Consider the following 57,671-nt stretch of genomic DNA (forward strand, 5'->3'; position numbering starts at 1 on the left):
TAGAGAACTCCCGCGCGCAAAGAGAGAACTCCCGCGCGCAAAGAGAGAACTCCCGCGCGCAAAGAGAGAACTCCCGCGCGCAAAGAGAGTTCACCCGCGCGCAAAGAGAGTTCACCCGCACGCAAAGAGAGTTCACCTGCGCGCAAAGAGAGTTCTCCTGCGCGCAAAGGGTAGTCTCCCGCCCAACATTCCCATCAAACTCTCCAACAAAAAAAGCCGCCCCAACATCAGGAGCGACCTCACCAAACTCAATCACCCGCGTCGTAGCAATCCGACGAATCGATTGAATCCTTCCTTATAAAACAATCTCACCATCACTGCATATACAGCAACCCCAAACGGAACTAACACAGCAAGCTGCCATAACGAATACCAATCCCCGGCGCCAGTGACGGACTTCAATCCCCATACCGCTAATCCCATCACAATTGCTGGCACAACAACGCGCCAACTCATCCGCGCAAATCGTTTAAACTCGGCAATGCCAAGATCCCGATACACGACAACCATCGATACTGTGAAGTAATAAATGCTGACAACAGTGGCTGAAATCGCTAATGCTGGATAACCGTATTTATCAACAAGTAACCAGTTCAGTAAAAAGTTGATAGCGATGGTCGTGACACTAATTCGAAACACAACTGCCGTCTTGCCACGCGCATACATCGACTTCGACAAAATGAGTTGCATCCCTTGGAACACGATAATCGGTAAGTACAATAACAGTGCTAAATGTGTATTCGCCGTATCCGTAGCAGTAAATTCCCCTCGCTCATATAAAAATGAAATCGCCGCATCGCCTACAACGAGCAAACCAACCGCAATCGGCAGCAGTGTAACAAGCGAAATTTCCATCCCGCGAAAAGTCGTATCCCGGAACTTCGCAACATTCTCCGTTTGTTCACTCATCAGCGTAAAAATAATTGCCGCCAGCGTCGTAGCATAGATTGCATTCGGAATACTAATAATCAGTGAAGCTTTATCCAAATAAGTCACCGCTGTATCGCCTGTACCACTAGCGAAGGATCGGTTGACGAATAAATTCACTTGTCCAACAACAGAATTCAACAGTGATGGCACAATCAATACCAAAAACGCCATCTTAAACTCGCGTTCCATTTTGAACTCGGGACGCCACTTATAATCAGACCGGGCGAGCGCAATGATTTGAATCAAAACGCCTATCATTGTACCGGCGATGAATCCATAAACCAAAGAGAAAATGCCCCATACATCACTGAAAAATAAAGCAAATAATGCCGCCATCAAGGTAGCCAGCAGTTTGGCTACCTGCGAAGGGACAAAAATGCGTCGTGATTGCAAATAGGAATCGAGCACTCCACTAAGGGCAATAATCGTCATAAACGCAAAGAATATTTGAGTCATTTCAACGGACAAAGCTTCTAGCTCGGGACTCATATGTCCATAAATGAGTGGCACGAAAGCATCCGCAAAAAACCAACCGAGTAAACTGACGCCACCAAAAATAATCATCGTCCAATTCAATAATGCATTCGCATTACTATCACCATCATCGAGCCCAGCCTTACGTCTTTTCACATACATCGGCAAAAACACATTATTGAACCCTGTCGAAATCATCGCCACAATGAGCGTAATGAATGCAAATGCCAGGGCGTAAGCACTCGTCTCGGCGGTAACTCCAAACTCTTTTGCTGAAATCGCTTCCCGCACAAACCCCGACAACTTCAACACCAGCGCAAGCGCAGTCGTCCACAACGCCGCTTGTTTTAATCTGCTCATTCGCACATCTCCCATACAAGAAAACTCCCCGCCAGGGCAGGGAGCTTCATATCTCGATATCATTCAATTAAACCAGTACCGCCAGTCGGGGGAATCAAATCCTTTAACTCAATCCCGACCCAAAGCCTTCAAGTAAATCGCTTCATACTTCTCAGCCGCAGCAAAATGCGAGTACTCTGCAATAATCTTCGCACGCGCTGCATCCGCCAACTGCTGACCATACACAGGGTCACCCAACAAACGGATCATTGCTTCACTCAACGCTTCCGGATTTTGCTCTTCTACCAACAAACCATCCGCTTCGTGTGCGATAATTTCCTTCAATCCGCCAACCGCACACGCAATCAGTGGCACTCCAGAACCCATCGCCTCAAGCGCTGAAATTGACGTCGCTTCTTCCACACCTGCCGAGTAAATCGATGGGACCAACGCGACATTCGCAAGCGCATAGTACTCCACCATATCGGCATGATCCACCGCGCCAACCATCGTCACGCGATCCGCTACGCCAAGTTCCGCAGCCTTCGCTTTCATCGTATCCATCATTTCACCCGTTCCCGCAAATACCACACGCGCTTTCGGGAATTTCTCCAGCACAGCCGGCAATGACAAGATTGGATAGATGACACCATTTTTCTTCGTCAGTCGACGTGGCACGAAGAAAATCTGATCGTCCTTCTCGAAACCATACTTCTCACGGAACTCATCGCGGCGCTCAATTTCAGGCTTAAACGACTCTACGTCGATGAAGTTCTTAATCATATTGCCGACAACGCCCGTTTCACGCTCAATATATTCCTTAATGCGCGTATCCACCGTAATGACCTCGCGCGTCACACGGTACGATTCCTTCTCGTCAGCCATCAGCGTCGCCGCTTCAGGAGAACCTTCGATAACCGTACCCTTAGAAATTCCTTCAAATGTCAAATAACCGTGCACCGTACTAACAATCGGCACACCAGAAGGCATAGCCGCATACGTCGTATAGACATCCTGTGCATTGATCAGATCATACGAACCATCCGCCACTGCATGTTTAATGATCGCTTCAAGCTCATCTTTCCGACGCTTCAACGTCCAAACGTACCCCGAGCCCTTCTTCACTTTGTTCAATAAAAACGCAGGTCCTCTAACGATGCCGTCTTTCTTCCACTTCGGCACATCTGTAAACGAAACAATCCGTACTTCATGGCCACGTGACTCCAATCCGGCTTTCAAGGTAGCCATGTGAACCGACAACCCACCGAGGTGGGGATAGTCATAAGCGGTAGCAAGTAATATTTTCAATTTATCATTTACCTCCAGTATTAAAACGATCTTTCAACAAGGAAACATTTCGTTTTGCTTCACTACGTAACACATCGACATTCGGCGCCATCATCGCTTTCAACTCGTCCGAATGATCAAGCGCATACAACGCATTCGCAAGTAACGTCTCTTTCTCAAACTCGCCAAGCGGGAACGACTTATCCCACATGCCTGAACGCTTCAAGAAACTTTCCACTTTCTGATCATAACTCAAGCCGATATGGGGCACATTCGACAACGCCGCAAAAATCAGTGCATGCAAGCGTAAAGCAATCGTCAAATCCGTCTTCGCTATGAAATTATAAAACTCATTCGGTGTAAATGATTCGCCAAGTAACCGCGTCTTGTCCGCAAAACGCATCTTCGCCATCACTTTCTTAGAGACGTTTGTATCGTACGGAGGTTCCATTGGGACAAACACCGGCATCACACCACGTTGTTCGATTAACTCATCTAGTACCCATGCTAATTTTTCAATATACTCATCTTCATGATCAAACCAAGGACGCGGCGCAACAGCGACTAGTCGCTCATCACCCTTCAATCCAAGTGACGCATAGGCCACATGATCCTCATCCGGCTTAAATGCAAAAACGATATCCGCTGTAACAACCGTCTCAGGACGCTTAACGCCTAATGACAGCAAATAATCCTTCGAATACTGATCGCGCACTGTGACAAAATCCGCCATATTGGCAAACAGTCGCATTAAAAACTTGCCCCATTTACTCGTAACAGGACCAATCCCTTGCGAGAAGAACATCACTTTCGTTCCGCATAACTTTGCCAAAAACACAATCAGCAAGTAGTAGGGAAGGGGACCGAACAAAAACTTCGTTGGATAAGTATCTTGTAAAAGCCCACCACCACCGGATATTAACAAATCCGCTTGACGTAATGCCTTTACTTTTTCTTTATTGCCATGACGCCATCCACGGTAGACCGACTTGACGCCGTATTCTTTTGCCGTCTGTTCAGGCGACAGCGAAAACACTGTAATATCGGGGTTATCCAAGTCTTCGCGTAAATTATCAACGATTGCCTTCAAGATCGCTTCATCACCCGTATTACCGAGGCCATAAAAACCTGATAGAACAATTTTCAATCTAATTTCCTCCTCAAAGAAAAAACTTTCACGAACTTGTGAAAGCATCTTACTTCATCAGATTTTATCACTCTTCGTAAGGGCTATGCAACTAGTATGGAAATCTGATATACTGTTGGAATTGAAACCCGAAGAATCGAGGTCTATATAATTGAAGGAATCTTACCTGGGTGTACACGTATCACCCCTTACATACGAAGGCATTGTGGGTGAATTGAAGACGCGGATGTCGCAGGACAAACAGTCAACAATTATCGCAGTCAATCCTGAAAAAGTGATGACGGCGCAAAAGGATCCCCAGTTGCTCGAGCTCATTAATAACTCCACGTTCCAAATTGCGGACGGCGTGGGGATTCTCCTAGCTTCCAAATTGAGAAAAGGGCAAATCACATCCCGTGTCACAGGGGTGGACATGATGGCGCGTAACCTGAAGTTCGCTGCAGAGGACAAGCACCCCATCTACTTGTACGGAGCCAAAAAAGAAGTCATTGAACTTGCCGCAGCCAACATCCAACGCGATTATCCAGGCATCATCATCGCAGGGATGACGGACGGTTACGAACAAGACGAAGACGCACTGGTCACACGCATTCACAACAGCGGTGCTCGCATGCTATTTGTCGCACTCGGCAGTCCTAAACAAGAATTATGGATTCGACGCAACATGGACAGACTTCGAAACGTCTTAGTCTTTCAGGGAGTCGGCGGCAGTTTTGACGTATTCTCTGGAACAGTTAAACGTGCACCTTCCGTATTTAGGAAAACCGGTACCGAATGGTTGTTTAGATTAATGAGTGATCCTAAGCGGCTGAAACGCCAATTGAACTTACCTCGATTTTTACTAAAAATACTATCGAGTAGAAATAGCTGATTGAAAGGTATGTACACACATGCCAACAGTAAATTGAATGTTATTTAAGCTAAGGAATGTTATTTAAGCAACAAGTTGCTTAAAAACTTAAAGGAGAGTTTATTTAATGAAGAAATCCATTTGTGTCGTCGGCTTAGGTTATATCGGCCTGCCGACGTCTGTTATGTTCGCAAACCATGGCCACAAAGTCCATGGTGTTGATGTGAATGCATCTGTTGTTCACAATATTGGCAATAAGATCCTACATATTGAGGAAGACGGTTTGCAAGAGCGGTTGAACGAAGCGATTGACTCAGGTTTACTAACTGTCGCAACTACACCTGTCAAAGCAGAAGTCTTCATCATCGCGGTACCGTCTCCGATTCGCGAGGACAAGTCTGCCAATCTGGACTATATTCGCAATGCAACAGCAGCGATTGTGCCTTATGTTGAAAAAGGCAACTTAGTCGTTTTGGAATCAACAGTACCACCACGTACCGTGCAAGACGTAATGATCCCTGAATTGGTCAAATCGGGCCTAACAATCGGCGAGGAGCTGTACGTGTCTCACTCACCGGAACGCGTCATCCCGGGCAAGGTCTTTACCGAGCTCATCACTAACGACCGTATCATTGGGGGAGTTACTGAACAATCCGCTCAGTTGACAACGGACCTCTATCGCTCATTCGTTAAAGGCGATATGCATGAAACGGATGCAACGACAGCCGAATTGGTCAAAGTTATGGAAAACACGTACCGCGACGTTAATATCGCACTGGCTAACGAACTTGCAAAAATCGCTGGCAATATCGGCGTAGACGTGTGGGAAGCAATCCGTTTGGCCAACTTCCATCCACGTGTCAACGTCCACTTCCCAGGACCTGGCGTAGGTGGACACTGTATCGCCGTCGATCCATGGTTCCTCGTTGAACTAGACAAAGGCAATGCACAAATCATCAACTTAGCGAGACAAACAAATGACGGGATGCCGTCCTATACAGCGCAACTAACGGCTGATATCTTGAAAGCAAAAGGCATTGAACACCCGAAAGTAGCCGTATTGGGTCTTGCATTCAAAGGCAACATCGATGATATGCGGGAGAGCCCATCAGTCGATGTCGTCCGCGAATTAAAAGCACTAGACTTAGATGTCATCGCCTACGATCCACATATTAAAACAGACAACATCCCTGAACAAACACAAGTGGAAGGGAAAGCACTTGATAACGCAGCAGCCATCGTGGTGTTAACCAATCACGACGAATTCACAACGATGGATCCTGAAGAAGCAGCCAAATGCATGTCATCGAAGATCATCATCGACACTAAAAACTGCATCGACCGCACCAAATGGGAAGCAGCTGGATTTGAAGTGTATGTGTTAGGGAATTCGAAGCAATAACGAATAGCGAAGGCGCCTGGCGCTGGAGCTGGAGCTAGACAATAACGAAAATCATCGGGCGCCGGACACCAGCCACTAATAATGGCGTCTGGCGCCCGAAACTTAGACAAATAAAATATAACCGAAAGAGGATATTATCATTATGGAATTAAAGCACTCGAAGATCATGCTCGCGCTCGTCGCGTTCATCATCCTTCAACCAGTCATTGATGTCTTAACAACGGCATCTATCCTATTCATTGACCTACCCCTCACGGTAGGCGTTCTGATTCGACTAGCCTACCTAGGCATTATGGCGGCATGGATTGTCTACGCCGCAACAAAAAGTAAACGCGCGAAACTTTATCTACTCTATTTAGTAGGATTTGCAGTACTCGTGGTCGTGAACTTCGTAACGGGGATGATGGTAAAAAAACCATTTTTCATCGTCGAGGAATTGACATTCTATACAAAAGCGGTCTATTTCCACGTTCTATTTTTCGGTTTCCTTCTATTAATAGAGTCATTGGCGAAGAACGGTAGTGATACAAAAAAACAACTTGTGAACTATTTCCTATTAGCATCAGGCATCATCAGTGCGGTCTTTGTCATTGCACAACTAACAGGTACGAGTCTAGCAAACTATGCGCGCTCAAAAGAAGGTTGGACAGGCTGGTTTTATGCGGGGAATGAAATCGGGGCGGCAATGGCCATTCTTTTGCCGATTACAGCTCTGTATGCAACCAGCAAAACAACATCCCTCAAAAAAAGCGTCATCATCCATTGGCTGCCATTCATTTTCCTATCCTTGTCAATGCTCGCGCTAGGTACGAAAGTCGGGTATGGCGGGATTCTGATTGTATTACTATCGATTATCTGCGGTAGTGTCATCATGTTGATGTGGAAAAAGAAGGACGAGGAGAAAAAAGTCCTCAAAGCAAATGCGCTTGTTTCAGGAGTTCTAATTGGGGCACTGGCCCTAACAACACCATTTACACCGGTCTTCGGCAACATGTTCGCCCATTTGGATATCCTCGGCATATCATTCAAGAAACCACCTGTTGAATATAATGCTTTGGGCGAAGAGATTGTAGTTCCAGAAGACGAAGGTCCGAAGATAACGGCAAAAGAACTTGAAAACCTTGTATTCAGTAGCCGTGAGCAATACGCTGCGGATTACAAAGTGCAATTTGCAGACGCACCACTCATTCAACAATTGTTTGGGATGGGCTTCGCGGGGAATTATGACCATCCAGAACCGCATAAGCCATTGAAAATGATCGAAATGGATTTCCATGACTGGTTTTATGCATTTGGCATCCTTGGGTTTCTTTACATGATGGCGCCGATCATCTACTTCGCAGTGAAATATGTGTGGCAGTTTATAAGGAACTTTAAGGAAACTTTCAATTACTTTGGTATTTTAACAGGGGTGGCATTCCTAATTGGAATGGGCATCAGCTTCACCGCAGGACATGTACTTACAGCTCCATCTGTTTCTATTTATCTGGCATTTTTATTCGCCGTTTTGGTAGTTGTGTCACGGGATACACGCCTTGAAAAGCGTGTATGACCCCGATTTGTAAAGTTTGTAATATTAAATTAATGTTTGGAAACTATAGTTACTGCTTGAATTAACCAGGAGAGCATGTATAATAGTATGAGAGTTTATATGCCAGGCGATTCTTAAAAGCTATGAAATTTTTTTACTATATTTCTAGCGTTGTAAAGGAAGTAATGGTATAGTTAAACCGATCAAGTTTGTTGATAGAAGTATCAACAAATACAGAAAGATCCAAAACAGGGAGGAATACTACAAATGGCTCAACAACCAAAGTCGTACAAAAAATTCGTAGCAACAGCTGCGACAGCATCACTAGTTGCATCTGCACTAGTAGCACCAATCGCAGCAAATGCTGCAGCAACATTCACGGACGTACCTGCAAGCTACAAAGATGCAGTGGATTACCTTGTATCTAAAGGCGCAAACGGTCTATCTGCAACAGAATTCGGTATCTCTAAAGAAATCACACGCGGCGACGCAGCAGTTCTACTTGCTGGCGCACTAGGCGTACTTGATGAAAAAGCACCTGCTTCAGGTTTCACTGACGTACCTGCTCGCGCAGCTACTGCAGTTAACTCTTTGAAAGCTGCTGGTATCATCAATGGTAAAACAGCTACATCATTCGGATTTGGTGACAACCTTAAACGTGGTGAAGTTGCTCTAATTTTTGCTAAAGCATATAAACTTACAGGTGATGCTTCTAAACTAGCATTCACTGACGTAAACGATCGTTATAAAGATGCGGTTGCTGCACTTGTTGAAGCGAAAGTGACTTCAGGTATTTCTGCAACTAAATTCGGTACTGACAACAACATCAAACGCGGAGACTTCGCTAAATTTGCTTTCGGTCTTAAAGACGGAGTATCTACTGGAGCAGCTACAACTGCAACAGCTAGCGCTACAAACCTTAAAGAAGTAGTTGTATCTTTCGACGGTACAGTTGACAAATCAACTGCTAGCGAAATTGCTAACTACTCACTTACAGGTTCTAACGATCCAGTAGTAGATTCAGTACTAGTGGCTGAAGATGCTAAATCAGTAACTTTGACAGTTAAAGACGTTCTTACAAACCAAAGCGAATACAAGCTTTCTGTAAACAACGTTAAAACAGCTGACAAAGTACTAAGCGTTAAAGATGTAGCGTTCAAACCACTTGACAACACTGTTCCTACAGTATCTAAAGTTGAAGCGCTAGGTAACAAAACTGTACGCGTATCATTCAGCGAGCCAGTTAAAGCTGCTCAAACTTCAAACTTCCAAGTTGATGGTAAAGTAGCAGTTGGTTCAATCCAAACAACTGGTAACTCTGTAATCCTTAAATTGTCTTCTGCTTTGACTGATGGCGAGCACACGCTAACAGCTGAAGGCGTTCAAGACTACGCTGGATTCAAAACAGTTAAAGCTGATTCTACATTCTCTGTAGTTGAAGACAAAGAAGCTCCAACAGTAGCAGCAGTAGTAAGTGCTTCTTTCGAAAAAGTAGTTCTTAAATTCTCTGAGCCTGTAGAGCAAGTATTTGCTTCTAACGTTTACTGGATGCAAGGTGCTGCTAAGAAACAAGCTTCAAGCGTAAAAGCACTAGCTGACGATACATTCGAATTCACATTCGTAGATACAAACAAACTTGTTTACACAACTGATCTTTTCGTTACAAACGTAAAAGACTACTCTGGTAACGTAATTGCTAAAGATACGAAAGTTGAAGTATCTCCAGTAATTGACCAAACACGTCCAGAAGTACTAAGCGCTGGTTTCGTTAAAGATTCTGAGAACAAAAAGATCGTTCTTAAATTCTCTAAATCTCTAGACGCAGAAACTGCTAAAAAAGCTGCTAACTACGTAATCAAAGATAAAGACGGCAAAAAAGTTTCTATCTCTACTAACGTAGATCTTTCAAAAGATAAAGAAGTAACAATTTCTTTACTTACAGCTCTTAAAGATAACAGCGAATACACGTTGACTGTTAACGGTGTAAGTGATAACACAACATTGAAAAATGTTATGCTTCCATACACAACTACACTAAACGTTAAAGACATTACAGCACCAACATTGAAAACAATCACTCGTTTGAACGACACGCAACTTTTCGTTCAATTCGATGAAGCAATGGCTACAAGCGGAGACGGTTCTGTAGTAGATGAGTCTAAATACGTTATCACTGATGTTAAAGAAGGAAAAACACTAACTCCATCTTCATTCAACGTAACTGGAGATTCTAAAGGTGTTATCTTAAGCTTCAGCAAAACACTACCTACAGTAGCTAGCGGTATTAAAGTTAAAGTACAACTAGTTAAAGACGTAGCTGGTAACTACCTAGAGAACCTTTCATCAACTGTTAACGTTGCAAATCCAGAAGCTACAACAATCGACACGGTAAAAGCAACTGCTACTGACAAAGTAGAAGTTACATTTACAAAAGCTCTACAATCTCTAAACCATAACGACTTCACAGTTGTAGGTTATGAAATTGCTTACTCAGAACTATCTTCTGATGGTAAAAAAGCTACTTTCACACTGAAAAAAGATCTTAACGAAAACGTGAAAGACAGCGACAAAAAAGCAGTACAACTTAAAGTTGTTTCTAAACCATCATCTGTTGACGTACTTGGTGAGAAAATCGCTGAAGACATCGTTAACGCAGATATCAAAGATGAAATCAATGCAACTGTTAAAGATATCGTAGCAGTAGAAGACAAAGCTGGAAACAAAATCAAAATCACTTTCAATGAAGACGTAAAAGTTGCTGACCAAGCAAAAACTGACTTCATTGTAAAAGATGACAATGGTAAAACAGTAGCTGTTGAAGCTGTTGCTATCAACGGTACTAACAAGAACGAAGTAATCGTTACTCTAGGTAAATCAGTTCTTGTAGCTACAATCTCAGCGAAAGATGCACGTTTCGTCACTGATGAAGCTGGTAACGAAATTGCTAACATCGATGAGGAAACAGTTGAACTAGGTGGAAACACACAAACTCCTGAAGAAAACTAAACGAAACGTTACTCAATAAGCTGACTAGTTCAGCGAAATGAGTGGAATTGAATGCCCTGTGTCTTGCCTATTGGTTGGCATGGGGTTTCATTCTAACTACTACTTCCAATTGACAGGTGAAACTCCTGTCCTTGTAAACAGTCAAAATACAAGTACCTAATCCTCCTGCATCCAGTGATGTGCTGAATTACACAAAAGGGATGAAGTCAGGTGAAGTCGTACCCGGTGGTCCCGGGGCGGGGTTCTTTAAAAGATTTCTATGGTTAGGCAGACGAATCCATGTAGGCAGGTTAAGCTAGTGTATGGTGCGAAATTAAGCTAGGAGTTCACTGTACATCCCTATAGACGTAATGCTATAGTGGCGATCGACGAATTGACTGTTAAACCGGTCGTTCTTATACCTGAATAGTGGGAACCTAAGGAAATCAAAAAGAGGGATGGAAGTTGTGGAACGTTTGAAGTCTTGTTAGAAGAGGTGTATCAGCACCAATGAGGCTAATAAGATGGCAGCGGGTTCATAGTAGTGTTGATCGTTAGCCGTTTGGACTTGTATGGTAACATACGAGAAGGAGAAAACTAGCGGGAGCGAAGGAACCTAGTCAGTAGTAATTATTCTATGAAAAGCTTATTTCCCCAAATTTAAGCTTTCAAATTTAATAGGACCAATCGCATTTTTGTGATTGGTCCCTATTAATAGACTTTTTATAGGTATATTGATTTAGTTTGTATAGCCTATAAAAAGGGATATTTTACTGTTGATGGCACGCCGTATGCGCTGAAAGGCGCTTGTACGGTGTAGGCCCGAACCGAAAGCCATATAGGTATTATTATGGTATAAGACGGGAATAGCGAAGCGAAAGATGCATTTCTAGAATCACTTGAAACAGCTAAATCTGGTGAAACTGTTAAACTAACAAAAGATATTACACTTACTGATTCATTAAAACCAGCTGCTGGTGTTATTATTGACGGTGGTGGTAAAACAATCACATTTGATAATGGTACAGGTGCTGGCGATGCTACAGCAGAAGGTTTGTATATTGCGAATGATGGTGTTGTAATTCAAAATCTAGTTATTGATACTGTTACACACAACGATAACCTGATTGAAATTTATAGCAACGCTACACTTAAAAACGTTACTGTTAAAAATGGTAAAAAAGCTGGTATTTATGTAAATAACGATAAAGCTGCTACTACTATTACAGTTAACTTTGAAAACATCACTACAGCAGATAATAATTGGGCTGGTATCGGTCTTGTTGCACAACAAGCAGATTCTAAAGTTATTGCTAAATTCACAGGTAAAAATGCCTTTGGTGAAGCTGTAGGAGTTTACTCGGATAACAATTCTGATGAGTATACTGGTCAATACCTTGGTACTGTTGAGGTAGAAGGTTTGAAACTTACAGTAAATGCAACTGATAAGAAAAATAACTGGAAATAAGTAATCCTTGAGTCACTGACTCTTGATTACTAGTTCTTATGAACAATGCAGATAACCCGAGATTGCAAAAATTTCGGGTATCAGGTTCTAATAGAACGCAGCCAATTCAAGTTCGTTAGAATTTGAATGACTGCATAAAAGAAATCCCCTTAAGTCTTTCGAGACTTAAGGGGATTTTACTATATCTACTCTTATTTGATCAAGGCTTGTAGGGAAGTTGTCTACATCATTCTACAACATTAGCTATAAAAGCTTGTCGATTAATAGGTTTAGATCCACAAAGTTGATATTATGTGTAAAAACCTAATTTAAATGTCGGAAGATTTTGATTAACTAACCACCCAATTAATCGTATACTTTGAATGGGGAAATAAGCTAGATAGGTGTACTGCTGATGGCACGCCGTATGCGATGAAAGTCGCCTGTGCGGTGTAGGCCCGAACCGAAAGCCGTTGTGATGCGGTATAAGACGGGAATAGCGATATATATGAACAGGAAATTAAAAAACTTATTGCTGAAATTAGTGAGACAAAGGCAATCGCAGATGTAAAGTATCTAACAGAGAACATTGGTCCACGTATCACGGGAACAGAAGGGGAAAAGAAAGCAGCCAAGTTTCTAGAGGATCGTTTACGCTCATACGGGTATACAGTGACAACACAAGAATTCAGTGTACCTGACAAGAAGATGGGTGAATTGAAAACCCAAAATGGCAGGGAAGTATTATTCAACGCTTCAGCGAATTCAGCTGCAACAGGGAATGATGGATTAACAGGACAGCTTTTTAATGCGGGATTAGGTCTTCCAAGCGATTTCAATGCAGAGTCCAAAGGAAAGATCGCGCTTATTAAAAGAGGCGGTGACTTGACGTTTCAAGTGAAAGTAGAGAATGCGGTTGCCGCGGGTGTAGCTGGTGTAATTATCTATAACCATGAGGATTCACCAGGACCACTAAGCTTTAACGTAAGCGGTGATATAAAGATTCCGGTTGGGGGTATTACGAAATCAAGTGGTGCAGCATTACTTACCGATGTTGTGGCCGAAAACAAAACAGTTACGTTAAACGTAAAAGAATTGAAAAACTTAACTTCAAGTAATATTATAGCGACAAAAGCACCTGAAAAAGGTGGAAGCAATGAGATTATGCATGTGTCTGCGCATTACGATAGTGTTCCATTCTCTCCAGGGGCAAATGATAATGGAACGGGAACTGCTGCAGCATTGGAATTAGCACGTGTTTTTAAAGATTATAAGCTAGACAAGGAACTACGTTTTGTATTTGTTGGAGCGGAGGAAATTGGGTTAGTTGGTTCAAAACATTATGTAGATAAGTTGAGTGCGGATGAAGTGAAGCGAAGCATCGCGAACTATAACATGGACATGGTTGCAACAGCGTGGGATAAAGCAACGGTGTTATATACGAATACAGTTGACGGAAAACCAAATCTTGTCACAACAACTGCGAATGAAGTGGCCAAACTCATCAAAACACCTTCAACATTATTTCTGTTTCAACGTGGATCATCTGATCATGTAGACTTCCACAGAGTAGGTATTCCAGCGGCAAACTTCATTTGGCGCGAACCAGTAACAAATAATCTAGAGCCGTATTATCATACGCCGGATGATGTTTTAAAGTATGTAAGTAGTGCGAAGCTTAAAGAAGTAGCGAATATAGTAGGTGCATCAGTTTATTCGTTAATAAGGAAGAAGTAATGTAAGGGACCCAAGTTCGAGTATTAGGTTCTAACAATAAGTTTGGGTACCACGTCATAACACAATTCAGATATCTCGGATTCGCTGGATTTGAGTTACTCGAATTGAAGAAATCCCCTTAAGTCTTTCGAGACTTTAAGGGGATTTTCTGTTGTGTGCCCGGCATGGTAATCGCTAGGTGGTGAAAGTCCACTACAGGATTGGCAGTAGGAACTGTTAGCAGAAGGCAAGGGTGTCCTCCATGAAGAGGAATCTGAAGGAAGCCATATGCAAGATAGTTCGGGTAACAGGTTCTAACACAATTACATTGACAATAGCATCGAACTTTATTTGTATATACTCTATCCCTCCAAGTACAACAAAATCACTCCACTTTGACCATCGGAACTCTTAACTACGCCTGAATGCGTTTCGAACCGCTTATGGCTAAATGTAATGATTTCTACGTCGGACCCAAACTCTAGCGACTCACCAATTCCTTGTTAGTCATGTTTTGTTAATTTAGGCCCTTGAATGCCCACCTTTTTGGGCTTTGCAGGATTTGGACTGGCTGTCAACTTCGTCATCCTCCTTCTATTATGCGATGAGAGATACCGCAACAATTTCGTCAAATGGATAGCGAGTAGTACTGAATGGATCATCAAGCACTAGTGTATGATTGGTCGTATTTATCTCGATTATCTTCCCGTAGTCATCATCGAGGTATCCGCCACGCCAGTAGGTCAACTTAATGGTGGTCCTACTTTTATAGGCACGTTCAATTTCATCAGCGATTAGCCCAAGTTCTAAGTCGTCTAACTGCGGTTTCTCCGTCTTCTTGTCATCTTCAAGCCATGAGTTGATCCTTTTTGTATGTTCAGTCAACATCATACCGCGCCACTTGATATTGCCTCTATCCTGTATCATTCCATCACCTTATCCTTTATGTCCGCCAATGAGGCTAGACCGTTTGAGTGCTGTTCCTGCATCGGTAAGCGACACAGCACGTAAAAGCGCTGTCGGACCGAACCGATTTTGAATGTCATCCATAACAGCTGCTAGCTTCCGAACCTGCCACTTTTTCGTATCAAATAGATCTAGTTGCATGGAATGTTCATCTTCTAATTTAGAGAGGGAAATCGATATCTGGCGCACAGGATCTCCGTTGTGATTTTCACGAAACAATTCTTTGCAAACGTTGTATATCGCCATCGTATCATTTGTCGATTCACGCAATGTCCGTGAGCGGAGAAATCCGCCACCACCGTAAGCACGGTTACTATAACTAATTCCAAACGATATAGTCCGGCCGGCTTGAGATGCATCCCTCGCACGTTTAGCGACATCCTCACACATTTCTAAGGTCACAACCATTACTTCATCGCGTGTATTGTAGTCCCGCATCAACATTTGATTTTTGCCGTAACTAATTTGACCTTGCGGCAAGGGCGCATCTGTTTCACTTAAATCGATGCCCCAGCCATGAAAATACAATTGATTGCCCATCACGCCAAAGCGCTTCTCTAATTGCTGTAAGTCAAAGTTCGCCAAATCACCAACGCTGAATATCCCCATAGCGTTTAGAGACTTTTCTGTTTGACGACCAATTCCCCACATTTCCGATAGGGGAGACACATTCCATAATTTCGTTTGTACATCATCATAGCTCCATTTTGCGAAACCAGTCTTTTTCCCTTCTATATCGAGGGCCAGTTTAGCCATCAACATATTGGGGCCCATACCAGCCGTGGACGGTAGATTTAGCGATTCCAATAGTTCAGCTTGAATTTTCTTTACGGTTTGTACCGGATCGCCCCATAACCTCTCAGTTCCCGTTAAATCAAGGAACGATTCATCGATTGAATAGACGTGTATTGCTTCAGCAGGAACATATTTGTGTAGTATTTCTGTAATCGCCATGGACATATCGATAAAATAGCTCATCTTTGGTTCAAACAAACGAATTTCCGGGTGATGAGGTATCTCCCATAGACGATTACCGGTTTTAATGTTGAATCGCTTTTTCATAGGAGGACTGGCTGCCAATACGACTGAACCTTGTTGTTTTAAGTTTGCAACAATGGCAATCGGTACTTTCTGTACGTCCAGGTTATGCAAGGATGCCATGCAGCTGGTGTAAAAACTCATCATATCTATGCAGGCTATCGGACGATTGGGCATCTTGCTGTAATCCATCATAGGAACATCAACACCGCTTTCTTATTAAACCGTCGAAGACCTGTGACATTTACAGTTCAATTACACACATACGTTCCCTCTGTTATCTTCATTATGAAGAACTAGTGTTCGTTTTTCAATAGGAAATAATAAGTAGGGGTAAATTCTAGGGTTATCAAATGGAGGTCCTCGCTAATTCTTGAGAGAGAGCAAACGTTCTAGTTCATGAGTATTGTCAAGCAATGCTATATCCATACCTCCTTACACTAAAATGGATGTACTGAACTGAGCATTTTTACGGTAACGAATAATAAAGGTTTTTAGAAGTTTGGATTTCATAGTAATCTTTAAATTTTGTGCGATGTTATTAAACTGAAAAAGTGCTTTTAAAGAGTGTTTGGTGCAGTCACTCATACAATTTAGGCACAGTTCTAAACTGAATAGGATTCTAAACAATTGCCATGGGAGGCACTCGGCACTCGCTAAAACGACTACTACCAACAAAAAGATCCCCCTAAGTCTTGGTGGACTCAGGGGGACTTACTTTATGTTTGGGGATTGGCCGTTAACCACAATCCATTTTGTAGGTAGCAGCAAGTATGCTGTCGGGCTATATTTTATTGCTACTCTCCTGCAAGCATTACAAGGATTCACAGTATCGAAATAATTTTTGCTATGACTTATGAAGGCATCTCTCAAGAGGTGCCTTTTCTTACGTTCAGTAAAGTGTTTTTCAGAACTCGGCCATCTATTTGTCGAATACATCGAATGAATGTGTTGTCACTGATACCCAACTTGAATAGGGAAAGGGGACCTTCCTAGTTGGAAAAGTCCCCTTTATTCCGATATAGTTCGACGTATATCAGAATGTATTTAATTGTGTTAGAGTCCGGTACCCGAGCTTGCATTCCCCAGACGATCCAGCATTGCGATGTTTCGATGAAGTCCATCCCGGAACCGATTCAAGAGTTATCACTATTCTATTATTAATAAGCGATTTATTTGACACTCAGTATCACCTATACTATAAAAAAATGACCTTGATATAGTTTCAAGGTCACAACATATAAGGATACTATTTATAAGTTTTCTATATAAACATCTAAATTGGTATTTAATCCCTTTTTCAATGCTTTCATTAACATATCCATTAAGTCTTCGCCCTCACTTGTTATGAAGTAATTAGATAAGTTACTGATATCCTTACTAATATTGTCACCCCAAGGTGGTCTTTTAGACAGGTCTTCAACATCCCATATTACTTGTGCTGGACTATAATTCTGTAATTTCATTTTTATTACTTCTAATTCAATTATAGCATTATCAATATTCTTATTCTCCAGTTTCCCATTATAGAGTTCATTTAATAAGAAGGGATACTCAGTTCCCCATCCATTTTGCTCTAAATGATAACTTATTGTAGAGAAAAAAGAATGTAAGAAATCGCCGTGCCCGACTTGATACCAGTAATATTTCACCTTAAAACCCACAGCCATTCTTCTCACCTCAATCAATTTGTTTTAAATCTTATATCTACTTTACTATTAGTTTTATTCATAATTTTTTCATACAATTCATCTAGTATTTCATCTGATACATTTTGCCCTCTAATATCAATTATAACAGACTGTTTTGTATCGCTAGGCAAATCACTTAATCTCTTTTCTACCTGCTTTGACACGTTATTAACTAAACTGCTTCGCCCGCTCGAAGTAGTAATCTTATAATTTTTCACTTCAATACTATGCCCAGTCTGATATAAATCTGGTCTAGAGCTTCCTTTTTCCCCGTAAGGTACTTCAATACCATCTTTAAATGACTTTTGAGCATTATACTCGGAGAAATCCTTTTCAACATCAATTTCAGACTGTCTCCATGAGGGTCTAGTTTTATCTATACCCTTACCAGCATCCTTAGCCTTTTGTCCAGCTTTCCAAGCATCATGTGCAGTATCAATCGCCTTAGCTGGCTTAATGAACGTGAATGCCGCGGCTTCTAATCGTTCGTTTACCGTTGCATTAGCGCCAAACATCGTACCGATATCTTCCGTAGAGAAGTCAAATGCACCCATGGCATAAGGCGCGAGTCCATCCGGAGTTCCTGGTCCATTTCCGCCTACGACTTTTCTCATACCTTCAAATGTAATTTCCTCATCATAAGGAGGCAGCGGCTGGGTGCCACTTTTGCGATTTGGATCATCAAAATCCGTATTTTTAAGATAGTTAATGAGTTGGGCAACTTCTTCTGGGCTTAGCTCCTCACCCTCAGAAACAAAAACGTTTACTTGTTCTTCATTGGGTATAAATTCTCCATTTACCTCGGCAATCGGTTTCCCATAAGTCGCCATGCCCGGAAATGTTAAGATGCCAAGTTCATAAAGAGGATTCGGTCCATCCACAAATCCGTAGCCAAACCGAATGAGGTTTTGTCCTGCTAATAAAGCACCAAACATCGTTGGCGGTTGTCCATTTACACCCATCATGACGGGGAGACCCGCTATAGCGGCAGTTCGTTGCACCAAATCCGTTTTCAACGTATTTTGGGAATACAAGTTTGCCCATTGATTTGACGAAAAACGAATGTCCGTAACGCCATCCGTGAATAGCCTTTCCATGTCCGCAATCCATGTTGCCATTGTCGCAAGATCTTGCTCAATGGGTGTTAATACGGCTGTCTGGGTAGCATCAAATTCATGTAATTGTGTGACCGTTGTATTTCTCTTTATTGTAGCATTGTGCATCTCTACATAATTGGAGGGGATTGCACCGTTCCGTTAGCTACAAACTGGATTGTTGTGGTTAACGACCAATACCAACATATAGAAAATCACTTGAGAGAACTGACCCAAGGCGATTTCTGCAATTCTATTGGGTATTCAAACTCTAGCGAACTTGGATTACCTGATTTTTTTTATAACCTGGTACTTTTCACTTACGACCATGAACCCTCATAATAAGTTTTCCAAATGAGGTTGCAAAAGGAAGGATAAGGAGTGAAGAAATGACATTAAACAGAACACCTATATGAGCGAGTTGTGTATCGGCTTCACTGGCAAGCTGTAATCCAATCGAAGAGAGCAAACCGATAAAGGGATAAAATACGATAACCCCGATGATATTCAACCATATATGGGCATAGGCAGACAATCTTGCTTCCCTGCCAGCACCAATAGAAGCTATAAAAGCAGTGACACATGTACCGATATTGGAACCTAGCATAATTGCGATTCCAGTGTCCAAGTGTACAACGCCATTTGTTAGGAATCCCATTACAATGCCTGTAGTGGCTGTGCTTGATTGAATAATTGCCGTTATGAATGTACCGGTGAGAATACTATAAAGATAACTGTCATCCAAAGATAGTAGTAAATTATTAACAAATCCAATTGAGCTCAATGGACCTGCTAAGTGTTCAAAGCCACCCATGGAAGTGAAGACAGCGGCTATGCCGAAAATGATTAGACCGATACTTCGTAACTTTCTTTTTCCAGTTAATATTAAAATAGCCCCACAAATGGCTAGAGGTATAAGGAATCGCTCTAGGTCAAAGGTGATGAGTACAGTTGTTAATGTCGTTCCGATATTTGTTCCTAAAATAATTCCAATAGATTGAGGGAAAGTAAGTAATCTAGCAGAAATGAGTCCAATCGTAATGACCATGACTGCCGAACTACTTTGTAGAATACAGGTAATTACAATCCCTGCCAGTAAACCTTTCCAGGGCGTATCGGTTAATTTAGTAAGCCATAATTTTAAGGAATGTGCTGATAAATTGAAAAGCCCTAATCTTAGTAATGCCATGCCATAAATAAATACTCCGATTAAGAATAAAAAAAGAAATAATTGAGCCACGCAACCAACCTCCATATCTATTTCTATGGTTTAAAAGGTTCGGACATACATGGTTTCCTACGATTATAGTAGTCATTCCTGACGTAAATCCAATTGGACTTTTTGGATATGCAAATGCTGCACGGGTTGTAACAAAGGTTGCATACTCCTTGAGTACCTCATCCCAAAAAACTACTATGAATCGGCTATGCATTCAATTCTAAATATTTTCTGCTGGATAAATATATCAAATCTATTAATACAGAATTTTCTTGAAGAATATATACTATTACCATATAATAGTAACGATTGAGAATGAGAGTTGAGGAGATGAAAAAATACGGATGGATTTTTGAACGATTGATGTCGCAAACAAAGACGGCAACTTCAAATGACAAGTATCAATTTGAAAATCGAAGGGTAGGGAACGAATTGAAGAAAAGAGAGCACTGTTACAAGCGAATAGTTAGTATCGTAGCCATATTACTTATGGTATTTTCATTACTATCACCAGGATCCGCGAATGCTGAAACAATTAAGCCGTCAAACCGTTATGTAAATGATCACCAAACTGCTGCAAAGGCAAAGGAGAAGGTAAGCAGTCGTTTACTAGATAAGTTTGAAAAAGATGATAAAGTAACTTTTTTAGTCAAATTTAAAGAAAAAGCAGATACAGCAAAAGCTATCAAGCGGGCGAAAGCGATTGCGAAGCAACAAACAGTAACGGCGAATAAAGAAGAGTTTATCCAACGCTCTGCAGTAGTATCTGAGCTAAAAGCTACTGCACACGAAGAGCAGGAAAACGTATTAAAATATCTTAAACAAGAAGTACATAAAGGGAATGTCGAATCTTTTAATTCCTATTTTATCGTCAATGGTATGGCTGTTACAGCAACGAAAGAGGTTGCTGAAAAGATAGCAACCTTTTCCGAAGTTGAAAAAGTGCTGCCAAACGAAACAAGACAATTATTTGCTTCAACAACTAAAGAGGAAAGCCCTACCTCGAATCTAGCGAATGTAGAGTGGAACGTGGAGAGAGTTGGAGCTCCGGCTTTATGGGAAAAGGGAATCGACGGTACAGGTGTTGTTGTGGCAAGTATTGATACCGGTGCTCAATGGGATCACCCCGCATTAAAGGAAAAGTACCGCGGCTATAATGCAGCAACTGGGGAAGTGGATCACGACTTTAATTGGTTTGATGCCACAGCTGGACAAGCAATTCCTTATGATGAGTTAGGACATGGAACACATGTGACGGGGACAATGGTCGGCAGTGAATCAGATGGCTCTAACAAAATAGGAGTAGCACCGGGTGCAAAATGGATTGCTGTTAAGGCATTCTCGGAGACAAGCGGAAGTGATGCCAATCTATTGGCTGCTGCAGAGTGGATTTTAGCACCAACAGATGCAAATGGGAATACCCGCGTGGACATGGCACCTGATATTGTGAACAACTCATGGGGTGGCGGACCAGGTCTAGATGAATGGTATCGGGATGTCGTAAGAGAATGGAGAAATGCCGGGATATTTCCTACATTCGCAGTTGGAAACACAGGCATGACGAATGATGGCGGACCTGGATCAGTCGCCAATCCAGCAAACTATCCAGAATCATTTGCAGTGGGAGCAACGGATCGTAATGATATAGTTGGAGACTTTTCATTACGCGGTCCTTCACCATATGGGGAAATAAAGCCTGATATTTCAGCGCCTGGAGCGAATATTCGTTCATCGATACCTGACAGTGATTACGAAGGCGGCTGGGATGGGTCATCGATGGCGGCCCCCGCTGTATCGGCCGTTGTAGCATTATTATATGGAGTAGATGCAAGTTTATCGGTTGATGAAGTAGAAAGGATTTTAATAGAAACAGCAAAGCCTTTGACGGATGAGGACTATCCCGAATCACCAAATGATGGATACGGCTATGGATTAGTCAATGCATTCAATGCGGTATCATCTATAACAGATGGTCTGGGGACATTAGAAGGAAAAGTGGTTCAAACGCTTGAGGATTTTGATTTGCCGATAAGCGGTAAAGTGAGCGTGCTTGAAAGTAGACAGTACATCAACACAAATCCTGAAAATGGCTCTTATAAACTCCCGCATGCTGCTGGTGAATATACAGTTCAAGCCGAAGCATATGGATATCAATCTCAACAGCAATCAGTAACGTTTGAAAAAGATAAAGCGATACACGCAGACTTCTCATTGACTGAAATCCCAAAAGGAACTATAAGTGGTGTGATTACCGATAAAATCTCGGGGGAAGCTGTTGAAGGTGTGACATTACTTCTTATGGAAGATGCCAATATTACACCTGTGGCTACGAATAAAGACGGTAATTATGAAATGACAGCTTATGAAGGAACTTATACGTTGAGAGCCATGAGAAGCGGCTATCACAGTCAAGATGTTGCTATTACAATAAAAGGGAATGGACAAGTGGTTGATATTGTTCTTGATCCTTTTTACACGTATCCTGGCGGAGAAATTGGCTACGATAATGGAAAAGTTGATAGTGGTAGTATGTATTTTGGCGGTGGAGCTGGCTGGGCAGTAAAAATGTCATTGCCAGAGAACAAGAAATCAGCGATTGTCACAGATGGTGTGTTCCACTTAAAGGATAAAAAATACTCAGAAACACATGGGACGGAATTCAAAGTGGAAGTATGGGATGCCACTGGGCGCGATGGGTTGCCGGGTAAGAAACTTGCTGGTCCGATAGCCGCTGAAGCTGTATTGGATGATTGGACAGTAGTTGATTTAACCGATTATAATATCAAGGTTGATGGAGACTTTTATATGGTGTATGTCCAAACACTGGCTTATCCGGAGGCACTTGGTTTAGCAACCGATAACGGTAATCCATATACAGAGAGAAGCTATCAATATCTTGACGGCAATTTTTATCCAGCATTTGTTGAAGACGGTAATTATATGATCCGTGCACGTGTTAGTTATGAAGTAGACAAGCCATCCATTACTTCTCCAAAACAGGATGAAGTATTCAAAAACAAACACATAACGGTAGAAGGAACTGCCTCACCGTCAACAACGATTAAGCTGATGAATAATAATGAAGAAGTAGGAACTGCAAAAGTTGGCGATGAAGGCAACTTTTCAATTCCAATAAAAATTAACAACGGTGAAAATAGGTTAACAGCAGTCTCTATGTTGAATGGGAAAATGACGGGGAAATCGGATCCTGTACTTGTTTCACTACTATCTACAGAAGTTGTTGATTCGGCAATGATCGTAGCACTTGTGGAACGTTTTGAAAAAGAAGGCGAATTCAAAAACGCTCAAGCGGCACGTGCGTTAAAAACACATTTGACGGCAGTGGCCCAGTATGAAAAGAAAGAAGCTGGCGACAAGGTTGTCAAACATATGAAGGGCTTTAAAGTGTTACTCGACGCTCAGAAAAAAAGTAAGTTGATTTCTGACAAGGCGTATAACGAGTTGATGGCTAGTACGGATGCGATGATTGAGGGTTGGAAATAAGATTTTTAAGCGGGTGACAGTCACTCACTCAATTTGTACACGATCCTGACAACTGTGAATGAAACCAGAGAAGACAGCCCCTCGACCAAGCAATCGGTCGAGGGGCTGTTTCTGCTACTTTCCATTGTTTTAACATTATTTAACATTAATTTACACAGGTTTAATACAACCTATATATTAACCCCGTACAATTATGCTTGAGACCTAAGAGAGGGAGAGGATGAAATGAGAAAGGTATCGTTCATGTTGGCTGTTATGGTTTTAGTTTTGTCACTATCATCTGTACTCGGAAATACTTTTGCCAAAGAGCAGGAATTCCTGCGTGGGAAATCAGTTAATGTCAATGTGATGTCGTATAATATTCATCACGGCGAAGGGGTAGACGGCGTTTTGGATTTGGAACGAATTGCACGTGTCATTGAAGAGGGGGAAGCCGATATTGTTGGTCTGCAGGAAGTGGACAACCATTTTTCCGAACGCAGTGACTTTCAAGATCAGGCAAAATGGCTGGCAAACCGGCTTGGAATGTTTTATACCTATGCCGCAAACCTTGATTACGAACCATTAAAAGAAGGTGAGCCGCGTCGCCAGTATGGGACAGCTGTTTTAAGCAAGTACCCAATTTTAAAATCTGAAAATCACCTACTGCCTAAAATCGGGAATACAGAGCAGCGAGGACTAACGGAAGTGACCATCAACGTGAAAGGGAATCCCCTTCGTGTTTATAACACACATCTATCACATGTGACTTCAGCTGAACGTCAAATCCAAATGGAGGAAGTTATAGCGATTACTGAAAAATCGAAAGGACCAAAAGTTATTATGGGTGATTTGAATGCGGCACCTGAAAGTAACGAAATGAAGCTGATGTATGCCAATTATATTGATGCATTTGCAAATCAAAATGATGCATACACGCATCCTGCGGAAAACCCAACAATGAGAATCGATTATATTTTTACCTCAAATAAAATTGAAACGAATGGTGACCGGGTGATTGACACGCTTGCATCAGATCATCTTCCATTGATGACTACCATTGTAGTTACAGAAGATGTTGATTCAGCTATGATACAAGCACTTGTGGAACGTTTTGAAAAAGAAGGCGAATTCAAAAACGCTCAAGCGGCACGTGCGTTAAACACACATTTGACGGCGGTGGCTCAGTATGAAAAGAAAGAAGCTGGCGACAAGGTTGTCAAACATATGAAGGGCTTTAAAGTGTTACTCGACGCTCAGAAAAAAAGTAAGTTGATTTCTGACAAGGCGTATAACGAGTTGATGGCTAGTACGGATGCGATGATTGAGGGTTGGAAATAAGAATAGTAGTTGAACCTATAAATCCCACTTGCGACAGGGCGTACCTTGTTGCGAGTGGGTTTTACTAAGTTTGCAGTGAAAGGGAGTTGGTGGGTGACTGTTGACAATCACTATAGAAGACAATAAATCTGGTTCTTGCCATTCACCTTTGCTCTGTACAATGCCATATCCGCGGTATTGAATAACTCCTTAAATGTCATCTCCCTACAGTCAGAGTTATCTGCGACGCCAATGCTTGCTGTGGTGACAATCATTTTTCCTTCCTTGGTAATCGCCATGTTTTTCACTGATTCGGCCAGTTGCTGAGCTTTCTTTTTACCGTTTTCAAGCGTGATACCTTTCAAAATAATAACGAACTCATCCCCACCGAAACGCCCCACTATGGCATTTTCACCACTATTGTCTTGGCAAATTCCGCCGACAAGTTTGATTACTTCATCGCCAAAAAGGTGACCATATTCATCATTAATGGTTTTTAAATTATCCAGATCAAGTGCGATACAGACGATGCTTTCTTTCGTAGTAGCTGCTTGTTTCAGCCATTTATCCGCGGTTGTTTCCAAATAGCTCCGATTGTATAAGCCGGTTAAATAATCTGTATACGCTTTCATCTCAATAGAAGTAATACGGTGCTTGATGTCTAGCTTGAGTGCTGTCAATGCAAGATCTCGATCACTGATTTCGTTTAACAACGCTATGTATTCTTTTTGAACTTGATACCCCAATGGGACATCATTCATCAGTTCACAAAGAGTGCATCTTTGCTCCTGAATGCTTTTCAATAAGTTCACGTCATGATAACTTTCGGCCAAGTTTTTCGCCTGTGTAAATGATTCAAAGGCTTCTCGATAGTCCTTTTGTTTTGTATACCAACGGCCTTGCAGGTCATAGCACTGTGTTTTTTCACGGATGAAAGAATCCAGGATGGGGTCATTGATCAATTCATCGATCATGGATTTTGAAGCATCCCTATCTTCCAGTCCTATATAGGCATTGGCAATGTTCAGCTTCACGCGAAATGCCAAAATAGAGTTTTGAGGATCATGTAATGTTGCCATTTCAAGCCCCATCTGAGCCATCTCTAAAGCTTCCTCATACTTTCCTTCAACATTGTAGACATGACTGAAATTACTGTATCCGCAGCTAACGATGTTGTAATGCTTCAGTTTTTCGCCTAAGGCTATGCTATTCTCAAGGGTCGCCTTGGCTTCCGTATAGTTTTTATTGCATTCATGGAGCAGGAATAATAGATTATAAGAATTCAATTTATCCTTATCATCACCATATGTGGCACAAAGATCTTGATGGGACTCAATGCTAGCAAAAGCTTGTTCCATGGCCCCAATGGAATAATAGGAGGCAGCCTTATGGATATGAGCCATCATCATAGATGTAGGATCATTTAGTCTAGTTCCATCTGCTAGAAGTTGATAACAAGCCTCGATCGTTTCCTTGTATTTACCTTCAGACCTTAAAAGTGACACTTTCTTCTGTAAAAGGATTAACTCTTCATTTTCCATAGTCTAAACTCCTAACACTTAAGTAATGGTGAATATACTATTTATCATAATGTATCAGTAGTTCTATTGTACCATAACGAGAGATGATAGGAAGGGTTTGCTTCCAAAACAAATTAAAATTATTTTGGGAGGCGGTTCTTAGTAAATTGTTTGGTGAACACCTTGCGGTAAAATTCGATGAAGTCTTTATTGTATAACGGCCAATAGCTATACACAGAAAATCCCCTCAAGTCTCAAAAGACAAAAGGGGATTTTTGCAATTCTATAGGCTATTCATGCTCTAGTGGACTTGAGTTGTCTGAACTGTGTTAGAACCCAAACTTAGCATATGAAGTCTTCTATACAGCCTTACTTATAAACTACTATAAACCGAAAATGCATCTGTAATATTATATTGTTCAGTGTAATGGTTTCCCTTAGCTCCTACTGTAACAAGGATATATTCTTGCCCATTTATTACAGCTAGACTTGCTAGACATAAACCAGCTTTTTCTGTATACCCCGTTTTCCCTCCTATAATTTCTCCATTAGGCAAATCATCTGGACTAATATTTTTGAACATTCGATTCGTAAACGTTATGCCTTCTGGATGAAGATTAGTTGGTGAAATAGAGTGCCTTTCTGCTGTATAAACAGCACGAAATGTTTTGTTTGTTAATGCATAATGTAGCAGTATTGAAATATCTTTGACACTCGTATAATGGTCAGGGTGATGGAGTCCTGTTGTATTCTTAAAATGAGTGTCTTCCATGCCGAGTTGTTGAGCTTTTTCATTCATTAGTTTTACAAATTCCCTCTCTGACCCTGCTACAAAATTTGCTAAACCAATAGATGCTTCTGCTCCAGATGGCAACATAGAACCATAAAGTAAATCCTCTACTTTTACCTCTTCATTAGGAAGGAATCCTGCCATTGAGGCATTTTCTCCATATAAACGTGTGAATATACTTTTAGGAAGTGATGTCTTTTCCTGTGAATCTGATATGTTTTCAATTGCAACTAGGACAGTCATGATCTTCGTTAAAGAAGCAGGGTAAATCTTTTCTTCACTACTCTTGTCCAGTAAGATTTTATTGTCATCTATATTAACTAATACAGCATTTGAACTGTGTAAATCAATATCGAGAATTTCATCACTTTTCTTTGGAGTTTCCAATTGAGGATGATCCAAAACCTCATTTTTAAATTTACTCGGATTAACTATCACCAATATAATAGAAATAAATAAAATGACAATAATTAAAAGTACGCCATACGCACTTGTTTTCTTTAACATAAAAACAACTCCTTTTCTCAATGTCTCTATTGAAACATAAAAAAAGGAGGCCTTTTTTAATATTCTATTATAGAAATCTTAAGGTTTCTTAAGAATGTGGAATGCTAACAGTGAATACTGTTTTTTCGTCGTTACTCGTAGCTGATATACTTCCTCCATGGGCGATGATAATCTCATTAGCAATGGCTAGTCCTAACCCTGCTCCACCAGTGTGAGTAGATCTAGAAGCATCTAGGCGATAAAACTTATCAAAAATCATATTCAATTTTTGAGGCGGAATAGCCTTACCCTTATTTGTAAATATGATGACTGTCTGATCATTTTGGTTTACAACACTTATTTCAATTGTACTGTTGTCATTACTGTATGCTATAGCATTTTTTAAGATATTATTAAATACTCTGGCTAACTTATTGGCATCAGCATCAATCTTAATATCTCCCTCTACATTCACAATTACCTGCTGTCCTTTAGGAGCTAGTAATGGATAAAATTCATCTACCAATTGCAATAACATTAAATTTAAATTAATCGTTTCTTTATCCAAAATAATCGTCTGTAAATTAAATCTTGTGATTTCAAAAAATTCATTTATCAACATTTCTAATCGGTTTGATTTTTCTAAGGTAATCTTCACGTATTTTTCTCTTTGTTCTATAGGCATATCTTTCGCCTCATCTAACAAGCTCAAGTATCCAATAATTGATGTCAAAGGGGTTTTTATGTCATGCGCTAAATAAACAACAAGATCATTCTTTCTTTGCTCTGCCTCTTGAGCATCTTTTTCACGTTTTTCTAATGTACTTTTAACTGCCTTTAGCTTTTTTTCCATAAATTCGAGCTCGGAAGGAAGATCGATATCCTTATCTGTCTCATCTGAGAGCATTGAAACACCAGTGCTAATAAAATTAAAATATTGAGTAAAACGAGAAAGGGCAAAATAAAAAATAACAAGAAGTAAAATAATTAGTCCTATAGCTAACCATAAGGGCTTATTCTGCTGAAATAAAATATTATAAGCTTGTTGCGCTGAATAATAGTCTAACTGAAGGACATCCTCACAAAATCTCATAAACAAATCAGCAAAAGGTGCTTGCAGCACACCATCAATTAATGCGTAGTTGATAAAATAGCCTAAAATCATTGCTATGACTAAAATCATTATAACTTGAAGAATAATTTTCCTTTTCAGCCTTCCAAACTCATTTTTCAATTGTATACCCCACACCCCAAACGGTCTTAATAAATTTTGGTTTTTCAGCTGAGTCATTCATTTTTTCGCGTAAATGCCTAATGTGAACCATCACAGTGTTATTACTGTTAAAATACTTTTCTCCCCAAACCGCTTGGAACAATTCTTCTGAGCTGACTACTTTACCTCGGTTTGAACTCAAATACCACAGAATAGAAAACTCTGTAGGCGTAAGGGACAATGGTCTCTCATTTAAAAAAACTTTCCGTGTACTTTGATCCAGGATTAAACCTGAAAAGTCAATAATGTTTTCATTTTGTTTTGTATCCTGATTATACTTTGTAAATCTCCGAATCTGAGCTTTTACTCGCGCAACTAATTCTAACGGTCGAAAAGGTTTTGTTATATAGTCATCGGCACCCAATGAAAGCCCGTTGATCTTATCAATTTCCTCTTCCTTCGCAGTTAGCATGATAACCGGAAAATTAAATTTCTCTCTAATTTTCCGCAATATAGTGAAACCATCGACTTCAGGAATCATAATATCAAGGATAGCAAGATCCAACTTTTCTGTCTCAATACAATGCAGGGCTTCTTTTGCTGTATAAAACGTAAAGACGTTATAGTTTTCATTTTTTAAGTAAACCTCTATTAAATCTGCAATTTCCTTCTCATCATCAATAACTAAAATATTTATACTCACAATGTAGCTCTCCTTTAAAATAGTGTAAACAAAGAAATCGCTCTTTAATCTATTAAGTATTCATCTCCAGTGAAATTATTATACATATTTTTCTGTGGTCCTCAATTCAAATAATAAACGTATTGGCGGTTTGAATGATAATTGACCAAATGTAAATATACACATATATTGGATAGGTGTTCCTATTCCTAATGATGAGCAATTCATGTTCATACTGAGACTATCGCCAATCATACTAATACGTATCTAAAAAGTACAATTGTTTTATTTTAATGTTGGTCTTAAACTAACGGAGCAAGTTAGCTTGTTATGAAAAAAATTGGTGGGGAGGTAAAGAATTGAAACACTTATCTTGTTTTATATGTGCATTGATATTGGGAATATCAATAATAATATCTAGTTTTATTGTTAGTAATACTTTTTCGAATTCAGCAAGTGAAGATAATAATTCACAACCAGCTACAAATTCAATACCTGAGTTGATGACTAAAACGCAACTTTCAGGATATCTTCAGGTAAGCGAACAATCGATAGAAAACATTATTAAGGAAGATGATTTTGAGAAGGCAAGCTTAGGCAGCTATGACACTTATCGATTTATTCCATACTTAAAAATAGAAGATCAAGAACGATTTCTAAAAACAGAGATAAATGAATGGTTGAAATATAAGAATGATCACCGCTAACTTCCTAAAGGGCAGGTTAGGGAGGGGGAGGTACCATGCATCCAACAGAAATTATTGAGTTAATGATTGTCGGATTTATCATTGTAGCAATTGTAATCATCTCGCTCTTTTTGAAAGGCGAATGGCGCAAGGTTGGCTGGTCACTTGCTTTAGCGGTTTTAGTAGCATACGGTTTATTTTACGTTGTACGCCCTTATTGGTTTGACGCACAAATTGATAAGAAAGTTGAATTGTTAAAACCATATTTAGAACAACATTATCCAGATGAATCCTGGGAAATTTCGATAGTACCTCATCGTGAAGAAGGCTTTAAAAGTCAAAACCCTTACTATATACAGGTAGTTTTCGAAAGTGAACCAGATGTGACATATGCTTATTGGGTAGAAAATGAGAACAATATTTCTCAATCGATATATTCAACATATAAAAAAATAGATGAACTTGAACATGTGGAAAACAAAAATGAGTAATTGGGGGAACTTTCAATAGGGGTTAAGCACTTTTTTTATTGAACTAATGAGTGCTTTAATTGAACCTCATCGAGTTGCTAATGCTGCTCTTTTTACTTATTGTGCTAACGAAGTAGTTTAGTTCATTAATCTTTGTTAAATAATACACTTAAACTCCCATGAAAGAACTTAATTACATTCCATATTTTGTGGTGAAGTGCTGATTTTTGCGCTTCATGGATGGCTAATGGGTGCTTTAGTTGAACAAGAAGGCCGATCCTTTTATCGGCTTTTTTTACATCATAACGGTGTCATAACTTTTAAATGTTGACACAACTTTTTCGATACAGTAGTCTCAAGGCCGTCACTATTGGCGTTATTTTGCACTTATTTTAAGTGCTATTTTGCTCGGCCGGTAATTCGTAAAAGCGAATCAAAAAAGGCGTGGAATTCTACAAATGTAAAAACCGATAAGGGAGTGAACCCCTACCGGTTGTGAAATCGCTAATTTAGTTAGAACTGTAACATTCATTCATAAACTAGTACTTCGAAAATTAATAATATTTTAAATTTGCTTCTTGGCGATTATAACTAGTTTGCCTGTATCGAGTTGTGCTTCGGCATTAGCTGCCTCAGTTGCAGATAGACCAGTTGCTTCCATCTTGTTACGCAGCTCATCTCCACGAGAAGCGACCAAGTTTTTCATGCTGTCAATAAAACCTTGTTCTTCTATTCCAACTTCTTCTGTGTGCAGTTTATCTGAAATATTGCCGCTCAGTTTTTTGGAATGCGAGAAAATGTATATGTCATCTTTTGAATACCCTTGCATTTCCAATTTTTCTACTTCATTTTTTGCTTGTACTACGTTTTCTACTGTTAAATTTACTGTCATTAAAATTCCCTCCAATTTATGTCTTCTCTTCTCTGTATACCATCAATGAATTAATGTTAAACATACTTAGTAAATAAATTTTAAAAAATAACGATTCTATAGCTAAGTTTTTGCACTGCACCCCGTTCTTGAGAACGATGAACAATTGAATGTTTGGAAGCTCGGTGTCGTAACATGCAGGCATCAGTTTTAAATCAACCTATAAAGGGAACAGATATTATTAATCTGAATAAATGAAAGAGGTGCGGAAACTTGAAACAAAGAGAAAAAAATACTTCCCTCCTAGTATTGATAGTCGTAGCACACCTTTTTTTCCCCATTCCATTTTCCGCAAGTTCAAACGCCAATCCTACATATATGGTAATCTCTTTTGACGGAATGCGGCACGATTTCACTAAAAATTATATGTATGGGGGGGAGCTACCAAATTTTAAAAAGGTGAAAGAAAATGGATTGTTCGCAGAGGACATTCGAACAATTTATCCTTCCTTAACGGCGGCATCCCATGCGGCAATCTCTACAGGTGCAAAGCCAGAGAAAACGGGCATGATTAGTAACAACCTTCATAAACCTAACACGGACGTTTCTGATAAACAAAGCGCCTTCTTTTCACCCCTTGATGTGACTCCTATATGGGCAGAAGCAAAGAAACAAGGAAAAACGACTGCTACTGTTCTATTTCCAGGTTCAAATCCGGAAGAAGGTAATCAAGCTACGTACGCGATTTATTACGGTACGACATGGAATGATAGTGCGCTTGAAAAGTTGAACTTTAAAGAAGCTGTAAAATGGACGGAACTTCCTAAAAGTTATAGTTCCGTAAAAGAGGCTTCGCTATCTTTAAAACTTGAAAAAAGTTCCGGTCAAAAAATCTATATTTTGGCAGCTGACTCTACGAATAATGGCATGACTGACTACGATACTTTTTATTTTTATACAGGTAAAAACAGTCCAGTACCAGATGCTGTTCATTCAAATGAATGGGATTCGATTTCATTTCCGATAAAATCAAGTCATTTGGCCGGTTTTTCTTTTAAACTAAAAGAGGTAGATCCTTCTTTGAAAAATGTAGAGCTTTACAGAACCGCTGTCACTTCAGCAGTTTTACATGGACCTCAGGAATTTAAAGATAATGTTACAAATAGGTTTGGTTATCTTCCTGTTCAAGATGATGATCAGGCATTTGAAAAGAATTGGATTACACGTTTAGAATATGAAGAAATCAGTGAGCGATTTGCAAAATGGACAACCGATGTTTCGCTCTATATTAAAGAACAATACCATCCTGATTTATTATTCTCTTACTATCCCCAAATTGATCATGAAGAGCATAAGTACCTGTTAGTCGATCCTAGACAACCAGGATATTCGAAAAGAAAATCGGAACGGTATATGGATTACATTAAATGGTCCTATCAACTCGCCGATCAATCACTTGGCGTAACATTGGAGAACATGAATGATAACGATCGACTCTTCCTTGTTTCAGATCACGGTATGGAGCCGGTTCATACGATGATTTCTCCTAATCACGAGCTGGAGAAGGCGGGACTTTTACAAATAGATAAAGATGGAAAAGTAGATGCGACAAAATCCAAGGCTTACGCCATAGCAAGTGGCGCTATTGCTCATATTTATATAAATTTAGAAAATCGTGAACGCAAAGGAATCGTATCAAAAGAGGAATACTCCGAAGTTCAAACAGAAGTTATTGATATCTTTACTAGTTTGAAAGCAAAAGAGGTTTCTAAGATAAAAAAAATGCACTATTTATTCAATAATTGGAGGCAAAAGTCTCGCAATGAAACCAGCATATCTACTTCAAAAAAAATGCTGAAAGTATTAATCGGGTCGAAAGAAAAACCATTTGAAGAAATCATCGCAAGGGGAAGTAAAGAGGCGAAAATACTCAGCCACGAACAGGCAGGCGATGTATTGTTAATTGCTAAACAAGGCTACTATATTGCACAAGATAATGAGTCTACAATTAAGAGAGCTGTTGACCATGGAAGTCATGGCAGCGATCCAGAGCGAATGGAATTACGACCCATATTATTTGTAACCGCCGGTAATTATCCAACGGCGAATATTACGGAAGAAATTTCAACAATAGACATTGCTCCAACCTTATATGAGTTAATGAATCTTAATACACCGGACTTCATCGATGGACAGGTAATTGACAAAATTATCGAGTCTGAAAGTAACTAAACTTTTCATGGTAGATTCCTAGCCATTAACGAGGGAACAGTTTGCGACAGTGCTAAAGCGTGTTTACGACGACTTAAATAAGTAATACAAAGAGCGACCCGTCCACAGAATTATATTGTGGACGGGTCGCTCTTTGTATTACATACACAGTCACCATTTTTTGTTGCTTACATATCAATCACTTAACCGTATAGAAATAAACTAAAAGATCTATTTTTCATTATGAAGCTTTACGCATTGATTTCATAATTAAGCTCACAATGAACACAAGTATAATTGCTCCAATGAGAGCAGGGAAGATGTAGAAATCAGAAATTTTGGGCCCCCAACTTCCAAGAAGCATACCACCAATCCATGCACCGATAATACCTGCGATAATATTACCAAATATTCCACCTGGGATATCTTTCCCCAAAATCATACCTGCAAGCCAACCGATAATCCCACCAATTATTAAAAACCAAATGAAACTCATACTGTTCATCTCCTATTGTGTAGTTTAATATTTCGCTATAGTCTTCTATAACCTTTATTACATCCCTTCAAACATTAAGGAGGAAAAAAATAACGGGAATTTCAAGGGAATTGGCGGACATTGTAACACCTAACGTGTTTTTAAAATGACGTAGTGCCCATTTTAGGCCTGTTGAAAAATAAGTAAAAAACAATACGTCTGTTGTTCAATACATGGAGGAACATGATGTTATATATATCTTGCTTAACCCTATTATTTCTTATCAGGCTAAGAGGTCCAGTTTAAGAAAGGTAAAAACGGACGCAATTGATGCGTATCAGTTGTGTGTGCTTTATTACAAAGAAGATTTTGAACCTCATAAAAACAGAGGACTTCAGCTTTTGGATCTTCGAAATCTTTCAAGACAACAGGAGATAGTTACGAACATGTATGTAGAAGCAAAACTTCAGTTTCATACTATTTTAGATCAAGTATTTCCTGAATACCGGAAGGTTTTTGGTGATCTATATTCAAAGATTTCTTTATTGATGCTGGAGGAATTTCCGACTTCAGAAGCCGTCTTATCAGCTGGGGAAAGTAAAATAGCCGAGCGTGTTGCAGAGTTCTGTCCTAGTCGTTCTGTCCAATGGGCAGGAGAAAAGGCAAAAAAATAATGGATTCCGCAATGCGAAATCCATTTCAAAAAGTCGTGTATCAAAGTCACTTAGTCAATCTTCAAATGTATATTGAGATGCTTTTTCAGTACCAAGGGCACCTTTCAATATTAGAGGATCGCATTGTCACCTTGGCAAATGAACTAGAAGACTACAAGATTGTCCAATCGATTCCTGGAATAGGAGAAAAAATCGCTGCAACGATTATCTCCGAAATCGGTGAAATCGATCGGTTTAGTCATCCGAAAAAACTGGTTGCCTTTGCAGGAGTAGATCCCAGAGTTTACTCATCAGGAAAGTTCACTGCAACAACCAATCGTATTACCAAAAGAGGTTCAAGCAGATTGCGTCATGCCTTGTATCTAGCAGTATTATGCGGAATAAGAAGTTCAAGGAACAAAAAGCTTAAAGAATTCTATGATAAGAAAAAGTCAGAAGGAAAGAATGCGAAAGTAGCGATTGTAGCTTGTATTAATAAACTACTTCATTGGATTTATGAATTATTAAACAGAAAAGAATCTTTCCTTGATATAGCTTAATTAACGGTTTTAATCACAAGAGAGAAAACCTTCCAAAAGGTTTTTGGAGGGCTGTTTGTCATGCTCAAAATAGTATAACATAGGATTAAATAGAACTTCAGAGAAAAAAATTGACATCCTATTAGCTGGTTTACTTGAAGATCATTGAGCTGATAAAACGGCTCTTATTCTTATTAAACGAAAGTGAGGTTAGTTGCATATGGGGCAATAATTGTTTTATTTATGTTTTTAGTCGATAATTATATTGTTTCAATTAAAGCCAACCTTGCGAAACAATCGGATTTGTTAGTAGGAAATCTAAAAAAATCCTTACATACAATTTCTCTTCTGATATAGATTTGTTGGATTTCACCGCATTCATCGAACCTACAAGGTTTGAATTATCAATATGAATGTTCTCAATGGACAAAGAAGCTAACGAAGTTTTCTATGAAGGAAATGACACAACTGTAGCTGGAGGTAGTGTAGCGATACTTCCAGAAGCTGAGTATCATCAGTTAACCGACATTCAGTTAAACGATTTCTTTGACTTTTATGAGCAGAACGAAGATATATTAGTTACAAAAGAACAAAATGCATTTACTGAATGGTTTAGGGCATGTTGGGAAACGGCAGGTGGAGAAGCATTACACTTGCCTTCATACTTTGTTTTTCACGATGAGTACAAATCATTTGATTTAAAGAGGAATCAGTGGATTGATGATGCTGAAAAATGGTCATAAGTATTAAAGAATGCTATTGATTTTCTTATTGAGTGATGGAGTTAATTACTTCCATGAACGAGTGTTTTGTTAACTTTCCCTCAGTAGAACAAAGGGATCAATACTCGTGTAACCGTCAAGTTATCTTACAAAACACAGTGATCCCTAGCAAGCCAGCTACAGCGACAATTCAGGGAAGGATGGACTTTAAACAACTGGATAACTACCACATAAGGCAGTCCCGATATGTATACTTACATATAGAGATGCCTTTTTTCTATGGCGATAAATAGTTCACGAGGGAAGGGTGAGAAGATGGATAAGGCCTTTACATTAGCGAGCGGTTTGTTAATGTTGCTGGATACAGAGCAAAGATGGTTTACGTTAGCCGAGATTGAAAAAAAGTTGAGGATTTCAGATAAAACAATACGAAAAATAGTTGAAGAAATAAGCAAAGAATTACCACCGGACATTACCATTGAAGTTTCAAGAGGAAAGGGGATTTTTCTTAGGCGTGATGGGCGTGGCCAAACGGTAAGTGAAGTGATTGCTGTCATGTTCAGACAAACTACTTTTTATCGGCTTATGCATATGTTGTTTACGAATGCGGGTCAGCAATCAGTAGAAGAACTAGCCGAAGCGATGTTTATGAGCACTTCGTCTTTGAAAAAACTGATCATTCAATTGAACAATCATGATTTGAAGCCCTACAATTTACGTATTACACATGCTTCACCGACCCTAAAAGGGAATGAACTTCATATTCGCTACTTCTATTGGAAGCTATATGGAGATGCGTACGAATTTAGAGGATGGCCTTTTACGAAAATCGATTTTACGTTCATCAACCAATTAATCACAACGATAGAAGACGAAAAGAATATTGTTTTCTTTATCAATACGAAAAGGCGATTAGCATTTTTAGTGGCGATTGTTGTTGAGCGCGTGAACAAAGGAAGGCATGTGAAAATCACGGAAAGTAATTATCCTTGGGAACAAGGTATTTTTCATCTACCGATCAAGGGTTTTACCAAAAGCCTTGCACCAATAATGTCAGTTGAATGGCCAAAAAATGAACTGTTCTTTTTGCAAGCGATGTTTAGTCTTAGCCAGTATAACAATTACGAGGAATCTGAAATAGAAACCGTGCAAGAAGTACAACGGCAGCAAGAGGAATATGAAATGGCCGATCAGCTTTTACGTTTAGTGATCGAGCGTTACCCACATGTGGATTTGACAGAACGCTTCTACTCGGAAATATACGAGTTCTTCGACAAACTATTCATCGATAATGCGATACCTGAATGGATGTCGATTTCACAAAATAATTTAACTGGGTATGTTCAACGAGAATGTAGCCAGATGTATCCTGAGGTGAAAGCCTGTATGGAAAAGTGGAATACCATTTACCCTGCGATTACATATAATGAATCTCATTTAACGAGACTTACGCTATTAGTCAGTGCAAGTTTACGATATAAAAGTAAAAAAGCCTTTTTAGTCATCGGAGAAGAATTTTCGATTCGCCATTATGTCGCGAAGCTCATTAAGAAAGAAATCGGTGACGAATTGATGATTAATACATCCATTATGAAGGGGCTAACGGACGAAATCGTGAAGCAACATGACATTGATTTTGTGATCAGTAATTTCCCGATTGCCTTAAAGGTTGTGCCTGTCGTTATGATTTCCACGATTCCAACGAACAAAGATTTAGATAATATTCGAAAAGAATTGCTGATGTGAATCGATTTCATAATTACCCATTCCGTTTAAAAACTCGAACGGTTATAGGGTTATTCATTTAATCAGTCGTCAATATTACCTACTACTTTCGTTGATTGGAGCGTAAGGCGGCGACTCCAGCGGGAACAGCGCGAGCTGAAGCCGTGCCCGCGGAAAGCGTCCGCCTGAAGCGAAAATCAACCTTGTTCGGATATTAAGTCTAATATCTCTAATATGAAATTGATTCATTATAAAGGTGGTCAATTAATTCCCCTATGCAACGTAACATTTTGGGCTAGTTTGTGAGAAGGGAAAACTCTATGCTCTAAGTAGCTTCTTAAACAAATACAGCAGTCCACTTTAATGGAGTGCTGTTTTCTTTCAGGGATAAATGAAAACGGTTTCTTCGGAAAACGTAAGGTTTAATTGCAGAATAGAAGGAGGAAAAAATTTGAGTAGACACTTAGCGGCAGAAAAGGGCCAAATTGCAGAACGCGTATTGCTTCCGGGGGATCCTATGCGCGCAAAATTTGTTGCAGAACAATTCTTAGATGAGGCTTTTTGTTATAACGAAGTACGTGGTATGTATGGCTATACGGGGTTGTACAAAGGGGTACCGGTTTCTGTTCAAGGGACAGGGATGGGAAATCCGACGATGAGTATTTATGGCACTGAATTGATCAACGATTATGGTGCGAAGAAATTGATACGGATCGGTACATGCGGTGCGATGCAAAAAGAAGTAAATGTCCGGGATATTGTATTAGCGCAAGCGGTTTCTTCAGATAGTAATTTGACCGATAAAATTTTTAACGGTTGCAATTACGCACCAGTAGCGGATTTTTCATTGCTCATGAAAGCGTATGAGGAAGCACAGAAGAAAAAGGCCAAAGTGTTTGTTGGCAACATTTACAATTCGGATGAGTTTTACCGTGAAACGTTAGATCGATTACATAAATTTATGGACTTTGGTGTACTAGCAGTTGAAATGGAAACTACGGCACTTTATACGTTAGCGGCTAAATATGGTGTACAAGCATTGTCTATCTTAACGGTCGGCAGTCAATTGTTAACAAATGAGCACTCGACGCATCAAGAAAGTGAGCAATCGTTTGGCCAAATGGTAGAAATTGCTCTGAATACGGCGATTGCTGATTAATTGGGCCCGGCTTGTAAACGAGTTAGGAAAGAAAGTGGGTAAGCAATGAGAGTAGTGCTGTCCGGACTACAATGGATGATGTTCATGATTGCTGGTGCCATTGCAGCACCCATCGCGATTGCGGATGTCTATCATTTAACGCCAATTGAAACTGCCGAACTTATCCAGAGCACGATTATTGCGTTAGGGATTGCAGGTTTTTTACAAGGAATCATTGGCCATAAGTTACCGATTCATGAAGGACCGGCTGGTTTATGGTGGAGTATTTTCACCATTTACGCAAGTTTGGTAGGGGTATTATATACGTCAAATATCGACGCCTTGCAAGCATTAAGTGGTGGCATGCTAATAAGTGGTGTGTTATTTATTTTACTGTCGGCCTTCAAGTTGATGGATAAAATCGCTAAGTTATTTACGCCGACTGTCACGTTTATTTATTTACTGTTATTAATATTGCAGTTAAGTGGTTCATTTATGAAAGGGATGATGGGGATTACATCCAGCCAACCGACGTTGGATGTTCGCGTTTTTTTACTTAGCGTGCTTGTCGTTTGTATGGCCTTTTGGTTAGGGAATAGCCGTATTAAATTCCTACAACGATTTTCGGTCATGATTAGTATTTTGATTGGTTGGGTATTGTTTGCGATTGTAGGCAATGCACCGTCGATTGCACAAGCCGATACGCTAGTTCAATTACCGAAACTGTTCCCGTTTGGCATTCCTCAGTTTGACGCGGGAACCATTACAACGGCTTGTTTATTGACGTTGTTATTAATCACCAATGTGATCGCATCCATCCGTTTGATGGAATCTGTTATGTCAGAAAAACAACCGATTGATGGGCGGCGTTATGTACGTGCAGGATTCACTTCAGGGATCAATCAATGTCTGTCCGGTATTCTAGGGGCAGTTGGTTCAGTACCGATTTCAGGCGCAGCAGGATTTGTTGAACAAACGGGTATACGGGAACGTCGTTCATTTTTAATCGGATGCGGCTTGGTCATTGGTCTTTCCTTACTCCCGCCGATTATGAATGTCATCGCAGCTATTCCAGCTCCTATAGGTTACGCTGTCACATTCGTTATTTTTGTCAAAATGGTTGGATTAGCTTTTAAAGAATTAAAAAAAGTGATGCATGAAGAACGGACGTTTATCGTTAGTGGAATTTCTCTTTTAGTAGGTGTGGGTTTAATGTTTGTTCCGCCATCCGCTACGATGCATTTATCGCCAGTCATGATTGCAATTTTTAACAATGGGTTAATATGTGGAAGTGTTTTGGCGATTTTGTTAGAACAGAGTTTACTATGGAAAGAAAGACGTGAGGCGAAGTTGATGCACTGAATCTTGTAGTAGAGATGATTGTGCATCTTCTTTTCAAATATGAACCTTTTTCAGGATTAATAGATTGAATATTCGTATTTTATTAGGTGTTCTTTTACAAAACACTTTGGGGGAATGAATAATGCATTATGTAATTTCGATTGTGGGTTTGCTACTCGTTTTAGTCATGGCATGGCTGGCCAGTAATGATAAGAAAAAGATTAAACTTCGTCCGATTGTTGTCATGATTGTTCTTCAAATGGTTTTAGGAATCATTTTGCTGAAGACGAGCGTAGGGGAATTTCTAATTGGCGGTTTCGCTGGTAGTTTTGCAAATTTACTAGGGTATGCCAATGAGGGGATTGATTTCATTTTCGGAGGCATGGCGAATGAAGGTGCCCATACATTTTTCTTGTATGTTTTGATGCCAATTGTTTTCATGTCGGCGATTATAGGGATTTTACAACATTTTAAAATTTTGCCGTTTATCATAAGTTACATTGGTTTGGTGCTTAGTAAAATAAATGGCATGGGGAAATTAGAGTCTTATAATGCAGTTGCTGCGGCAATCGTAGGGCAAAATGAAGTGTTCATTTCGGTGAAAGATCAGCTTGGTTTATTGCCTAAACATCGTTTGTATACATTATGCGCCTCTGCAATGTCGACGGTGTCGATGTCGATTGTTGGGTCCTATATGACGATGTTAGAGCCTCGCTATGTAGTGGCTGCTTTAGTATTAAACTTATTCGGTGGGTTTATCATTGCTTCTATTATTAATCCGTATGAGGTAAAACCGGAAGAGGATATTATTGAAGTGAAGCAAGAAGAAAAACAAACGTTTTTTGAAATGCTTGGCGAATATATTATGGACGGCTTTAAAGTAGCTGTCGTCGTCGGGGTTATGCTAGTCGGTTTTGTAGGGTTAATTGCTTTAATAAATGGGCTTTTTGATGGCGTATTCGGTATTACGTTCCAAGGAATTTTAGGATATGTCTTTGCACCAATTGCTTTTGTCATGGGTGTACCTTGGCATGAAGCGGTACAAGCGGGTAGTATAATGGCGACAAAACTGGTTGCAAACGAGTTTGTTGCGATGCTTGATTTTGTGAATGTACAAGAAGGTTTGAGTGATCGGACGACAGCTATTGTATCCGTGTTCCTTATTTCGTTTGCGAACTTTGGATCGATTGGTACAATCGTAGGTGCGGTAAAAGGGTTAAATGAAAAACAAGGGAATGTTGTTGCACGTTTCGGGTTGAAATTATTGTACGGTGCAACGCTTGTCAGTGTTTTATCGGCTATTGTTATCGGGCTTGTGTTTTAATGTGCAAATAGGCGATTGTGGTCCGAGGTTTATATGAAGAAAAAGAACTGCCCCGTAAATGGTAGACGCCTACTAACATTTACGGGGTTTTTATGTCTACATATAAGGCGGAACCCGAATTTATCTCCGTATCGATGTTGCCGAAAAAAGCTAACTATAAATGTGGAATGAAAGAATCCTATCTACAACGCTTGGCGCTTAAGGAAGGATTGAACTGCATCCTTCCCCGGATGCCTCCCGCGATAAGCCTGCTAGAAAACCACTAGCAGGCTTATCGCTTCGGCTACCCCAGTAAGGCGCCTTCGCTGAAGATTAGGTGAGAACCATAAGTTCAACATATATAACTACTTTTTTTGTTTTAGAATCTTGCCACTTATGTTAGTTAGTCTTCATCTTGCTCAGGTCCATATAGAGTACATTCCATCGATGGCCATCCAAATCAGCAAAACCGCAGCCATACATCCATCCTTGCTGTTCTTCCGGCTCACCAAAGATTGTACCACCTGCCTCTACTGCCTTCTTGGCCATTTCATCTACTTCTTCCCTGCTCTCCGCGTCAATGGAGAACAATACCTCAGTAGATTGCCTAGTGTCTGTAATTTCATTCCTTGTAAACATTTTGAAAGTTGGCTCCGTAAAAAGCATTATGACAACATTCTTATCTCCGATAAAAAATCCTGCCGAGTCATCTTGATTGCCATGTTCGGTATTATGAGAAAATCCAAGTTTCGTGAAAAACGCTCTTGATTTTTTGATGTCTTTCACCGGCAAGTTAATCCAAATTTGTTTAGTCAAAATCATTTCCTCCCTTTCATGAATCCTTCTTGTGCAAACGGTTTTGACTTCATCTCCGACGCATTCACTTACCAAGTTAGGTCGAATGATAGTATGTCCAAAAGGAATAGATACACTCCTTAATTTTTTTAGTTCCTAAGCAGAACAACTACCACTTTTTAAGCAGGTACATAGTTTCCTAACTAGTTAGACAAGTGTTACTATTATTATATGATAAATGGGAAGGGTGAGTTTGATGGGAGAATTAGAACGCGGGGTTTTAATCGATGTACATGGGGAGTCTTTCAATACATGGAAGCATGCTGATTTAATTGAAGGGCTGTTGCTACATGAGAAAATCGGAATTGCTACAACGAAACATAGTATTGGCTCCACAATCGTGGATTTAATGGGATCTGTGGGGGAACAAACTTTATTGAAGTTAATGGATCAGCAATTATTGGAGTTTGTCATAGATGATAGTGTGTATAGATTAAGTGGGATAGATAGAAATGGGATGAAAATAGGGATACCTTTACTTGTTGGTGATCCGGAATTGGGCAATGAAGAGAAGGATGTTGAACAAGTCATTCATGAGAAAGTCGATCCTCATCTGCGATCGACTATTTCTAAGTATGTGGACAATCATTCGCAAGAAGTATCCGTGGGTAACTTGCAGTCAGGTTTTTACATTGGAACGATTGTGAATGATTTAAATAACAGGGTATTGTTTACGCTGTTTATCAAGAAGAAAAACCCACGATTTGAATTAGCGCAACTGCCGATTTATCAAGTCTATCAAGATGGTGGAGGAAATCTGTATGTTGAGGTAGAAAGTGTGGGTCAGGATGTTCAACAAGTGTTTTATTCTTTGTTGCACCTTTTCACGTTAGATTGTCTAAGGGCGGTTTGCTTTACCTATGTATCAACCCGTACAAATGCAACGTGTCTGGTCGGCAATAGGAGTACGCAGGATCTTCTGGAATCTAAATTTATAGAGATGAATGTTGTGAATAAACAACTAGCTAGAATAATTGCGCTAGATAATCTGCCGGATATGGCAACAATGGTACTGAATGGGTACATAGATGTTGATAAGGCTATCTCTTTACGGAAGAAATCAGCTCCGTTGAGGGATTTTATTTCAAATCTAGATACGGTAGATCCACGGGAAATGAGTAGTTTGTATGTGGATGCGATTCAAGATCATGGAACGACGCTAGATAACAAGTTATTAAAAAGGGCGCGTTTTATTGTCCCGACGACTGTTGGGCTTATGGAGCCAGCCAGTGGCGTAGCGCTAGGGATAGTGGATTATTCATTGGGTTGTATTTTGGAGAACAATCAAGCGAGTGTTCGCTTGAAGGATCTGATTAGGATTCCGGTGCAGAACGGGTAGGTTGAGTAGGGGCGATTTAATCGCTTGATTCCTAATGATTTTTTCTAATCAAGGAGCAGGCCAGACTTATCGTTGTGCTATTTGGCACGGACATGCTATTTTCAGCCAAAGAAAAAAAGGTGTCGCCTTTTATCAAGAAGTGGATTGTTTTTCATGTTTTATTATTCATTTGAAGATAGCTCGGTCAGGACTTTTGGATCGAATAACATAACTAGTGAAATGTCCCTATTATGATGCGATTGTGCTAAAATAAGAACAGCAGTTGCATAAAGCGGATGGGCGGTTGACACTCCCTTGAGAAAGGGGGTGTTATAGATGATGGTAACTTTCGAAGCTATGAATATGCTGTTTCAATTCGGTATATTCCTTGCCACAACATTAACAGCGGTTGTAGCGATAATAGTGGCAATAGTTATCACAAATCAAAAAAAGTAACCGCCCATTACCTTTGCCGAGGAAACAAATGGGGGTTACTTCTTTTTTAGAACACTCTTTTTTGGTACACCTGGTCAGCCGCTCTTCAAGCGGTATGTGACTGCAATCAGCTGGACGTTTCGTCGACGTTCAGCTTTTTTTATTATACGTCTATTATACCATATTCATGCACACAGAATGCAAACAAAGATTTTTCGTCACCATTTTCCACCGTAGCTAAGACCATTTAAGTTCACTTGGGTTTGAATCTTTACCCGAATTATTTATTAAGAAGTGAATTTTATTAATCAACATACTAAGATAGCTGCAGAACAAACAATAGATATGATACTGTCACTAACTAGAAAGATAGGGATAGTGTCTTTGGCTATCACCATATTTTCTACGATATCATTTCTAACAACGTATAGTTTTTTATTTGGTTATTATTTTGGAGGAGAGATTGACAATTCATTTTCCAATTTCGAAATTATTCGGAGGGTTGTCCCATTCCATATAAACACTATTACATTTACTTATTTAATGATTGTATTATCTGTAACTTTAGTTACTTATTTATTGAGTTTTTTATTTAAAAAAGGAATCCTATTTAAAATTGTAGCTCTTTTATTTTTTCTAGTTTTCCATTTTATTTTGACAGTTTATTTCACTAGAGAAATAAAATTTGAGAGTATACTACAATTTAGTGCTATATGGAGTGTAGCGGGGATTATAGGCGGCATGATTTTATGTTTTATACGAGGAATTAGGGCCCCTGGAAAAACCTTTACTGGTGCTTTATTTGGGGCCGTAATCATTATAATTTTCGGGATGTTTTATCCAAGGGGAATCGCTGAAGAATGGTTATTAATATGGGTAAACGTTGTTATATTTGGTTTTGGTACTTTATTTTCAATGGTTCCATTTAAAAAACACCTGAATTTCATCTTCATTTTCCCTTATATTTTTGTTTTGGAAATAGTAATAATTACTCTTACATCATTGAAACTTTTGGATTTTATACAAGGGATAATCGTTCTGTTGATCCCACTCCTGATTAGTATTGTTCTTTCTTATTCATTTAGAAAGAACTTTAAAGGAAATATTACTCAAACCGTAATACCCGAGGAAGAACGTTCTATTAAAAAAACTATTTTAGAGGTAGTTCTTATATTATTGAACCCCAAAACCCATAAGGCAGCATTGACATTCATTATTATAATGTTGTTAATGGCATATGTGATGACTCCTAGGGTGTCAACTGCTACAGCAAAGATTATTAGATCGTTTACTCCACCAAATGAATTTCAATTGGATAAAATAACTGTTAAGGATTTTGAAGGAGGTCAAAAGATTATTCTGGGGATTATTGTTGCTGAACAAGATAATGTTCTTTATATATCGAACGAAAAGAGGGAACTTGAGCAAATTAAGGTTGATAGCTACTATGTCGAGAGGGTGAATAATTAACTTTATTACCATCCGGCTATGTCATTGATATGCGAAGGGGCGATAAGTGTCTTCGATACGATTCTAAAAATAATGGAGAGTGGTGTAGTGCAAGGATTTACCACATTATTTAACTCGCCTTACGACTTTCTAGAAAAGCACCAGTAAAAAGCCAACAAGCCTTCTCGTCCAAAAGCAAAAAAACAGGTACCACTTCTTTCCTAGAAGAAGGGTACCTGTTTTTCATGTTTTATTATTTATTCAAAAACAGCCCCTCTGGAACTTTCGCATCCCAGTATTCCGGAATATCCAGACGTAGTGCACGGGCGATAACAGCAGCGGTATCCATGTTTTCTACATCAGACAACACAGTGCCAGGTGCGATGGAACCACCTTTAGCGGCCCAGAAAATGTTCCGTTCTTGCGGCGTATTTCCGCCGTGACCCGTACCATTTCCACCATGATCCGTTGTGATGATAATGAGTGTATCTTCCGTCAGCCCTTCATCTTCTAGAGCTTGGACAATTTGCCCGACATGTTGATCGGCTTTTCCTAATGCTTCATACCATTTTGCACCACCGTAGCCAGAGTTGTGACCAGCACCGTCTACTTCATCTAAATGGACAAAAATGTTGTGGCTGTCTTTACCTTGTGATTTGATATAATCCACTGTATTTTGTGTCGTAATCGTATCGTTACTGCCGTTTGCTTTATAAGCACCTGCAGAATCTTCAATGATGCCTTTGTTGATAGGCGACCATGTTGTGAAGGAAGCTTGATTGAACATAGGACGCTCTTGTTTCAGTAATTTCATGTAAGAAGGATACGGGTTATTTTCAGGGTAAGGATTATCTACATTTCCGTTATGTAGACCGTGTTTGGAAGGATCGACGCCATGGTGCATGGATCCCCAGTTTTGTCCGCTAATCGTTGGCAGCATGGCTTGTGCTTCGTAAGTACCAGCACCTTCGCTGATTAGCTTTTGTATATGTGTTGCATTGGCTTGTGGATCTTTTACGCCAACTCCAGCACCATCAATGCCGATGAAGACAACGCGCTTGTAGAGAAAGTCTTTCATGTAAGGTGCTAATTTTACTTCCATAATTCCGCGGTCGGCGCGATCTACTACTTTATCGCCATTTAAATCCGCGCTTTGTGCACGTTCCCAATGCTTGTCGCCTTCACGAGTATTGAGGTTTTTCAGGATGAAAAGAAGATCGTCTTTTGTAATCAATCCATCCGCATCCACATCGATAGAGTTAGAGACTTGCACAGTAACGGATGCTTCTTTACCACCATCAACGGTTTTAGCTGTGATTGTTGCGTCGCCAGGCTTACCGGCTAAAACAGTGGGACGACCATTGACCATTTCTACCTTCGCCACTGTTTCATCACTTGAGCTCCACTCGATCCCTTTGTCCGTCGCATCCATTGGAGAAACGGTTACTGTCAGCGGCATAGGCGCACCAGCTTTTAGGTTCAGTTCAGTCTGATCCAATGAAATGGATTCTACGAGTGTAGGTGGTAGTAGAGGAGCGCTCTCGTACATCTCGCGAACTTCCGTTTCGTTCAAGGCCTTTTGATAGATTTGCAGTTCATCCAGCTTTGCGGTTAACGTAGATCCGTATACGCCTGTCCCATCCGTCCCGATTTTAGTCGTATAAGGGGAGTCAAGCGTGCCTTTCAAACCAGAGATATCGATGGATTTCACGAGGCTACCGTCTTTATAAAAGTCGGCGTTGCCATCGCGGTCATGTGACACGGCGATATGATGCCATTGACTATCCGCGACATTGGGAATCGTAGTATCCAATCGCGTGCTGCCTGTTGTTTTGAAGTTCCAAAGAAGATTCCCTCCACCATTCAAGCCGACAATCCATCCCGGGTTGCTGCCAGAATTCCAGCTTTTATTGGAAATGATGGCTGGGTCACCGTTGATCTTATCTGATTTAATCCAGAAGGCGACGGTGAAATCAGTGCTTTCACCGAAACGGAATTCACTGCGATCACCTAAATCGACATACTGCCCTTTAGTTTCGAAATTAATAGCTTGTCCAATCCGTCCATTGCTATATGATGGATTGCCGTGAACCTTAGTAGAAACGGCACTTGAAGAGCTATCGTCCGCATTGTCTTCGAAATTCAAGTCTAGAACGGCATCGGTTTGGCTTTCGTTACAAGAAAATACATCGTAAGACATGCTGCTAGCCATGACATTATAAGGGCCGTCTGCACTCGTTACCGCAAACGACATTGCCAGCGTTAGTGTTGTACCCGCTAATACTTTTGTTAATAGGTTAGACTTCATAAATTTCCCCTCCAGGTTCAAATGTTCTTACATGCCAATTATAGGCAGGGAATGTAAATATATTACTAGATTTATGTAAAATTTCAATAAATATCGGGTATGACGTTTGTTTATGGTTATGAAATCTATTCATCTACTGGGTGTAAATGGATATATATTATGCTACAATAGTTGGGGGTTTATGGGTAATTTGGTACCGTATTCTATGGTTTTAGGATAATTGTATAACGATAGGGGGGGTTAGGTGTTTGAATTAATTATAGGAAACTGGAAAATTCTTTTTATAACAGCATTCGTTTGGCTTCTTGTGTCCAGGGGAATTATTCCGATTCTCAGAATGGTTGATAGGAAAATATGGAGGGGGAAGAAAGAGAAGTTTTTAAGGAATTGGTATGTAAGGAATGCGATATTTGTATTCAAGTACCTAGTGTTACTTGGGATGATTGTGGCTTTGATTGACCTGCAAAAGAAGTTTGGGTTTATAAATCTGGGTGAAGAGAAAAATTCGTTGAGCTTGGTCATTGCGATACTGACGATGTACGGTATTTTGTATACATTTATTCAATTTATGACAGGCTATGCCGATCAAAAGGAGAACGATAAACACTGGGGAGAAAGTACAATCGTGTTTCCACTTACACGGAATTCGGAATTCGTCTTTTTTCATTCACGTCACTTTAAGTTCCTGTTATTATACTGTGCTGTTTTTCCGTTAGTTAACTTGGATGGAATTTCGCTGACTGGGGGTCTTATGCAAGCACTTTGGGTAGTGTCTATGACTATCGTGTATGTGCTTTATCTTTTTCTATTTACAAAAAGCTTGTTTATCATGAAACATGTTTTTTCTATGCAGAAAAGTCCTGACATGCGAACAAAAAGGAAAATTGAAAGAGAAAAGCTTGAGGAATATGAGATTTTGTTTGAGTATTCTTATCGAGAGAAAAATGATTATTTTGTGGATGTATTATTCAAGGACGTCATGTCGATAGGAGATTCGGAAAGAAAAGACATGTTTAAGGATGTATTCACCGAAACATTGTGTTCTTTTAGCGAAATACAATATGAGAAAATCGATAGGCAGAGAAACCGAAACCCTACAAAGAGTAAAGAGACAAATGGTGAATCTTATAGCTTGTTTCGTAGGTTTTCACGTTTATATGTAAGTGAGAACCTGAAAAAACTTGATTTAAATTTTGATGAATTGCTTTCGATGTATCGATTAACTGAAAAGGTTCTTTACAATGAGGTTGATTTGGAAACGAATGGCGATCACAGCAAGCTTATGATTCGGCTCGTTGACATGTATACAAATGGACAAGGTTATTTTGAAGAGTGTACATACTATCAAGTTCCACAAGTTATTTGGGATCAAGTGCAGTCAAATGCCGATGTGTTGGCGTTACATAGTTTCGTGGAGACTAAAGAGGCTAGCAGAATTGATCATGAAGTATTAAATGAGGAAGCAAAAAGTCGACTGGAGTTATTGGTTCAAAGTGAAAATAAATATATCTGGAAGTTGCTGGACCAATCTAAGGAGTACCTTGAAGAGTTTAAAAGAGGTCGTTATTTATTTAACCAACGTAGTCATGAGTCCGTAAAAAATAATATTTACAAGTATATTTTAAGCTTGGAATTCACGGATGAAAATAAAGCATACATTGAAGTACTGATGGATGTTTTAGACTATAAGTATAGGGTAGCAATTGTTTTTTATATCATGTTATATCCTAGTGAAACTGATTTTATAAAGAAACAGCAGGACATTTTGTTTTTCCGATATCTGTTGAATAAGTTTAATGGGAATCAGCAAATTAGTGATTCGGAAGTTAAGGAGTTTGTCCTTCGGAAAATCGGGAATAGTACAAGTCACCACAGAATTGACCAAGATTTGCTAGAGTGGATTTTTGATAACTTGGAAACCCGTTCGACGGATGTCCGATTGATTCAAACATGTTTAGATTGGCACGACTTTTCATATGCCAAATTGTTAATGTTTAAGTTTATTTTTAATGAAAATCTTTACTGTTATCCAGATTTTTCGGAGCTTGCGAATGCAGATGTAGAACAATTTCCAAAGAGAGACTGGAGGGTCGCATGTTTAAAGGACATGCTGCAGACACCGTCTTTGTTGAAGGAAGAGTTTTACTGGAAGCATGCTATGAAATTAGCGGAACACGTTCGCAAAACGTCTACACCTGTTGATTTTTATAGTGAAGATGACTTTAGATTATATTGTATGGACCTATTCTTTGAGATGTCGGAAGTGCAATTTCTGAAGTTACTTCAGGAGACTAGATATTTAAGAAGGGGCATTATCGAGTTTTTGGTATTGAAACTGGATAAGGCTGCCTACGACTATTTGATAACCAATGATTGGTTATCAAAAGAGTTTGCACGAAGGCTTACGCAAATTATATATCAGGAGAACTTGGATATTGAATCTTATGTGAATTATTTAGCTGAAAGGGCAAATGAGGTTCTCGTGGATTCACCTGTTCCGCAACTGAAGAAAGATAAAATCGTTAGGAAACTTACACAGCTTATAATTGAATGAACCAAATTACCTTCCTCGCAATCACGACTTAAGCACCCTATTCCTTTATGCCACTTATAAACGGGGAAAAGGACGGTAGAGCGTATGGGTTTGACGAGTGTAGGTAGGTGTTTTTGAAGCATTTGGTGTAGCAATGTTATTCGACGGGTTTTAAAATAACGATAAAGTCGAGCGCTGCCCGAAGGATTATTTTTAAAAACCCTTGCCCTATAGATTCCTGAATTGTGAAATTTAGTTATGACACAACGTGCTATGAAAGTTATACGTTGAAAAAAGTATTGAGGAGAATAAAAAATGAAAAAAGCGATTTATTTGTTGTTGATGGTTGTTTCAATTATTGGATTAAGTGCTTGTGGGAAAAATGCTCAAGATGATTTACAAGCTCATAGGTGGAATGTTGTATCAACGAATGGTGAAGCTTATACAGCAGAATTTAATAAAAGTACGGTTTCTTTTGCGGCTGGAAGTTTTAGTCGAGGCTTTACATACAAGATTGACAACGGAAAAATTAGTTTAGAGGAAGACGAAAAAGAACCAGTCATTTTCGAGGTGGAAAAGGATGGTAAAGAGTACAAATTCACAGCGGCATCTGATGATGTGAAGAAACAATATGGCGATTTAACGTTATCACCAAGTAAAGAATAATTGGGGACTTCGTTCTCATTACAGATAAAAAAGAGCAGACACACTTGTCTGCTCTTCAGACTGTAGACAAACTATTTTTGGAGAGTTCAGATGCTAAAATATAGTTTGTCTCTTGCTTTATAGCAAATTTATCCAACAACATTTATACGTAGTGCTTTCTATGCTAAAATTTACTATAAGTGAGGAAGGAAGGTGTCTTATGAAAATATCCGTTTATGTTGCGAGTGCATTTAGCAAGGATCATAAAGGCGGAAATAAAGCAGGAGTGGTATTTATTGAGAATACATTGACCACTACTCAAAAAATGGCAATAGCCAAACAACTGGGCTATGCGGAAACCGCATTTATATCAGAATCTGAAATTGCTGATTATAAATTTGAGTATTTTACACCAAAAGAAGAAGTTGATTTATGTGGTCATGCCACAATTGGCTCTTTCGCGATACTGATGCATTTAAATAAACTTTTCAGGAATCGCTATACGATTGAAACGAACAGCGGTGTTCTTACTATTACCATAAAAGATGACATCATATTCATGGAACAAAACAAACCGATATTCTATGATGTTGTATCTCCAAACGAGTTCATCGACTGTTTTGACATTAAAGATATAGACAATAAATACCCAATTCAAATTGTCTCCACGGGCTTAAAAGATATTTTAATTCCTTTAAAAAGCGAAACACAATTACATGCACTGCAACCTAATTTTGAAAAAATTAAAGAAATCAGCAAGTATTATAATGTTGTCGGGATGCATCTATTCACTTTTAATGACTATCGAATTATATGCAGAAATTTTGCTCCACTATACGACATCAATGAAGAAGCAGCGACTGGAACTTCAAACGGTGCATTAGCTTGCTACCTTTATGAACAGCACTACTTGCAAAAAGAAGTCTATGTATTTGAACAAGGTTATTCTTTACACTCGCCTTCCGAAATATTAGTTAAATTAGCAACCAATAGCAAGAATGAAATAGAAAAAGTTTATGTTGGCGGCAAAGGCTATTACTGTGAAACTAAGTGTTTAAATGTAGAAAATATTGAGTGAAAATAAAAAAACGAATAAAAAGGTTGAGAAAATAATTTCTCAACCTCAGACTGTAGACTAAGTATCTGATTATTCGATACTTTTTGCCTATTTCTGTGTTTTAATTCAAAAATAGAGAAAAAAACAAACACATTATTTAATTGAACAATGTGTTTGTCTTCAATCTGAAGAGCAGACACACTTGTCTGCTCTTTTTTATCTGTATGCCGAAAGAAGACAATCACTTCAATAGGGATAAGGGCGTCCCAGTGAAGTTATCTCCAATAAGTAACGCATTCTCTAGTATAAGAAGGATACCATTGCACAAAGCGTCCAACTTCCCCACACAAACTTGTACTAATCCTCTCCCACCCATCATATCTATTAAGAGTAGAAGACTGCTTACTTTTTACAAACAAACAATAACTGAATGACAACATAGGGAGGGGATTGGTTGATGAATTCATATAAGCTTTGGAAAGTGGCGACGGCCAGTGCTGTTGCAATTGGGGCAATTACTGTCGCGGTTCCTTCAGCGGGGGCGTACGGCGAGGTATTTACCGATGTACCTATGAAAAGCTCAGCGTATAAGGAAATCATAAGTTTAGCGGAGAGGGGCATCATCAATGGATTTTCCGATGGTACGTATCGTCCTTCTCAAGCGGTTACGCGCGGTCAAGCTGCAAAGTTGCTCGTCGAACTCTTGGATCTAGATGTAGAAAATGTAAAGGATCCGAAATTCAAAGATGTTCCTCAATCCAACATCTTCTATAAACATATTGCAGCCCTCTCGAACAAAGGAATTATTGGGGGTTATGGAGATGGGAGGTTTGGTGTGAATGATTCATTGACACGAGGGCAGATGGCTAAAATATTGGCGGAGTCTTTTGGCTTTGAGCAAAAGGCGTATCAGCCTAATACATTTTCTGATGTGCAAGTGGATGCGTATTATGCGAAACATGTACAAGGATTAGTCAATCTAAAAGTGACGCTTGGCACAACACCGACAACGTTTTCGCCGAATCAGGTAGTGACGCGTGGGCAGATGGCGCAGTTTTTATATCGCAGTGATGCTGTGAAGTTTGGGAATTATATTGTAGCGGACGTGGAGGCCGTCAAAGATGGGAAGGTCATTACGACGGAAGGAATTTATAACGTGCCTACTCCACTTAAACCATTTTTCAAAGCGGAAAATGACAGGGCGCTGAAGGGGGCATCTCTTACTTTCCGCATTCGCAATGGCTACATATCTAGTGTGGAAGAAATTGAGTTAAAGTCTTCTGGCACCGCAAGTTCAATCGTTGTGTTGGACGGCGGCAATATGTCCATGGACGGTGATGTGCGTGTGCAAGCGGACTACCTTCTCTTGAAAAACTTGGACATGAAAGGAACAGCTGTCATTGCCGATGACTATCGATTGCAAACGAATGCTTCTACGCAATTCGATAATGTGCACATGAATCAGCTACGGGTCATGAAGAAAGGGTCCAACATCGTATTTAAAAATAAGTCGTCTGTTCAACAGATGCAAGTCACTCAAAATACGAGGATTCACACAGAAAGTACAAGTAAAATCAAGTCAATTGAAGTGTCGGACGCCGTAGCTGAACTGGCGGTGAATGGCTTGGTTGACAGCCTCGAAGTCAACACAACGACGCCGTTTACATTGCTGGGCACAGGGACGATCGGCAAAGTCAATGTCCTCAGCAAGTCGAAAGCGACGTTGAATTTCATCGGCAAAATAGGCACTTTACAGCTTTCCAAAAACGCAACCGTCGATATCAATGAAAACACGATCATCGACAATCTACAGCTCCCTTCAGGAATAAAAGCAGAACAGCTAATTGTGAACTTTAAAGCGATCAAATATAACATTAAAGAAATCAATGGCAAGAAAAATCCCGACTACTACAAGCCACAACCACCAAACGAAGAGGAACCAACTAGACCAGCGCCAGTCCCGAAAAAATTCACCTTATCTTTGATGCATTCAAATGACACCCATGCACACCTTGATGATATCGCCAAACGCGTGACGGCTGTGAAGGACGTGCGTGCAAAGAAGCCTTCTGCGTTGTTAATAGATGCCGGTGATGTATTTTCGGGCACGTTGTATTTCAATGAATTTAACGGGTTAGCAGATCTAGAGTTCATGAATTTGATGAATTATGATGTGATGACATTTGGAAACCATGAATTTGATTTGGGCTCCAGTGCGGAAGGTCACCGTGCATTAGCGAACTTTGTGAGAGGGGCAAAATTTTCGTTCGTTAGTGCAAATATCGACTTTTCAAAGGATGGCCATTTTGATGGGTTATTTAGTGATTTAATTTCAAGTAAGCCTAAAGATGGGGAAATTTATAGCGGGATGGTTAAGGTCATTGACGGTGAAAAAGTCGGGCTCTTTGGCCTGACGACGGCGGAAACGGCAACGATTTCAAGCCCAGGCAAAGTGAAGTTCGAGAACTATATTGAGGAAGCGAAAAAAGCAGTGAAGGCGTTTGAAGGTATGGGTGTCAACAAAATTGTGGCGGTTACACATGTTGGCTACGACGATAACCCCGCTTCCGACAATGATTTGGAACTGGCGGCGAGGGTTGAGGGGATCGATGTCATTGTCGGTGGGCATAGCCACACGGCGTTAACGAAACCGGTAGTGGTGACGAAAGATGCCAAGGGGAAAGCGAAAAGTCCGACGGTCATTGTGCAGGCCTATCAATACAATGAATTCCTAGGAACGCTTGACGTTGAGTTCGATAAAAACGGAAGAGTCATTGGGCAGGCGGGGAAGTTAATAAAAATCGCCGATCAAAAGTCGGATCCCGCGGCCACGAAGTTACTAAAAAAGTATAAGAAGAAGATTGACGAAGTGAAAAATAAACCTACTGGGGCAACAGCGAAAAATGCCTTGGACAATCCGCGTTCAAATGGAGATAAAACGAAACCAAGCGTGCGGAGAAATGAGACGCCACTGGGGAACCTCATCACGGACGGCATGCTGGCGAAGGCGAAAATGCACAATAAAGATGTCGTCATGGCGCTCCAAAATGGCGGAGGTATTCGCGCTGGAATGGACAAAGGACCGATCACAGTCGGGGAAGTCATCACGGTTCTCCCCTTTGGCAATACGTTGGCCATCATGGAATTATCGGGTGCAGAACTAAAAGCTGCATTTGAAATCAGCTTCAGGGATTACCCAGGCGAAAATGGAGGCTTCCTGCATGTGTCGGGCGCGCAAGTAACATTTGACTCGTCAAAATCGGTTGGCAAACGTGTTGTTTCCATCGCCTATAACAATGGGGATGGAAAGTATACGGAGATTCAAGATGCCAAGCGATATATCATTGCGACCAATGCGTTCACAGCGAAAGGCGGCGATGACTATACCGTCTTCAAAAAAGCATATGAAGAGGGACGTGTTACGGATCTTGGCCTTTCGGATTGGGAGAACTTGCGGGATCATGTTGCGAAGTTAGGTGAGGTGGATCCAGAAATCGAAGGACGTATTGTGAATGTAGTAGGACAATAGGTTTATGAATGCGGCTGGGATGTTTACCATTCCAGCTGTATTTTTTACCGTATTCGCCAAGGTATCTCAAAATGTGACATTTTAATCCAGTTAAATACACAAAACTACAAGAGTCGATAGTAGGAAAAGTGTAGACGATACTTTAGTAATATTTACAATAAATTAATGTTGTTGGAATTGTTAACCTATTTAGTGAGTGATACTATGAGTATAGGCTTATGTTTTACATACTATGAACCTAGTAAGGGGTGGTTTATTCAACGATAAATAGGGTAAAGGTTTCGTATGTTGGTTGTAACGACAGGTTTTGCAGTAAAATCCGCAACGATATACCCATTTTATGACTATCGGTGGGAATTCCTACCAAAGAAGTTGTTGGAAAGGATTTTTCCAGAGTTCTCGCACGGTTACACGACTAAAATGACGCTGTTAAAAGGAGAATCGACGACATGTATAAAGGCAAATGGAGAAAAAGTTTGAATACCTTTTTGTCAGCTGGTCTGGTAGCAAGTTTACTACTTCCGGCGATTCCGGCAAATGTAAGAGCTGCCACGACTACAACGGATTTAATTATTTCTGAATATATAGAGGGAAGTAGCTTTAACAAAGCGATTGAACTATACAACGGTACAGGTGCAGCCATCAATTTAAGTGGATACTCACTCGAACTGCATACGAATGGCGCAACGACTGCAGCTAACAAATTGGCTTTGACAGGTACATTGGAAAATGAAGCTACGTTTGTCATCCACCATAAAGATGCCAATGCCGATATAAAAAGCAAAGGGAATCTTGCAAACAGCACGGTCATTAACTTTAATGGTGATGATCCTGTCGTCCTGAGAAAAAATGGCGCGGTTGTCGATTCGATTGGACAAGTTGGTCCGAAGAGTAACTTTGCTGCGGATGTGTCACTTGTACGCAAAAGTTCTGTGACAACAGGCGATACAATTATCGATGATAAATTCGATGCGTCTACAGAGTGGACAGCGCTACCGAAAGACGATTCTTCCAACCTAGGCACACATAAGATGGATGGCTCATCGCCTGGAGAACCTGGAGAGCCGGCAGAATTTATCTCCATTGCTGATGCTCGGGCATTACCGACTGGCGAAACAGTCACTATTAAAGCAATCGTAGCAGCGAACCTGAAAAACACGGTATCTGTTCAAGATGCAACGGGTGGTATCGCAGTACGACCTGCGAATCTAGCTGCAACAGTGGGCGATGAAGTCACACTGACAGGTAAATTGGCAGATTACAATGGCCTCCTCCAATTAGATGGAGCGACAATTGTTAAGAAATCTGCAGATGTAGGCGCACCAGCACCTAAAGCAGTCACGGGCGCGGAAGTAAATGAAGCGAACGAATCCCTTCTGGTTCAGGCTTCAGGAATTACATTAACATCAGTTGACGCGAATAATAACTTTACAGCGACGGACGGGACAACAGAATTTATCGTCCGCGATGAAAATAATACGTTAGGGCTAATCGCTGGCAATCAATACGAATCGATTACGGGGATTGTCCAACAATTTGGCACGGCTTATCAAATCATTCCGCGCTCAGAGCAAGACATTGTTGTAGATAGCTCAATCATGCAACCTGTCACAGCGAATCCAGGCAGCGGAACATTTGTCGGCAGCACGACGGTCACATTGTCCACAAGCACGGCAAATGCCGAAATTCTGTACACATTGGATGGTACGGATCCAATCGAAAACGGTACAACATATGAAACACCAATTAAAATTGCAAAAAATACAACATTGAAAGCAGTCGTAAAATCAGCAGAAGG

41 protein-coding genes and 1 pseudogene (1 of these 42 cut by a window edge) are annotated in these 57,671 nt (G+C 40.0%); 25 read left to right on the forward strand and 17 right to left on the reverse strand.

What is annotated here, in order from left to right; genetic code table 11:
- The 4 genes from ACIQ0H_RS08230 to csaB form a co-directional block, all read right to left on the reverse strand.
- A partial coding sequence (locus ACIQ0H_RS08230; RefSeq protein ID WP_403413212.1) for a hypothetical protein occupies positions 1 to 256 on the reverse strand: 256 nt, incomplete at its 3' end.
- Complete coding sequence (gene murJ / locus ACIQ0H_RS08235; protein ID WP_403413214.1) at positions 253 to 1,764, reverse strand: murein biosynthesis integral membrane protein MurJ; 1,512 nt, start codon at positions 1,762 to 1,764, stop codon at positions 253 to 255. The genes murJ and ACIQ0H_RS08230, both read right to left, overlap by 4 nt.
- A 108-nt stretch (positions 1,765 to 1,872) precedes the next feature.
- Positions 1,873 to 3,051, reverse strand: coding sequence for a glycosyltransferase family 4 protein (locus ACIQ0H_RS08240; protein WP_403413215.1), 1,179 nt, complete (start codon positions 3,049 to 3,051; stop codon positions 1,873 to 1,875).
- Between the two features lie 4 nt (positions 3,052 to 3,055).
- Positions 3,056 to 4,177 (reverse strand): polysaccharide pyruvyl transferase CsaB, encoded by a 1,122-nt coding sequence (csaB, locus tag ACIQ0H_RS08245; protein WP_403413217.1) that lies wholly within the window; start codon positions 4,175 to 4,177, stop codon positions 3,056 to 3,058.
- 151 nt (positions 4,178 to 4,328) lie between these two features.
- On the opposite strand from csaB, the gene ACIQ0H_RS08250 reads away from it, so the two are divergent.
- The 6 genes from ACIQ0H_RS08250 to ACIQ0H_RS08275 all read left to right on the forward strand — a co-directional run bounded on the left by ACIQ0H_RS08250 (position 4,329) and on the right by ACIQ0H_RS08275 (position 14,129).
- Positions 4,329 to 5,048: a WecB/TagA/CpsF family glycosyltransferase gene (locus ACIQ0H_RS08250; protein WP_403413219.1), complete on the forward strand. Its 720-nt coding sequence runs from the start codon at positions 4,329 to 4,331 to the stop codon at positions 5,046 to 5,048.
- Positions 5,049 to 5,154: 106 nt separating this feature from the next.
- The gene (locus ACIQ0H_RS08255; protein WP_403413221.1) at positions 5,155 to 6,429 is read left to right on the forward strand and encodes a nucleotide sugar dehydrogenase; all 1,275 of its coding nucleotides are present in this window, start codon (positions 5,155 to 5,157) and stop codon (positions 6,427 to 6,429) included.
- A gap of 142 nt (positions 6,430 to 6,571) precedes the next feature.
- Entirely contained in the window at positions 6,572 to 7,981 is a 1,410-nt protein-coding gene (locus ACIQ0H_RS08260) for an O-antigen ligase family protein (protein WP_403413223.1), read from the forward strand.
- A 246-nt stretch (positions 7,982 to 8,227) separates the two neighbouring features.
- On the forward strand, positions 8,228 to 10,966 hold the full coding sequence (locus ACIQ0H_RS08265) for an Ig-like domain-containing protein (RefSeq protein ID WP_403413225.1): 2,739 nt from the start codon (positions 8,228 to 8,230) through the stop codon (positions 10,964 to 10,966).
- A 1,033-nt stretch (positions 10,967 to 11,999) separates the two neighbouring features.
- On the forward strand, positions 12,000 to 12,413 hold the full coding sequence (locus ACIQ0H_RS08270) for a hypothetical protein (protein ID WP_403413227.1): 414 nt from the start codon (positions 12,000 to 12,002) through the stop codon (positions 12,411 to 12,413).
- A 651-nt stretch (positions 12,414 to 13,064) separates the two neighbouring features.
- Positions 13,065 to 14,129, forward strand: a complete 1,065-nt coding sequence (locus tag ACIQ0H_RS08275) for a M20/M25/M40 family metallo-hydrolase (RefSeq protein WP_403413229.1) — start codon at positions 13,065 to 13,067, stop codon at positions 14,127 to 14,129.
- Positions 14,130 to 14,705: 576 nt separating this feature from the next.
- On the opposite strand, the gene ACIQ0H_RS08280 is transcribed toward ACIQ0H_RS08275, so the two are convergent.
- The 5 genes from ACIQ0H_RS08280 to ACIQ0H_RS08300 form a co-directional block, all read right to left on the reverse strand.
- Positions 14,706 to 15,035, reverse strand: a complete 330-nt coding sequence (locus tag ACIQ0H_RS08280; RefSeq protein ID WP_403413231.1) for a YolD-like family protein — start codon at positions 15,033 to 15,035, stop codon at positions 14,706 to 14,708.
- A gap of 9 nt (positions 15,036 to 15,044) precedes the next feature.
- Positions 15,045 to 16,307 carry a Y-family DNA polymerase gene (locus tag ACIQ0H_RS08285; protein ID WP_403413233.1) on the reverse strand — a complete coding sequence of 421 codons (1,263 nt, stop codon included), beginning with the start codon at positions 16,305 to 16,307 and terminating at the stop codon, positions 15,045 to 15,047.
- A 1,058-nt stretch (positions 16,308 to 17,365) separates the two neighbouring features.
- Entirely contained in the window at positions 17,366 to 17,782 is a 417-nt protein-coding gene (locus ACIQ0H_RS08290) for an immunity 70 family protein (RefSeq protein ID WP_403413235.1), read from the reverse strand.
- A gap of 14 nt (positions 17,783 to 17,796) precedes the next feature.
- Positions 17,797 to 19,026 carry a T7SS effector LXG polymorphic toxin gene (locus ACIQ0H_RS08295; RefSeq protein ID WP_403413237.1) on the reverse strand — a complete coding sequence of 410 codons (1,230 nt, stop codon included), beginning with the start codon at positions 19,024 to 19,026 and terminating at the stop codon, positions 17,797 to 17,799.
- A 187-nt stretch (positions 19,027 to 19,213) separates the two neighbouring features.
- Positions 19,214 to 20,137 carry a Na/Pi symporter gene (locus ACIQ0H_RS08300; RefSeq protein ID WP_403413239.1) on the reverse strand — a complete coding sequence of 308 codons (924 nt, stop codon included), beginning with the start codon at positions 20,135 to 20,137 and terminating at the stop codon, positions 19,214 to 19,216.
- 411 nt (positions 20,138 to 20,548) lie between these two features.
- Here ACIQ0H_RS08300 and ACIQ0H_RS08305 point away from each other — a divergent pair, with 411 nt between their 5' ends.
- Positions 20,549 to 23,620, forward strand: a complete 3,072-nt coding sequence (locus ACIQ0H_RS08305; protein WP_483882534.1) for a S8 family serine peptidase — start codon at positions 20,549 to 20,551, stop codon at positions 23,618 to 23,620.
- Positions 23,621 to 23,845: 225 nt separating this feature from the next.
- Positions 23,846 to 24,940 (forward strand): endonuclease/exonuclease/phosphatase family protein, encoded by a 1,095-nt coding sequence (locus ACIQ0H_RS08310; protein ID WP_403413241.1) that lies wholly within the window; start codon positions 23,846 to 23,848, stop codon positions 24,938 to 24,940.
- A gap of 110 nt (positions 24,941 to 25,050) precedes the next feature.
- Here ACIQ0H_RS08310 and ACIQ0H_RS08315 read toward each other — a convergent pair whose 3' ends face one another.
- From ACIQ0H_RS08315 to vanR, 4 genes are all read right to left on the reverse strand, one after another.
- The gene (locus ACIQ0H_RS08315) at positions 25,051 to 26,460 is read right to left on the reverse strand and encodes a tetratricopeptide repeat-containing diguanylate cyclase (RefSeq protein WP_403413243.1); all 1,410 of its coding nucleotides are present in this window, start codon (positions 26,458 to 26,460) and stop codon (positions 25,051 to 25,053) included.
- Positions 26,461 to 26,812: 352 nt separating this feature from the next.
- Entirely contained in the window at positions 26,813 to 27,736 is a 924-nt protein-coding gene (locus tag ACIQ0H_RS08320; RefSeq protein ID WP_403413245.1) for a D-alanyl-D-alanine carboxypeptidase family protein, read from the reverse strand.
- 88 nt (positions 27,737 to 27,824) lie between these two features.
- The gene (locus ACIQ0H_RS08325) at positions 27,825 to 28,898 is read right to left on the reverse strand and encodes a sensor histidine kinase (protein ID WP_403413462.1); all 1,074 of its coding nucleotides are present in this window, start codon (positions 28,896 to 28,898) and stop codon (positions 27,825 to 27,827) included.
- Positions 28,899 to 28,938: 40 nt separating this feature from the next.
- Positions 28,939 to 29,631, reverse strand: a complete 693-nt coding sequence (gene vanR / locus ACIQ0H_RS08330) for a VanR-ABDEGLN family response regulator transcription factor (protein WP_403413247.1) — start codon at positions 29,629 to 29,631, stop codon at positions 28,939 to 28,941.
- A 338-nt stretch (positions 29,632 to 29,969) separates the two neighbouring features.
- Between vanR and ACIQ0H_RS08335 the strand changes: the two genes are divergently transcribed.
- Positions 29,970 to 30,317 carry a Clp protease ClpB gene (locus tag ACIQ0H_RS08335; RefSeq protein ID WP_403413249.1) on the forward strand — a complete coding sequence of 116 codons (348 nt, stop codon included), beginning with the start codon at positions 29,970 to 29,972 and terminating at the stop codon, positions 30,315 to 30,317.
- 35 nt (positions 30,318 to 30,352) lie between these two features.
- The gene (locus ACIQ0H_RS08340; protein WP_403413251.1) at positions 30,353 to 30,787 is read left to right on the forward strand and encodes a hypothetical protein; all 435 of its coding nucleotides are present in this window, start codon (positions 30,353 to 30,355) and stop codon (positions 30,785 to 30,787) included.
- A 544-nt stretch (positions 30,788 to 31,331) separates the two neighbouring features.
- On the opposite strand, the gene ACIQ0H_RS08345 is transcribed toward ACIQ0H_RS08340, so the two are convergent.
- Positions 31,332 to 31,658, reverse strand: a complete 327-nt coding sequence (locus ACIQ0H_RS08345) for a YflT domain-containing protein (RefSeq protein WP_403413253.1) — start codon at positions 31,656 to 31,658, stop codon at positions 31,332 to 31,334.
- Between the two features lie 357 nt (positions 31,659 to 32,015).
- Between ACIQ0H_RS08345 and ACIQ0H_RS08350 the strand changes: the two genes are divergently transcribed.
- Positions 32,016 to 33,869 (forward strand): alkaline phosphatase family protein, encoded by a 1,854-nt coding sequence (locus tag ACIQ0H_RS08350; RefSeq protein WP_403413463.1) that lies wholly within the window; start codon positions 32,016 to 32,018, stop codon positions 33,867 to 33,869.
- Positions 33,870 to 34,089: 220 nt separating this feature from the next.
- Here ACIQ0H_RS08350 and ACIQ0H_RS08355 read toward each other — a convergent pair whose 3' ends face one another.
- Positions 34,090 to 34,344: a GlsB/YeaQ/YmgE family stress response membrane protein gene (locus tag ACIQ0H_RS08355; RefSeq protein WP_403413255.1), complete on the reverse strand. Its 255-nt coding sequence runs from the start codon at positions 34,342 to 34,344 to the stop codon at positions 34,090 to 34,092.
- Positions 34,345 to 34,544: 200 nt separating this feature from the next.
- On the opposite strand from ACIQ0H_RS08355, the pseudogene ACIQ0H_RS08360 reads away from it, so the two are divergent.
- From ACIQ0H_RS08360 to ACIQ0H_RS08385, 6 genes and pseudogenes are all read left to right on the forward strand, one after another.
- A pseudogene (locus ACIQ0H_RS08360) lies at positions 34,545 to 35,536 on the forward strand (IS110 family RNA-guided transposase); the annotation flags it as partial.
- A gap of 401 nt (positions 35,537 to 35,937) precedes the next feature.
- Positions 35,938 to 36,258, forward strand: coding sequence for a hypothetical protein (locus ACIQ0H_RS08365; protein WP_403413257.1), 321 nt, complete (start codon positions 35,938 to 35,940; stop codon positions 36,256 to 36,258).
- 294 nt (positions 36,259 to 36,552) lie between these two features.
- Positions 36,553 to 37,983, forward strand: a complete 1,431-nt coding sequence (locus ACIQ0H_RS08370; protein WP_403413259.1) for an AcpB/EbpR/MafR family transcriptional regulator — start codon at positions 36,553 to 36,555, stop codon at positions 37,981 to 37,983.
- 430 nt (positions 37,984 to 38,413) lie between these two features.
- Positions 38,414 to 39,121, forward strand: a complete 708-nt coding sequence (gene deoD, locus ACIQ0H_RS08375; protein WP_403413261.1) for a purine-nucleoside phosphorylase — start codon at positions 38,414 to 38,416, stop codon at positions 39,119 to 39,121.
- Between the two features lie 45 nt (positions 39,122 to 39,166).
- Positions 39,167 to 40,462, forward strand: coding sequence for a purine/pyrimidine permease (locus tag ACIQ0H_RS08380; RefSeq protein ID WP_403413263.1), 1,296 nt, complete (start codon positions 39,167 to 39,169; stop codon positions 40,460 to 40,462).
- 121 nt (positions 40,463 to 40,583) lie between these two features.
- Positions 40,584 to 41,765 carry a NupC/NupG family nucleoside CNT transporter gene (locus tag ACIQ0H_RS08385; RefSeq protein WP_403413265.1) on the forward strand — a complete coding sequence of 394 codons (1,182 nt, stop codon included), beginning with the start codon at positions 40,584 to 40,586 and terminating at the stop codon, positions 41,763 to 41,765.
- A gap of 378 nt (positions 41,766 to 42,143) precedes the next feature.
- On the opposite strand, the gene ACIQ0H_RS08390 is transcribed toward ACIQ0H_RS08385, so the two are convergent.
- Complete coding sequence (locus ACIQ0H_RS08390; RefSeq protein WP_403413267.1) at positions 42,144 to 42,560, reverse strand: VOC family protein; 417 nt, start codon at positions 42,558 to 42,560, stop codon at positions 42,144 to 42,146.
- 235 nt (positions 42,561 to 42,795) lie between these two features.
- Between ACIQ0H_RS08390 and ACIQ0H_RS08395 the strand changes: the two genes are divergently transcribed.
- The 3 genes from ACIQ0H_RS08395 (at position 42,796) to ACIQ0H_RS08405 (ending at position 45,822) form a co-directional block, all read left to right on the forward strand.
- On the forward strand, positions 42,796 to 43,938 hold the full coding sequence (locus ACIQ0H_RS08395) for a hypothetical protein (protein WP_403413269.1): 1,143 nt from the start codon (positions 42,796 to 42,798) through the stop codon (positions 43,936 to 43,938).
- Positions 43,939 to 44,253: 315 nt separating this feature from the next.
- Positions 44,254 to 44,373: a putative holin-like toxin gene (locus tag ACIQ0H_RS08400; RefSeq protein WP_403413271.1), complete on the forward strand. Its 120-nt coding sequence runs from the start codon at positions 44,254 to 44,256 to the stop codon at positions 44,371 to 44,373.
- A 273-nt stretch (positions 44,374 to 44,646) separates the two neighbouring features.
- Complete coding sequence (locus tag ACIQ0H_RS08405; protein ID WP_403413273.1) at positions 44,647 to 45,822, forward strand: hypothetical protein; 1,176 nt, start codon at positions 44,647 to 44,649, stop codon at positions 45,820 to 45,822.
- Between the two features lie 232 nt (positions 45,823 to 46,054).
- Here ACIQ0H_RS08405 and ACIQ0H_RS08410 read toward each other — a convergent pair whose 3' ends face one another.
- Complete coding sequence (locus ACIQ0H_RS08410; RefSeq protein WP_403413275.1) at positions 46,055 to 48,109, reverse strand: LamG-like jellyroll fold domain-containing protein; 2,055 nt, start codon at positions 48,107 to 48,109, stop codon at positions 46,055 to 46,057.
- Between the two features lie 244 nt (positions 48,110 to 48,353).
- On the opposite strand from ACIQ0H_RS08410, the gene ACIQ0H_RS08415 reads away from it, so the two are divergent.
- The 5 genes from ACIQ0H_RS08415 to ACIQ0H_RS08435 form a co-directional block, all read left to right on the forward strand.
- Positions 48,354 to 50,663, forward strand: coding sequence for a hypothetical protein (locus ACIQ0H_RS08415; RefSeq protein WP_403413276.1), 2,310 nt, complete (start codon positions 48,354 to 48,356; stop codon positions 50,661 to 50,663).
- Positions 50,664 to 50,957: 294 nt separating this feature from the next.
- Entirely contained in the window at positions 50,958 to 51,308 is a 351-nt protein-coding gene (locus tag ACIQ0H_RS08420; RefSeq protein WP_403413278.1) for an META domain-containing protein, read from the forward strand.
- 199 nt (positions 51,309 to 51,507) lie between these two features.
- Positions 51,508 to 52,365 (forward strand): PhzF family phenazine biosynthesis protein, encoded by an 858-nt coding sequence (locus tag ACIQ0H_RS08425; RefSeq protein ID WP_403413280.1) that lies wholly within the window; start codon positions 51,508 to 51,510, stop codon positions 52,363 to 52,365.
- Between the two features lie 436 nt (positions 52,366 to 52,801).
- Positions 52,802 to 55,873 carry a 5'-nucleotidase C-terminal domain-containing protein gene (locus ACIQ0H_RS08430; RefSeq protein ID WP_403413465.1) on the forward strand — a complete coding sequence of 1,024 codons (3,072 nt, stop codon included), beginning with the start codon at positions 52,802 to 52,804 and terminating at the stop codon, positions 55,871 to 55,873.
- Positions 55,874 to 56,322: 449 nt separating this feature from the next.
- On the forward strand, positions 56,323 to 57,671 hold the 5' portion of the coding sequence (locus ACIQ0H_RS08435; RefSeq protein WP_403413282.1) for an endonuclease. The gene runs 3,178 nt beyond the window's last position; 1,349 of the gene's 4,527 nt are visible here — the first part of the coding sequence; its start codon is at positions 56,323 to 56,325; its stop codon lies off the right edge, out of view.

The sequence above is a fragment of the Sporosarcina sp. NPDC096371 genome (genome assembly GCF_044762865.1).
In the GTDB taxonomy this organism is placed as follows: domain Bacteria; phylum Bacillota; class Bacilli; order Bacillales_A; family Planococcaceae; genus Sporosarcina.

What these genes read in the sequence shown, in the direction of transcription:
- ACIQ0H_RS08340 (WP_403413251.1), top strand. Translation starts at nt 30,353, where the DNA reads ATGCATCCAACAGAAATTATTGAGTTAATGATTGTCGGATTTATCATT.
- ACIQ0H_RS08345 (WP_403413253.1), bottom strand. Translation starts at nt 31,658, where the DNA reads ATGACAGTAAATTTAACAGTAGAAAACGTAGTACAAGCAAAAAATGAA.
- murJ (WP_403413214.1), bottom strand. Translation starts at nt 1,764, where the DNA reads ATGAGCAGATTAAAACAAGCGGCGTTGTGGACGACTGCGCTTGCGCTG.
- ACIQ0H_RS08325 (WP_403413462.1), bottom strand. Translation starts at nt 28,898, where the DNA reads ATGATTTTAGTCATAGCAATGATTTTAGGCTATTTTATCAACTACGCA.
- ACIQ0H_RS08410 (WP_403413275.1), bottom strand. Translation starts at nt 48,109, where the DNA reads ATGAAGTCTAACCTATTAACAAAAGTATTAGCGGGTACAACACTAACG.
- ACIQ0H_RS08425 (WP_403413280.1), top strand. Translation starts at nt 51,508, where the DNA reads ATGAAAATATCCGTTTATGTTGCGAGTGCATTTAGCAAGGATCATAAA.
- ACIQ0H_RS08430 (WP_403413465.1), top strand. Translation starts at nt 52,802, where the DNA reads ATGAATTCATATAAGCTTTGGAAAGTGGCGACGGCCAGTGCTGTTGCA.
- ACIQ0H_RS08370 (WP_403413259.1), top strand. Translation starts at nt 36,553, where the DNA reads ATGGATAAGGCCTTTACATTAGCGAGCGGTTTGTTAATGTTGCTGGAT.
- ACIQ0H_RS08265 (WP_403413225.1), top strand. Translation starts at nt 8,228, where the DNA reads ATGGCTCAACAACCAAAGTCGTACAAAAAATTCGTAGCAACAGCTGCG.
- ACIQ0H_RS08310 (WP_403413241.1), top strand. Translation starts at nt 23,846, where the DNA reads ATGAGAAAGGTATCGTTCATGTTGGCTGTTATGGTTTTAGTTTTGTCA.
- ACIQ0H_RS08355 (WP_403413255.1), bottom strand. Translation starts at nt 34,344, where the DNA reads ATGAGTTTCATTTGGTTTTTAATAATTGGTGGGATTATCGGTTGGCTT.
- ACIQ0H_RS08280 (WP_403413231.1), bottom strand. Translation starts at nt 15,035, where the DNA reads ATGATACAGGATAGAGGCAATATCAAGTGGCGCGGTATGATGTTGACT.
- ACIQ0H_RS08400 (WP_403413271.1), top strand. Translation starts at nt 44,254, where the DNA reads ATGATGGTAACTTTCGAAGCTATGAATATGCTGTTTCAATTCGGTATA.
- ACIQ0H_RS08380 (WP_403413263.1), top strand. Translation starts at nt 39,167, where the DNA reads ATGAGAGTAGTGCTGTCCGGACTACAATGGATGATGTTCATGATTGCT.
- ACIQ0H_RS08315 (WP_403413243.1), bottom strand. Translation starts at nt 26,460, where the DNA reads ATGGAAAATGAAGAGTTAATCCTTTTACAGAAGAAAGTGTCACTTTTA.
- ACIQ0H_RS08260 (WP_403413223.1), top strand. Translation starts at nt 6,572, where the DNA reads ATGGAATTAAAGCACTCGAAGATCATGCTCGCGCTCGTCGCGTTCATC.
- ACIQ0H_RS08295 (WP_403413237.1), bottom strand. Translation starts at nt 19,026, where the DNA reads ATGCACAATGCTACAATAAAGAGAAATACAACGGTCACACAATTACAT.
- ACIQ0H_RS08385 (WP_403413265.1), top strand. Translation starts at nt 40,584, where the DNA reads ATGCATTATGTAATTTCGATTGTGGGTTTGCTACTCGTTTTAGTCATG.
- ACIQ0H_RS08365 (WP_403413257.1), top strand. Translation starts at nt 35,938, where the DNA reads ATGGACAAAGAAGCTAACGAAGTTTTCTATGAAGGAAATGACACAACT.
- ACIQ0H_RS08350 (WP_403413463.1), top strand. Translation starts at nt 32,016, where the DNA reads ATGGTAATCTCTTTTGACGGAATGCGGCACGATTTCACTAAAAATTAT.
- ACIQ0H_RS08320 (WP_403413245.1), bottom strand. Translation starts at nt 27,736, where the DNA reads ATGTTAAAGAAAACAAGTGCGTATGGCGTACTTTTAATTATTGTCATT.
- ACIQ0H_RS08395 (WP_403413269.1), top strand. Translation starts at nt 42,796, where the DNA reads ATGGGAGAATTAGAACGCGGGGTTTTAATCGATGTACATGGGGAGTCT.
- ACIQ0H_RS08290 (WP_403413235.1), bottom strand. Translation starts at nt 17,782, where the DNA reads ATGGCTGTGGGTTTTAAGGTGAAATATTACTGGTATCAAGTCGGGCAC.
- ACIQ0H_RS08420 (WP_403413278.1), top strand. Translation starts at nt 50,958, where the DNA reads ATGAAAAAAGCGATTTATTTGTTGTTGATGGTTGTTTCAATTATTGGA.
- ACIQ0H_RS08255 (WP_403413221.1), top strand. Translation starts at nt 5,155, where the DNA reads ATGAAGAAATCCATTTGTGTCGTCGGCTTAGGTTATATCGGCCTGCCG.
- ACIQ0H_RS08285 (WP_403413233.1), bottom strand. Translation starts at nt 16,307, where the DNA reads ATGATGGATTACAGCAAGATGCCCAATCGTCCGATAGCCTGCATAGAT.